This is a genomic window from Cupriavidus sp. 05N39 (genome assembly GCF_056397325.1).
This window is the reverse complement of sequence record NZ_JBFTNE010000042.1, coordinates 1-57,671: the sequence shown is the minus strand read 5'-3', so window position 1 is coordinate 57,671 and position 57,671 is coordinate 1. Positions and strand designations below refer to the sequence as shown.

General features: G+C 66.3%; 52 protein-coding genes and 1 tRNA gene (1 of these 53 running past the window's edge). 36 read left to right on the top strand and 17 right to left on the bottom strand.

Annotated elements, in window-relative coordinates; genetic code table 11:
* Both AC1DN0_RS21080 and AC1DN0_RS21075 read right to left on the bottom strand, forming a co-directional pair.
* Nucleotides 1-678 carry the start of an NfeD family protein gene (locus tag AC1DN0_RS21080; RefSeq protein WP_441636571.1) on the bottom strand. It extends 777 nt beyond the left edge of the window, so 678 of the gene's 1,455 nt are visible here — the first part of the coding sequence; its start codon is at nt 676-678; the stop codon falls past the left edge of the window.
* Nucleotides 679-783: 105 nt separating this feature from the next.
* Entirely contained in the window at nt 784-1,662 is an 879-nt protein-coding gene (locus AC1DN0_RS21075; RefSeq protein WP_477111854.1) for a LysR family transcriptional regulator, read from the bottom strand.
* 195 nt (nt 1,663-1,857) lie between these two features.
* On the opposite strand from AC1DN0_RS21075, the gene AC1DN0_RS21070 reads away from it, so the two are divergent.
* The 6 genes from AC1DN0_RS21070 to AC1DN0_RS21045 all read left to right on the top strand — a co-directional run bounded on the left by AC1DN0_RS21070 (nt 1,858) and on the right by AC1DN0_RS21045 (nt 6,340).
* Nucleotides 1,858-3,078: a YbfB/YjiJ family MFS transporter gene (locus AC1DN0_RS21070; protein ID WP_477111853.1), complete on the top strand. Its 1,221-nt coding sequence runs from the start codon at nt 1,858-1,860 to the stop codon at nt 3,076-3,078.
* Nucleotides 3,079-3,201: 123 nt separating this feature from the next.
* The gene (locus AC1DN0_RS21065) at nt 3,202-3,975 is read left to right on the top strand and encodes a class II aldolase/adducin family protein (protein WP_477102297.1); all 774 of its coding nucleotides are present in this window, start codon (nt 3,202-3,204) and stop codon (nt 3,973-3,975) included.
* An 83-nt stretch (nt 3,976-4,058) separates the two neighbouring features.
* Nucleotides 4,059-4,247 (top strand): 4-oxalocrotonate tautomerase, encoded by a 189-nt coding sequence (locus AC1DN0_RS21060; protein ID WP_035866483.1) that lies wholly within the window; start codon nt 4,059-4,061, stop codon nt 4,245-4,247.
* Nucleotides 4,248-4,367: 120 nt separating this feature from the next.
* Nucleotides 4,368-5,399, top strand: a complete 1,032-nt coding sequence (locus tag AC1DN0_RS21055; protein ID WP_441631592.1) for a threonine aldolase family protein — start codon at nt 4,368-4,370, stop codon at nt 5,397-5,399.
* Between the two features lie 44 nt (nt 5,400-5,443).
* On the top strand, nt 5,444-6,031 hold the full coding sequence (locus AC1DN0_RS21050; protein WP_045236076.1) for an NUDIX hydrolase: 588 nt from the start codon (nt 5,444-5,446) through the stop codon (nt 6,029-6,031).
* 81 nt (nt 6,032-6,112) lie between these two features.
* Nucleotides 6,113-6,340 (top strand): sulfurtransferase TusA family protein, encoded by a 228-nt coding sequence (locus AC1DN0_RS21045; RefSeq protein ID WP_011297045.1) that lies wholly within the window; start codon nt 6,113-6,115, stop codon nt 6,338-6,340.
* A 76-nt stretch (nt 6,341-6,416) separates the two neighbouring features.
* On the opposite strand, the gene galU is transcribed toward AC1DN0_RS21045, so the two are convergent.
* Nucleotides 6,417-7,295 carry a UTP--glucose-1-phosphate uridylyltransferase GalU gene (galU, locus tag AC1DN0_RS21040; RefSeq protein ID WP_441631587.1) on the bottom strand — a complete coding sequence of 293 codons (879 nt, stop codon included), beginning with the start codon at nt 7,293-7,295 and terminating at the stop codon, nt 6,417-6,419.
* Nucleotides 7,296-7,347: 52 nt separating this feature from the next.
* Nucleotides 7,348-10,215, bottom strand: a complete 2,868-nt coding sequence (locus AC1DN0_RS21035; protein ID WP_477111852.1) for a valine--tRNA ligase — start codon at nt 10,213-10,215, stop codon at nt 7,348-7,350.
* Between the two features lie 298 nt (nt 10,216-10,513).
* On the opposite strand from AC1DN0_RS21035, the gene AC1DN0_RS21030 reads away from it, so the two are divergent.
* Nucleotides 10,514-12,874: a UvrD-helicase domain-containing protein gene (locus tag AC1DN0_RS21030; protein ID WP_441631583.1), complete on the top strand. Its 2,361-nt coding sequence runs from the start codon at nt 10,514-10,516 to the stop codon at nt 12,872-12,874.
* A 24-nt stretch (nt 12,875-12,898) separates the two neighbouring features.
* Here AC1DN0_RS21030 and AC1DN0_RS21025 read toward each other — a convergent pair whose 3' ends face one another.
* On the bottom strand, nt 12,899-13,876 hold the full coding sequence (locus tag AC1DN0_RS21025; RefSeq protein WP_477111851.1) for a tripartite tricarboxylate transporter substrate binding protein: 978 nt from the start codon (nt 13,874-13,876) through the stop codon (nt 12,899-12,901).
* A gap of 73 nt (nt 13,877-13,949) precedes the next feature.
* Nucleotides 13,950-14,717, bottom strand: a complete 768-nt coding sequence (locus tag AC1DN0_RS21020; protein ID WP_477145968.1) for a GntR family transcriptional regulator — start codon at nt 14,715-14,717, stop codon at nt 13,950-13,952.
* Nucleotides 14,718-14,891: 174 nt separating this feature from the next.
* Between AC1DN0_RS21020 and AC1DN0_RS21015 the strand changes: the two genes are divergently transcribed.
* Nucleotides 14,892-15,677, top strand: a complete 786-nt coding sequence (locus tag AC1DN0_RS21015) for an amidohydrolase family protein (protein WP_477102295.1) — start codon at nt 14,892-14,894, stop codon at nt 15,675-15,677.
* Nucleotides 15,678-15,719: 42 nt separating this feature from the next.
* On the opposite strand, the gene AC1DN0_RS21010 is transcribed toward AC1DN0_RS21015, so the two are convergent.
* The 4 genes from AC1DN0_RS21010 to AC1DN0_RS20995 form a co-directional block, all read right to left on the bottom strand.
* Nucleotides 15,720-16,520 carry a BPSS1780 family membrane protein gene (locus AC1DN0_RS21010; RefSeq protein WP_035866458.1) on the bottom strand — a complete coding sequence of 267 codons (801 nt, stop codon included), beginning with the start codon at nt 16,518-16,520 and terminating at the stop codon, nt 15,720-15,722.
* A 5-nt stretch (nt 16,521-16,525) separates the two neighbouring features.
* Nucleotides 16,526-17,509 (bottom strand): homoserine kinase, encoded by a 984-nt coding sequence (locus AC1DN0_RS21005; RefSeq protein WP_477102294.1) that lies wholly within the window; start codon nt 17,507-17,509, stop codon nt 16,526-16,528.
* A gap of 211 nt (nt 17,510-17,720) precedes the next feature.
* A complete protein-coding gene (locus AC1DN0_RS21000; protein ID WP_045239542.1) occupies nt 17,721-18,146 on the bottom strand; it encodes a hypothetical protein in 426 nt (141 codons plus the stop codon).
* A 274-nt stretch (nt 18,147-18,420) separates the two neighbouring features.
* Entirely contained in the window at nt 18,421-19,359 is a 939-nt protein-coding gene (locus tag AC1DN0_RS20995) for an LOG family protein (RefSeq protein WP_441631572.1), read from the bottom strand.
* Nucleotides 19,360-19,363: 4 nt separating this feature from the next.
* Between AC1DN0_RS20995 and polA the strand changes: the two genes are divergently transcribed.
* The 4 genes from polA to AC1DN0_RS20975 all read left to right on the top strand — a co-directional run bounded on the left by polA (nt 19,364) and on the right by AC1DN0_RS20975 (nt 25,754).
* Nucleotides 19,364-22,174: a DNA polymerase I gene (gene polA, locus AC1DN0_RS20990; protein ID WP_477111850.1), complete on the top strand. Its 2,811-nt coding sequence runs from the start codon at nt 19,364-19,366 to the stop codon at nt 22,172-22,174.
* Nucleotides 22,175-22,372: 198 nt separating this feature from the next.
* Nucleotides 22,373-23,701: an NAD(P)/FAD-dependent oxidoreductase gene (locus tag AC1DN0_RS20985; RefSeq protein WP_477111849.1), complete on the top strand. Its 1,329-nt coding sequence runs from the start codon at nt 22,373-22,375 to the stop codon at nt 23,699-23,701.
* 170 nt (nt 23,702-23,871) lie between these two features.
* Entirely contained in the window at nt 23,872-24,744 is an 873-nt protein-coding gene (locus tag AC1DN0_RS20980; RefSeq protein WP_477111848.1) for a dienelactone hydrolase family protein, read from the top strand.
* 182 nt (nt 24,745-24,926) lie between these two features.
* Nucleotides 24,927-25,754, top strand: coding sequence for a ZIP family metal transporter (locus tag AC1DN0_RS20975; protein WP_276286147.1), 828 nt, complete (start codon nt 24,927-24,929; stop codon nt 25,752-25,754).
* A 12-nt stretch (nt 25,755-25,766) separates the two neighbouring features.
* On the opposite strand, the gene AC1DN0_RS20970 is transcribed toward AC1DN0_RS20975, so the two are convergent.
* From AC1DN0_RS20970 to AC1DN0_RS20960, 3 genes are all read right to left on the bottom strand, one after another.
* The gene (locus AC1DN0_RS20970) at nt 25,767-26,624 is read right to left on the bottom strand and encodes a sulfurtransferase (RefSeq protein WP_441631564.1); all 858 of its coding nucleotides are present in this window, start codon (nt 26,622-26,624) and stop codon (nt 25,767-25,769) included.
* Nucleotides 26,625-26,690: 66 nt separating this feature from the next.
* On the bottom strand, nt 26,691-27,611 hold the full coding sequence (locus AC1DN0_RS20965) for a DMT family transporter (RefSeq protein WP_035866435.1): 921 nt from the start codon (nt 27,609-27,611) through the stop codon (nt 26,691-26,693).
* A gap of 245 nt (nt 27,612-27,856) precedes the next feature.
* A complete protein-coding gene (locus AC1DN0_RS20960) occupies nt 27,857-28,960 on the bottom strand; it encodes an aromatic ring-hydroxylating oxygenase subunit alpha (protein WP_035866432.1) in 1,104 nt (367 codons plus the stop codon).
* A gap of 359 nt (nt 28,961-29,319) precedes the next feature.
* On the opposite strand from AC1DN0_RS20960, the gene AC1DN0_RS20955 reads away from it, so the two are divergent.
* From AC1DN0_RS20955 to folE2, 4 genes are all read left to right on the top strand, one after another.
* Entirely contained in the window at nt 29,320-29,619 is a 300-nt protein-coding gene (locus AC1DN0_RS20955) for an exodeoxyribonuclease VII small subunit (protein WP_035866429.1), read from the top strand.
* Nucleotides 29,616-30,536: a polyprenyl synthetase family protein gene (locus AC1DN0_RS20950; protein WP_477111847.1), complete on the top strand. Its 921-nt coding sequence runs from the start codon at nt 29,616-29,618 to the stop codon at nt 30,534-30,536. Before AC1DN0_RS20955 ends, AC1DN0_RS20950 begins: the two co-directional genes overlap by 4 nt.
* 69 nt (nt 30,537-30,605) lie before the next feature.
* A complete protein-coding gene (gene dxs, locus AC1DN0_RS20945; RefSeq protein ID WP_441631561.1) occupies nt 30,606-32,516 on the top strand; it encodes a 1-deoxy-D-xylulose-5-phosphate synthase in 1,911 nt (636 codons plus the stop codon).
* 272 nt (nt 32,517-32,788) lie between these two features.
* Complete coding sequence (folE2, locus tag AC1DN0_RS20940) at nt 32,789-33,595, top strand: GTP cyclohydrolase FolE2 (RefSeq protein ID WP_035866417.1); 807 nt, start codon at nt 32,789-32,791, stop codon at nt 33,593-33,595.
* A 67-nt stretch (nt 33,596-33,662) separates the two neighbouring features.
* Here folE2 and tsaD read toward each other — a convergent pair whose 3' ends face one another.
* Entirely contained in the window at nt 33,663-34,694 is a 1,032-nt protein-coding gene (tsaD, locus tag AC1DN0_RS20935) for a tRNA (adenosine(37)-N6)-threonylcarbamoyltransferase complex transferase subunit TsaD (protein ID WP_477111846.1), read from the bottom strand.
* 175 nt (nt 34,695-34,869) lie between these two features.
* Here tsaD and AC1DN0_RS20930 point away from each other — a divergent pair, with 175 nt between their 5' ends.
* The 4 genes from AC1DN0_RS20930 (at nt 34,870) to dnaG (ending at nt 39,084) form a co-directional block, all read left to right on the top strand.
* Nucleotides 34,870-36,144 carry a BaiN/RdsA family NAD(P)/FAD-dependent oxidoreductase gene (locus tag AC1DN0_RS20930; RefSeq protein ID WP_441631556.1) on the top strand — a complete coding sequence of 425 codons (1,275 nt, stop codon included), beginning with the start codon at nt 34,870-34,872 and terminating at the stop codon, nt 36,142-36,144.
* A gap of 100 nt (nt 36,145-36,244) precedes the next feature.
* Nucleotides 36,245-36,457, top strand: a complete 213-nt coding sequence (gene rpsU / locus AC1DN0_RS20925) for a 30S ribosomal protein S21 (RefSeq protein WP_035866409.1) — start codon at nt 36,245-36,247, stop codon at nt 36,455-36,457.
* A gap of 132 nt (nt 36,458-36,589) precedes the next feature.
* The gene (locus tag AC1DN0_RS20920; RefSeq protein ID WP_477102291.1) at nt 36,590-37,039 is read left to right on the top strand and encodes a GatB/YqeY domain-containing protein; all 450 of its coding nucleotides are present in this window, start codon (nt 36,590-36,592) and stop codon (nt 37,037-37,039) included.
* A 230-nt stretch (nt 37,040-37,269) separates the two neighbouring features.
* Complete coding sequence (dnaG, locus tag AC1DN0_RS20915; RefSeq protein ID WP_441631552.1) at nt 37,270-39,084, top strand: DNA primase; 1,815 nt, start codon at nt 37,270-37,272, stop codon at nt 39,082-39,084.
* An 82-nt stretch (nt 39,085-39,166) separates the two neighbouring features.
* Here dnaG and AC1DN0_RS20910 read toward each other — a convergent pair whose 3' ends face one another.
* Nucleotides 39,167-39,562 carry a hypothetical protein gene (locus AC1DN0_RS20910; RefSeq protein ID WP_441631550.1) on the bottom strand — a complete coding sequence of 132 codons (396 nt, stop codon included), beginning with the start codon at nt 39,560-39,562 and terminating at the stop codon, nt 39,167-39,169.
* Between AC1DN0_RS20910 and rpoD the strand changes: the two genes are divergently transcribed.
* Together rpoD and AC1DN0_RS20900 are read left to right on the top strand one after the other, a co-directional pair.
* Nucleotides 39,552-41,825: an RNA polymerase sigma factor RpoD gene (gene rpoD / locus AC1DN0_RS20905; protein ID WP_477145967.1), complete on the top strand. Its 2,274-nt coding sequence runs from the start codon at nt 39,552-39,554 to the stop codon at nt 41,823-41,825. The genes AC1DN0_RS20910 and rpoD overlap by 11 nt on opposite strands.
* A 27-nt stretch (nt 41,826-41,852) precedes the next feature.
* Nucleotides 41,853-41,931, top strand: a tRNA-Ile gene (locus tag AC1DN0_RS20900).
* Between the two features lie 92 nt (nt 41,932-42,023).
* Here AC1DN0_RS20900 and AC1DN0_RS20895 read toward each other — a convergent pair.
* Both AC1DN0_RS20895 and AC1DN0_RS20890 read right to left on the bottom strand, forming a co-directional pair.
* Nucleotides 42,024-42,491 (bottom strand): hypothetical protein, encoded by a 468-nt coding sequence (locus AC1DN0_RS20895; protein WP_441631546.1) that lies wholly within the window; start codon nt 42,489-42,491, stop codon nt 42,024-42,026.
* Nucleotides 42,492-42,533: 42 nt separating this feature from the next.
* Entirely contained in the window at nt 42,534-42,896 is a 363-nt protein-coding gene (locus tag AC1DN0_RS20890; RefSeq protein WP_477111845.1) for a hypothetical protein, read from the bottom strand.
* 399 nt (nt 42,897-43,295) lie between these two features.
* Here AC1DN0_RS20890 and AC1DN0_RS20885 point away from each other — a divergent pair, with 399 nt between their 5' ends.
* From AC1DN0_RS20885 to AC1DN0_RS20820, 14 genes are all read left to right on the top strand, one after another.
* Nucleotides 43,296-44,852: a ShlB/FhaC/HecB family hemolysin secretion/activation protein gene (locus AC1DN0_RS20885; protein ID WP_477111844.1), complete on the top strand. Its 1,557-nt coding sequence runs from the start codon at nt 43,296-43,298 to the stop codon at nt 44,850-44,852.
* 57 nt (nt 44,853-44,909) lie between these two features.
* The gene (locus AC1DN0_RS20880) at nt 44,910-46,682 is read left to right on the top strand and encodes a DUF2341 domain-containing protein (RefSeq protein WP_035866386.1); all 1,773 of its coding nucleotides are present in this window, start codon (nt 44,910-44,912) and stop codon (nt 46,680-46,682) included.
* Between the two features lie 15 nt (nt 46,683-46,697).
* Nucleotides 46,698-47,108, top strand: coding sequence for an ExbD/TolR family protein (locus AC1DN0_RS20875; protein WP_477145966.1), 411 nt, complete (start codon nt 46,698-46,700; stop codon nt 47,106-47,108).
* Nucleotides 47,109-47,118: 10 nt separating this feature from the next.
* Nucleotides 47,119-47,823, top strand: coding sequence for an energy transducer TonB family protein (locus tag AC1DN0_RS20870; RefSeq protein ID WP_477111843.1), 705 nt, complete (start codon nt 47,119-47,121; stop codon nt 47,821-47,823).
* 188 nt (nt 47,824-48,011) lie between these two features.
* Nucleotides 48,012-49,709 carry a putative porin gene (locus tag AC1DN0_RS20865; protein ID WP_477111842.1) on the top strand — a complete coding sequence of 566 codons (1,698 nt, stop codon included), beginning with the start codon at nt 48,012-48,014 and terminating at the stop codon, nt 49,707-49,709.
* Nucleotides 49,710-49,719: 10 nt separating this feature from the next.
* The gene (locus AC1DN0_RS20860; protein WP_477102287.1) at nt 49,720-50,466 is read left to right on the top strand and encodes a hypothetical protein; all 747 of its coding nucleotides are present in this window, start codon (nt 49,720-49,722) and stop codon (nt 50,464-50,466) included.
* A complete protein-coding gene (locus AC1DN0_RS20855) occupies nt 50,463-51,593 on the top strand; it encodes a peptidylprolyl isomerase (RefSeq protein ID WP_477111841.1) in 1,131 nt (376 codons plus the stop codon). Before AC1DN0_RS20860 ends, AC1DN0_RS20855 begins: the two co-directional genes overlap by 4 nt.
* Before the next feature lie 73 nt (nt 51,594-51,666).
* The gene (locus AC1DN0_RS20850) at nt 51,667-52,203 is read left to right on the top strand and encodes a YbjN domain-containing protein (RefSeq protein ID WP_477145965.1); all 537 of its coding nucleotides are present in this window, start codon (nt 51,667-51,669) and stop codon (nt 52,201-52,203) included.
* 54 nt (nt 52,204-52,257) lie between these two features.
* Nucleotides 52,258-52,791 (top strand): FecR family protein, encoded by a 534-nt coding sequence (locus AC1DN0_RS20845; protein ID WP_477145964.1) that lies wholly within the window; start codon nt 52,258-52,260, stop codon nt 52,789-52,791.
* Nucleotides 52,792-53,013: 222 nt separating this feature from the next.
* Nucleotides 53,014-53,511, top strand: coding sequence for a YbaB/EbfC family DNA-binding protein (locus tag AC1DN0_RS20840; RefSeq protein WP_477111839.1), 498 nt, complete (start codon nt 53,014-53,016; stop codon nt 53,509-53,511).
* Between the two features lie 37 nt (nt 53,512-53,548).
* The gene (locus AC1DN0_RS20835; protein WP_477145963.1) at nt 53,549-54,922 is read left to right on the top strand and encodes a trypsin-like peptidase domain-containing protein; all 1,374 of its coding nucleotides are present in this window, start codon (nt 53,549-53,551) and stop codon (nt 54,920-54,922) included.
* A gap of 133 nt (nt 54,923-55,055) precedes the next feature.
* Nucleotides 55,056-55,760 (top strand): secretin and TonB N-terminal domain-containing protein, encoded by a 705-nt coding sequence (locus AC1DN0_RS20830; protein ID WP_441637606.1) that lies wholly within the window; start codon nt 55,056-55,058, stop codon nt 55,758-55,760.
* A gap of 12 nt (nt 55,761-55,772) precedes the next feature.
* A complete protein-coding gene (locus AC1DN0_RS20825) occupies nt 55,773-56,288 on the top strand; it encodes an RNA polymerase sigma factor (RefSeq protein ID WP_035860935.1) in 516 nt (171 codons plus the stop codon).
* A gap of 93 nt (nt 56,289-56,381) precedes the next feature.
* Nucleotides 56,382-57,371, top strand: a complete 990-nt coding sequence (locus AC1DN0_RS20820; RefSeq protein ID WP_477111838.1) for a FecR family protein — start codon at nt 56,382-56,384, stop codon at nt 57,369-57,371.
* The last annotated feature ends 300 nt before the right edge of the window (nt 57,372-57,671 follow it).

Below are 57,671 nucleotides of genomic sequence, written 5' to 3'. Positions count from 1 at the left end.
CGTCACGGCTTCATTCGCAGACAGGCTGACCGCCTCGCGGACCGCGCGCTCGCCCCACTCGGCATTGCGCCCGCGCAGTTGCGCCAGGCCGCGGATATAGGCCGAGGCGTCATGCATCTGCTTGCGCTCCATGACGTCTTGCGGCGGCGCGCTCGCGGGCGCCGAGGCCGGTGCGGTTTCCGGCTTTTGCGGCCCGCCGATGCCGATCTGCACCGGGCTGGCGGCGCCAAGATTGGTGCCCGGCGCCATCGCCGCGATATGGCTGGCATAGAGGATGTAGGTGCCGGCGCTGGCCGCGCGCGCGCCGCCTGGATAGACATAGCTTGCCACCGGTATCGGCGAGGCCAGGATGGCCTGGATGATCTCGCGCATCGACAGGTCCAGCCCGCCCGGCGTGTCCATCTCCAGCACGATCAACTGGGCGCCGGCCTCGCGCGCGCGCGTCATGCCGCGCAGGATGAAGCTGGCGCTGGCCGGGCCGACCGCGCCTTTCAGGGCGATCACGACGACGGGCGCCCTGGCATTGGCGATGCTGGCTGCCGTGGGGGCGGTCGTGGACGCCGGCTCAGGGGCACTTGCCTGCGCGTTGGCTGGCGTGGCGGGCGTGGCCACGGCCGCGGCAACGGCTAGCAAGAGGCCGGCGGCAAGCCATCGAAAGAGCATCTGGGCATGCTTCATGGCAGTGACGCCGGCACGAGGGGTGCAAACGCGGCGCCACTTCCAGTGTAGGCGACCGGGCACATCTTGCCGGTGTGCGCCAGCCGCGTTGCGTGGCGAATGGACTCAGGCCGCCGCGGCGAGGCCAGGCTGCGACGCGCGGAACGTGTCGGCCAGCGCACCCAGCGCGGTGCTGGCCATGGCCGGATGCCAGGCCAGCAGTGTGCAGACCTGRCCGGCCGGGCCGAGGCCGTGGATGCTGATCTTGGGCAGGTCGCGGTACAGGCCAAGTACCGAGCGCGGCACAATGGCCACGCCAATGCCAGCGGCGGCGCAGGCAATGATGGCGTGGTAGGAGCCGAGCTCCAGCACCCGGCGCGGCAGGCTGTCGCTGGCGCCAAACCAGGCTTCCAGCCGCGCGCGGTAGTTGCAGCCGGATTCGAAGGCCAGCATGGTGCGGTTTTCCAGGTCGGCGGCGCTGTGGATGGGCGCGTGGCGCTCGCGCGCGACCAGGACCAGTTCCTCCTGGTACGCGGGCAGCCACGCCAGCGCGGGGTCATCCAGGGGCTCGGCCACAAAGGCGCAGTCCACCTCGAAGCGCGCCAGCGCCTGCATGGCCTGGCGCGTGGTGCAGGTCACCAGTTCGAGCTGCACATCCGGCCAGGCCTGGTGATAGGCAGCCAGCACGGCGGGCAGGCGGCTGGCCGCCGTGCTTTCCATCGAGGCGATGCGCAGGCGGCCTTGCGGCTTGGCTGGCAGTACAGCCTGGCGCGCTTCTTCGGCCAGGTCCAGCACGCGCCGGGCGTAGTCGAACAAGGTTTTTCCGGCGGGCGTCAGCACCATGCGCTTGCCGTCGCGCAGGAACAGCTCGACGCCGAGCGAGCTTTCCAGTTGCCGGATGCGGGTGGTGACGTTGGATTGCACGCGGTGCAGGCGGGCGGCGGCGCGCGTGACGCCGCCTTCCTCGACCACGGCGCGGAAGATCTCCAGGGAGGCCAGGTCCATTGCGATCTCCATTGACAGGTAGGCGGAAGCGGGTGGTGACGAGTGGTAGCGGCTGGTTGCCGCATACGCAGCGGAATCATCTTGAATGAAGATGATTGTGTTCTCAATTATTCATTTTTTGGTTTGCCGATCCGAGCGTAGCATGCTGCCATGAACTCGACACTCTCCATCGCCCTCCACCGGGCGCGCGCGTAGATGAGCAGCGCCGACCGTCAGCTTGTCAGCGCCATTGCGCCGGTTAGTACGCAGCCCGGAGTCTGGGCCGTGGCGCTGGCGGGCCTGGCGGCGCTGGGCGTGGCAATGGGCATCGGCCGCTTCGCCTTTACGCCGCTACTGCCCATGATGCTGCACGACGGCAGCGTCACGCTGGGAGAGGGCGGCTGGCTCGCCACGCTGAACTACCTGGGATACTTCGCCGGCGCCGCAGCCTGCCTGTTCATCCGTCCCGATCCGGCGCGCATGGTCCGCTGCGGGCTGGTTGCCACTGTGCTGCTGACGCTCGGCATGGCCGCCCCCGGCGGCATGGCGGCCTGGGGGCTGTGGCGCGCCGCGGCCGGCGTGGCCAGCGCGCTGGTCATGGTCTACGGCTCGGCCTGGTGCATGCACCGGCTGGCCGAACTGGGCAGGGCACCGCTGGGCGGCGTGATCTTTTGCGGGCCGGGGATCGGTATTGTCTTTACTGGTGTCTCGGCCTTCGCCATGGTGAGTGCCGGCTGGCGAGCCAGCTGGGGCTGGCTGGCCTTCGGCGTGCTCGCGGTGCTGCTGGTTGGTGCGACCTGGCACATCTTCACGCCGGCGCCGCGCGGCGCGCACGCCGGCGGACCGGCCGCGCTGGCGCCACCGGCGCCGCGGCTGAACCGCGAGACCTGGCTGCTCACGCTGGCCTATGGCCTGGCCGGATTCGGCTACATCATTACCGCCACCTTCCTGCCTGTGATCGCGCGCCAGGCCATGCCGGGCTCGCTATGGGCCGACCTGTTCTGGCCCATCTTCGGCGTGGGCGTGATCATCGGCGCCTTCGTGGCCTCGCGCGTCAGCACGGAGCGCGACAATCGCCGGCTGCTGGCCTTTACCTATGCCATGCAGGCGATCGGCGTGGCCATCGCGGTGGTCTGGCCGACGGTGGCCGGCTTCGCGCTCAGCAGCATGCTGGCGGGGCTGCCTTTCAACGCGCTGGTGTCGTTCGCCATGCGCGAGGCACGGCGGCTGTGGGGCGCGCAGGCGCAGCGCCTGATGGGCCTGATGACCGCCAGCTATGGCCTCGGCCAGATCGTCGGGCCGCCGCTGGCCACGGCCCTGGTGGCGCGCAGCGGCGGCTTCGCGGCTTCGCTGTGCTGCGCGGTCGCGGCCCTGCTGCTGGGGGGCGCGATCTTCGCCTGGATGAGCCGGACGGAGTCCACCCCGGCCGCGGCGTGAGGGCGGGGCCGGGCCGTTGCGGGACGCCCTGACGCCGCACCTGGCTTGCGCTACAGTATCGCCTTCGCCGTCCACGGTGCCGGTTGGCAGAACCGGCGCGCGGGGCGGCGCAGGAGACCGTCCATGTCCTTTGCCTTGCAGCCCGCCCGTGCCGCGGGCGCCACCCAGCCCGCCACGCAGGCCGAACTGCGCATGCGCGCCGACCTGGCCGCGGCTTACCGCCTGTGCGCCCTGCAGGGCTGGGATGACCTGATCTACACGCATATCTCGGCCACCGTGCCTGGCGAGCCCGGTCACTTCCTGATCAATCCCTTCGGTTTTGCCTTCGATGAGATCCGCGCTAGCGACCTGGTCAAGATCAACGGGCGTGGCGAGGTGGTGGGCGAAAGCGCGCATCCCGTCAATGTCACCGGCTTCGCGCTGCACGGCGCGGTGCATGCCGCGCGCCCGGATGCGGTGTGCGTGATGCACCTGCACAACAGCGCCGGCGTGTCGGTATCGGCCCAGGCCTGCGGCCTGCTGGCGCTGTCGCAACATGCCATGCGTTTCTATGGCCGCCTGGCTTGCCACGACTACGAGGGGCTGGCTTTCACGCCCGCCGAGGGCGCGCGGCTGACCGCTTCGCTGGGCCAGCATCCCGCCATGCTGCTGCGCAACCACGGCACGCTGACGGTGGGCCGGACCGTGGCCGAGGCTTATGTGCTGATGGCGACCCTCATCAAGGCGTGCGAGATCCAGCTGGGCGCGCAGGCCGGCGGACAGGTCGTGCAGCCGCCGCACGCGCTGGCGCAACGGGCTTCCGAGCAGCTTCACGACGACGGCGCCGTCGAAGGCGCGCTGGAATGGCCATCGTTGTTGCGCAAACTGGATAGAATCGATGGTTCGTACCGCGATTGACGGACCCGGGCCCGTCGGTCGGGATGCGCGTCCACCCCGCATCCCCAGGCCCGGCAATATAACCAGACAACAGGAATCAAACCATGCCGACTTACCATGTAGAACTCTTCGAAGGCCGCACCATCGAGCAAAAGCGCAAGCTGGTCGAGGAAGTCACCCGCGTTACCTGCGAAACGCTCGGCTGCTCGGCCTCGGCCGTGGATATCATCATTACCGACATCAAGCGCGAGAACTGGGCCACCGGCGGGGAACTGTGGGCTGACAAGAAATAAGCCACGCCAGGCCACGGCAAGCCAGACCGGAGCCAGCTTCAAACCAGCCAGCCGCCAGGCCAAAGGCCACAAGCCCCAACGCCAGCGGCTCGCGCCTCRCCACCCGCCACGGATTTCCCCATGCAGCATTTCGCCTCCGACAACTACGCCGGCTTCTGTCCGGAATCGCTCAAGTATTTCCTCGAAGCCAACGGCAGCGGCCACGAACAGGCCTACGGCGACGATTCGTGGACGCAGAAAGTCTGCGACCGCATCCGCGATCTGTTCCAGACCGACTGCGAGGTGTTCTTCGTCTTCAACGGCACAGCGGCGAATTCGCTGGCGTTGTCGGCGCTGTGCCAGTCGTACCATTCAGTGATTTGCCATGAGCTGGCGCACATCGAGACCGACGAGTGCGGCGGTCCGGAGTTTTTCTCCAACGGCTCCAAGCTGCTGACCGCGCCGGGCGCCAACGGCAAGCTCACGCCTGACGCGATCGAAGCGTTGGTCACGCGCCGCTCCGATATCCACTATCCCAAGCCCAAGGTGGTGTCGCTGACGCAGTCGACCGAGGTTGGCACGGTGTACACGGTGGAGGAGATTCGCGCCATCGCCGCCATCGCCAAGCGTCGCCAGTTGCGCGTGCACATGGATGGCGCTCGCTTTGCCAACGCCGTGGCTTCGCTCGGGGTGCATCCGTCGGAGATCACCTGGCGCGCGGGTGTCGACGTGCTGTGCTTCGGCGGCACCAAGAACGGCCTGCCGGTGGGCGAGGCGGTGGTCTTCTTCGACCGCAAGCTGGCCGAGGATTTCGCCTACCGCGTCAAGCAGGCCGGGCAGCTGGCCTCCAAGATGCGCTTTATCTCGGCGCCGTGGCTGGGCTTGCTGGAGAACGACGTGTGGCTGGGCAACGCCCGCCACGCCAACGCCATGGCGCAGTTGCTGCACCAGCGTATCGCCGGCATTCCCGGCGTGCGCATCATGTTCCCGACCGAGTCCAACGCGGTCTTTGCCGAGTTGCCGATTCCCGCGATCGAGGCCCTGCGTGCCAAGGGCTGGCGCTTCTACACCTTTATCGGTGCCGGCGGCTGCCGCTTCATGTGCGCGTGGGATCTGCAGCCGGAGACCGTCGAGGCGCTGGCGGCCGATATGCGCATTGCCTGCGGCGCCTGAACGCGCCCACCATAACAAGACCACATAAAGGAAGGAGCCCCCGCATGTCCGTCTACCGATACTGTCCGCAATGCGGCTCGCCGCTGGAATTGCTGCCGCACTCCGGCCGCGAGCGCGATGCCTGCATTCAGCCAGAGTGCGGCTTTGTCCACTGGAACAATCCGCTGCCGGTGCTTGCCGCAGTGGTGGAATACGAAGGCAAGCTGCTGCTGGCGCGCAACGCCGCCTGGCCGGAGAAAATGTTTGCGCTGGTGACCGGTTTCCTGGAACGTGACGAAACGCCGGAGCAGGGCGTGGCGCGCGAGCTGAAGGAGGAAACCAACCTCGACGCGCAATCGGTATCGCTGATCGGCGTCTACGAGTTCATGCGCAAGAACGAGCTGATCATTGCCTACCATGTGCAGGCGAGCGGCGAGATCGCGCTGTCGGAGGAGCTGGCCGACTACAAGCTGGTGGCGCCCGAGGACATGCGGATCTGGTCGGCGGGCACGGGCTTCGCGGTGGCGGACTGGCTGGCCTCGCGCGGGCATCCGGTGCGTTTCTTCGATCGCCAGACCGGCGAGGACATTCCCGATCCGCGCCGGCGCGATGGCTTGGGAGTGCCGGGCATTTCGCTACAATACCGGTCATAGACATCGATAGAGGCAGGCATGGCTGCCGTGGCCACGACGGTCATGACAGGCCCTGAAAGCCCTGAACCAAGGAAGAGAGGAATGGAGTTCCAGAAAGAAGTGGATGCGCGGGGGCTGAACTGCCCGCTGCCGATCCTGCGTACCAAGAAGGCGCTGGCCGACATGGCCAGCGGCGACGTGCTCAAGGTGCTTGCCACCGACCCCGGCGCCACGCGCGATTTCCAGGCTTTTGCCAAGCAGACCGGCAACGAACTGCTGTCGCATCAGGAAGTCGACAAGGTGTTTGTGTTCTACATGCGCAGGCGCTAAATCCGGTTCAGTGCCGTCGCCATGAAAAAAGCCGCGTTTTCGCGGCTTTTTTCATGGCGACAAGGATGGCCGCGTTTCAGATGTTGTCGGTGCGCGCGCGCAGGTAGGCGCCGAACTCGTCCATGACTTCCGGGTGCTTGAGTGCAAACTCCACGGTAGCCTTCAGGTAGCCCAGCTTGCTGCCGCAATCGTAGCGAACGCCGTTGTAGCGGTAAGCCAGCACCTGCTCCTGGCTGAGCAGGGACTGGATCGCATCGGTGAGCTGGAACTCGCCACCGGCGCCCGGCTTGAGATTGCGGATATGGTCGAAGATGCGCGGCGTGAGGATGTAGCGGCCCACCACGCCCAGGTTGGACGGTGCGTTCTCGGGCGCGGGCTTCTCGACGATGTCGGATACCTTGATCACGCCTTCGTCCCATTCGCGGCCGGCGACCACGCCATAGGAGCGGCTCTGCTCCGGCGCGATCTCTTCCACGCCCAGCACCGAGCAGTTGTAGTGGCCGTACAGGTCCACCATCTGCTTCATCACCGGGGGCTCGCCATCCAGCAAGTCATCGGCCAGCATCACGGCGAACGGTGCGTCGCCCACCAGCTTTTCCGCGCACAGCACGGCGTGGCCAAGGCCGAGGGCCTCGGGCTGGCGCACGTAGAAAAACTCCACGTGCGACGGCTTGATCGAGCGCACCAGGGTGAGCAGGGCCTGCTTGTTCTTGGCCTCCAGTTCCGCCTCGAGCTCGTAGGCCTTGTCGAAATGATCCTCAATGGCGCGCTTGGAGCGGCCGGTCACGAAGATCATCTCGGTGATGCCAGCGGCCATGGCTTCTTCCACGGCGTACTGAATCAGCGGCTTGTCSACCACGGGCAGCATTTCCTTSGGRCTCGCCTTGGTAGCCGGCAAAAAACGAGTGCCGAGACCGGCTACCGGGAAGACAGCCTTGGTGACACGGGTTTCCATATCAGGTTTCCTTATCATTTCGGTGTACATAGCCCTGCTGGTGACGCAAAGCTCATGCCGGCAATCGCTGTATTTGATCCTGCAGCTTGACCAGCGTCTGTTCGAAATCCGACAGACGCTGGGTTTCTTGCGCGACAACGGCGGGAGGTGCCTTGGCGACGAAGCTCTCATTGGAGAGCTTGCCGCGGCATTTCCCGATTTCGGCGCTGATGCGCTCTATTTCCTTGGCCAGCCGCACGCGTTCCGCGGCCGCGTCGATTTCGATCTTCAGCAGCAGGTGGTTGCCGCCGACGATAGCCACCGGAGCGCCCGCACCTTCGGCCATCAGGGCATTCTGGTCTTCGAATACCTTGACCTCGGAGAGTTTCGCCAGCGCCTGCACATAGGCCTGGGCCGACGTCAGGAAGGCGCTGTCGCCCTCGGCGTACAGCGGAATGCGCTGCGCCGGCGAGATATTCATCTCGCCGCGCAGGTTGCGGCAGGCATCGACCACGGCCTTGAGCTGCGCGGTCCATTGCTCGGCGGCTTCGTCGATCTTGGCCATGGCCGGCAGCGGGTAGGCTTGCAGCGCCAGCGTCTCGCTGCCGTCGCCCTTGGCACGGCCGGCAAGCGGCGCCACCTTCTGCCACAGCTCTTCGGTGATGAAGGGGATGATCGGGTGGGCCAGGCGCAGCACCGTTTCCAGCACGCGCAACAGCGTGCGGCGGGTGGCGCGCTGCTGCGCGGGCGTGCCGTTCTGGATCTGTACCTTGGCCAGTTCCAGGTACCAGTCGCAGTATTCGTCCCAGACGAATTTGTAGATGGCGCTGGCGATGTTGTCGAAGCGGTACTCGGCGAAGCCTTTCTCCACCTCGGCCTCGACACGCTGCAGCAGCGACACGATCCAGCGGTCCGGCTGCGAGAAGTGCAGGTAGCCGTCGGGGCCGCAGTCATGGCTGCACGGACCCATGCCGCAGTCGTGCCCTTCGGTGTTCATCAGCACGAAGCGCGTGGCGTTCCACAGCTTGTTGCAAAAGTTGCGATAGCCTTCGCAGCGGCCGGTGTCGAAGTTGACATTGCGGCCCAGCGTGGCCAGCGAGGCAAAGGTGAAGCGCAGTGCATCCGCACCAAAGGCGGGAATGCCTTCGGGGAATTCCTTCTTGGTCTTCTTCTCGATCTTGGGCGCGTCCTTGGGACGGCGCAGGCCGGTGGTGCGCTTCTTGACCAGGGTGTCGAGGTCGATGCCGTCGATCAGGTCGACCGGGTCCAGGGTATTGCCCTCGGACTTGCTCATCTTCTTGCCTTCGAAATCCCGCACCAGGCCGTGCACATACACGGTGTGGAACGGCACCTTGCCGGTGAAGTGCTTGGTCATCATGACCATGCGCGCCACCCAGAAGAAGATGATGTCGTAGCCGGTAACAAGTGCCGACGAAGGCAGAAAATGCTGCAACTCCGGCGTCTCGGCAGGCCAGCCGAGCGAGGAGAAAGGCACCAGGGCCGACGAGAACCAGGTGTCGAGCACATCATCCTCGCGGCGTAGCGGGCCGGTGCTGCCGGCCGCGCGCGCCTGGGCCTGCGCGTCTTCCTCGGTGCGGGCGACGAAGCACTTGCCGGACTCGTCGTACCAGGCCGGGATCTGGTGGCCCCACCACAGCTGGCGCGAGATGCACCAGTCCTGGATGTTCTCCAGCCACTGGTTGTAGGTGCTGTTCCAGTTTTCCGGGATCAGCTTGATCTCGCCGCTCTGCACGGCATCCAGTGCGACTTCGGCAATCGAGCGGCCCGGATTGAAGGTGCCTTCCGGCGCCGGCTTGCTCATGGCAACGAACCACTGGTCGGTCAGCATCGGCTCGATGGCGCTGCCGGTGCGCTCGCTGCGCGGCGTCATCAGCTTGTGCTTCTTGACCTCGGCCAGCAGGCCTTGCGCCTTGAGGTCGGCGACGATGCGGGTGCGCGCCTCGAAGCGGTCCAGGCCAGCGTAGGCAGCGGGCGCATCGGCGACGATCTTTGCGTCCAGCGTCAGGATCGACAACTGCGGCAGCTTGTGGCGCTGGCCCACGGCATAGTCGTTGAAATCGTGGGCGGGCGTTACCTTGACCACGCCGGTGCCGAATTCGCGGTCGACGTAATCGTCGGCGATCACCGGGATATCGCGGCCGGTCAGCGGCAGGCGCACCGATTTGCCGATCAGGTGGGCGTAGCGTTCGTCTTCCGGGTGCACCATCACCGCCACGTCGCCGAGCATGGTCTCCGGACGGGTGGTGGCCACGGTCAGGTGGGTCAGGCCGTGCACGGTATCGGGCTCGGCCAGCGGATAGCGGATGTGCCACATCGAGCCTTCTTCCTCGACGTTCTCCACTTCCAGGTCGGACACCGCGGTGCCCAGCACCGGATCCCAGTTGACCAGGCGCTTGCCGCGGTAGATCAGGCCCTGCTCGTACAGGCGCACGAACACTTCCGTCACCGCCTTGGACATCTCCGGCGACATGGTGAAGTACTCGCGGCTCCAGTCGATCGAGGCGCCCATGCGGCGGACCTGGCGCGTGATGGTCGAGCCGGACTCTTCCTTCCAGGCCCATACCTTCTCGATGAATTTCTCGCGGCCAAGATCATGGCGCGACACACCCTGCGCTTCCAGCTGGCGTTCCACCACGATCTGGGTGGCGATGCCGGCGTGGTCCGTGCCGGGCACCCACAGCGTGTTGGCGCCGGTCATGCGGGCGTGGCGGGCCAGCCCGTCCATGATGGTCTGGTTGAAGGCATGGCCCATGTGCAGCGTGCCGGTCACATTCGGCGGCGGCAACTGGATGCAGAAGTCCGGGCGGTCCGGATCTAGGGTCGGCTTCGCGATGCCGCGCTTCTCCCACTCTGGGCCCCACTTGGCCTCAATGGCGGCGGGTTCGAAGCTCTTGGCAAGGGACTGGTCTTGGGCGGTCATGCTCGGATGTCGATGATTACGTCGGATTCTGCGGGCCAGGCGGGCAAGGGCAACGCGCCGGGAAAACGTCAAATTATAGGGGAGGCGGGTGGAGGGCGCGCGATTTCGGGCCGGGACCGGTGCGCCGGCGACGATTCGTGCCTTCCCTGGCGTGCCGCCCGGCCTTGCCGGGAGGGGGGGAAGGTGGGATGTCAGAGGGATTGTGCTGTTTTTGCGTCATGGCGCCACGCGCGGCGAAGCGCCGGGGATGCCGGCGGGTACCCCGGTATAATTCGGGGCACTCCACAAGGCCTCCCCGATGTCCGACCTGCTTGCCAATCTCAATGCCGAACAACTAGCCGCCGTCACATTGCCTGACGAACCGGCGCTGATCCTGGCCGGGGCGGGCAGCGGCAAGACGCGCGTGCTGACCACCCGCATCGCGTGGCTGATCCAGAACGGCCGGGTGTCCCCGGCGGGCTTGCTGGCGGTGACCTTCACCAACAAGGCCGCCAAGGAGATGATGACGCGGCTGACCTCGATGCTGCCCATCAATACGCGCGGCATGTGGATCGGCACCTTCCACGGCCTGTGCAACCGCATGCTGCGCGCCCATTACCGCGACGCCGGCCTGCCGCAGACCTTCGCCATCCTCGACAGCCAGGACCAGCTCTCCGCGCTCAAGCGCCTGCTCAAGTCGCTCAACGTCGATGACGAGAAGTACCCGGCCAAGAACCTGCAGTACTTCATCAACAACGCCAAGGAGCAAGGCCTGCGCCCGGCCGATGTGGAGGCCAACGACGACTTCAACCGCCGCTTCGTTGACCTCTACGCCGCCTATGACGTGCAGTGCCAGCGCGAAGGCGTGGTCGATTTCGCCGAACTGCTGCTGCGCTGCTACGAACTGCTGCGCTACAACGACGCCATTCGCCAGCACTACCAGCATCGCTTCCGCCACGTGCTGGTGGACGAGTTCCAGGACACCAACGTGCTGCAATACCGGTGGCTAAAGATGCTGGCGGGCTTCGGCACGCAGAGCCCGGCCGCGGTGTTCGCCGTGGGCGACGACGACCAGAGCATCTACGCCTTCCGCGGCGCCAATGTCGGCAACATGCGGGACTTCGAGGATGAATTCCGCGTGCGCCACATGATCAAGCTGGAGCAGAACTACCGCTCGCACGGCCACATCCTGGATTCGGCCAACCACCTGATTGCCCACAACGCGCGGCGCCTGGGCAAGAACCTGCGCACCGATGCCGGTCACGGCGAGCCGGTGCGGGTGTTCCAGGCCGGCTCCGACGGCCAGGAAGCTTCCTGGCTGGTGGAAGAGATCCGCGACCTGATCGCGCAGGGCATGAGCCGCTCGGAGATTGCCATTCTCTACCGCAGCAACGCGCAGTCGCGGGTGATCGAGCACGCGCTGTTCTCGTCGGGCATCCCTTATCGCGTGTACGGCGGCCTGCGCTTCTTCGAGCGCGCCGAAGTCAAGCACGCGTTGGCCTACCTGCAACTGCTGGAGAACCCGCGCAATGACGCCGCCTTCGGCCGCGTGGTGAATTTCCCGGCGCGCGGCATCGGCGCGCGTTCGCTGGAATCGCTGCAGGATGCGGCGCGCCAGTACGACTGCTCGCTCGCGGAGGCGGTAGCCTACGTGCCCGGCAAGGCCGGCAGCACGCTGGGCGCCTTTGTGCGGCTGATCGAGCAGATGCGCGCCGAGACGCGCCGCATGACGCTGCCGGAAACGGTGGAGTACGTGACCAACACCAGTGGCCTGATCAACTACTATCGCGGCGAGAAAGAAGGCCAGGACCGCATTGAGAACTTGCAGGAACTGGTGACGGCGGCGCAGGCGTTCGTGACGGAAGAAGGCTACGGGCTGGACGCGCTGGCCAGCGCGATCCCGGTCGGGCGCGAGGGCGCGCAGTTGCCGGTGCTGGCCGACGGCGACCAGGCCCAGCAGGTGCTCGATCCCGAAGCGCTGCCGGCCGTGATGACGCCGCTGGTGGCCTTCCTCACCCATGCCTCGCTGGAAGCCGGCGACAACCAGGCCCAGGCCGGCCAGGATGCGGTGCAGATGATGACGGTGCACGCCGCCAAGGGGCTGGAGTTCAACGCGGTCTTTATCACCGGGCTGGAAGAAGGCCTGTTCCCGCACGAGAACAGCGCCAAGGAATCCGACGGGCTGGAGGAAGAGCGCCGCCTGATGTACGTGGCGATCACGCGCGCGCGCGAACGGCTCTACCTCTCGTTCGCGCAAAGCCGCGTGCTGCACGGGCAGATGCGTTACCACGTGCGGTCGCGCTTCTTCGAGGAGCTGCCCGACGCATCGCTGAAGTGGCTCATGCCGCCGGCGCAGGCCTATGGCGGCGGCACCCAGCAGCGCCGCCAGCAGAGCGAAGGCGGCTGGGGCCGCGACTGGTTCAAGCGGGCGGAGGACGTGCCCTACTCGGGCACCCAGCCCACCGGCGGCATGGACACCGGCAACGGTTATGCCGACGCCAAGCGCCAGGCCGGCGCGGGCCTGCGCATCGGCCAGAGCGTCTTCCACAACAAGTTCGGGGAGGGGGTGATCACCGGGCTGGAAGGCGAGGGCGAGGGGGCGCGCGCCAATATCAATTTCAAGCGCCACGGCGCCAAGTGGCTGGTGCTGTCGGTGGCCAAGCTGGACCCGATAGACTGAACGGCCTGGCGATCAGGGAGGCGGCTAGTCCAGCTGGATGTTGCCTTCCCTGATCACCTTGGCCCATTCGGTCGTCTGGGCCTGGATGAACTTTGCCGCCTCGGCCGGCGTGCCGGCCACGATCTCCCCGCCCAGGCTGGTCACGCGCTCGCGGTTCTCTGGCAGGTTGATGACCTTGCGGATCGCATCCGACAAGCGCTTGACGATCTCCGGCGGCGTGCCTGCCGGCACGAACACCCCATTCCACTCGTAGACTTCATATTGCGGCACGCCTGACTCGGCCAGCGTCGGCGTGTCCGGCAGGATGGGCGTGCGCCTGGCGCCGGTCACGCCGAGCACGCGCAGCTTGCCGGCGCGCACATGTTGCAGGCCGGAGGCTGTATTGGCAAAGAACACCGGCACCTGCCCGGCAATCACATCGGCCATGGCGGGGCCGCCGCCCTTGTACGGCACATGCAGCAAGTCCAGTTTCATGCGCTGCGCGAACAGCGCGCCCGCCAGGTGCTGGGCCGAGCCGTTGCCCGATGAGGCATAGGCAATGCTGCCCGGCTTGGCGCGGGCCATCGCGACCAGCTCCTGCGTGGACTTGGCCGGGAACTTCGGATTCACCACCAGCATATTGGGATAAAGCGCCAGCACCGAGACCGGGACGAAGGACTTGACCGGGTCGTAGGGCAGCCGCTTGTAGAGCGACGGGTTGGCCGCGAACGAGGCGGCATCGAGCAACACCGTGTAGCCATCCGGCGCCGACTTGGCCACCAGGTCCGTGCCGATCTGGCCGCCCGCGCCTGGCCGGTTGTCGACCACGATGGTCTGGCCCAGTTCCTGGCCCAGGCGCGGCGAGATCATGCGGGCCATGGTGTCTGCGCCGCCGCCGGGCGCGTAGGTGACCACCAGCCGGATGGGTTTGGCGGCAGGCCAGGCCTGCGCGTGCGCAAAGCCGCTGGTGCCGGCGGCGAGCCAGCACAGGGCGCTGGCGCAAAGACGGGTTGGGAATCGCATGGGTCTCCTCGGGTCGGTATCGGTATGGGAAGCTGCGCCGGCCCGCGCTTGCGGCGGCGCGCTCTCGGGAAGTTCAGCGAACCTCGGCGCGATAGTGGAAATCGTCGGCATTGCCCAGCGTCTGGCGGAACTCCACACGCCGCCCCGCCAGGTCGAAGGCTACGCGGCTGACCGCCAGCGCCGGATGGCCCTCCGGCAAGGCCAGCTGGGCGGCCTCGCGCGCGCCAAGCCGGGTGAAGCGCAAGTCGTCGACGGCGCGGCCGACCGTGACCCCACAGCGCCCGGCATACATCGGGTAGAGCAGGGGTGCGAACTCGGCGGGCTTGAGAGCGGCCAGTTCGCTGAACAGCGCCGCTGGCAGCCAGATGGTCTCCAGCAGCCGGACCTGGCCTTCCCAGCCGCGCTGGCGCATTACGCGAAGCACTGCCGTGCCCGTTGCCAGTCCAAGCTGCGCCGCTACATCCGCCGGGGCAGCCAGCGTGCGCAGCGACACGATGCGCGACTCCGGGATCTCCGAGCCGGCATCGCCAAAGCGGAAGAACCGCGCCATGGTGGCGCCCGTCAGCGCGCCGCGCACGAAGGTGCCGCGGCCATGCACGCGTTCCAGCAGGCCTTCGTCCACAAGCGCCTGGATGGCGGCGCGCATGGTGCCCAGCGCCACGCCGTAGTGCTCCGCCAGTGCGCTCTCCGCCGCAATGGCGGTGCCGGAAGCCCATTCGCCGGCCAGGATGCGGCCCTTGAGCGCGGTTGCGATGCGGGCCCAGCGTGGCGCGRCCAGGCTGGCGGGCGAGGCGTCAAGGCCGGCTCCCGTCGGGGCGGGCAGGGTGGAGCGGTCGGGCATTCGTGTCTCCGGGGTGCGTGCCCCGGCCGATGTTCATTGCCGAGGTATCTAGTCATCTATAGGACTAGAGCATAGAATGGAGGGGCACTGGTGTCAACCATCGCGCGCCTGGCCGGCGCAAGGTGGCAGGCGCTAACATCCATGCGCGGCATGCGCCGTCCCCCAGGCCAGAACATGTTCCAGATCGATACCCATTTCCACGTGTTTTCCGCAGATGCCCCCGCCGTGGGCGGTGCGCGCTACCGGCCTGCCTACGGCGCCAGCCTGGCGCAGTGGCAAGCCATCTCCCGCGCGCACGGCGTGCGCGCGGGCGTGGTGGTGCAGCCGAGTTTCTTTGGCAGCGACAACAGCGAACTGGAGGCGGCGCTGGCGGCTTCGCGCGCGCTGCGAGGCGTTTGCGTGCTGGACCCGGCGGTGTCCGCTGGCGAGCTGGCGCGCCTGCATGGACTGGGCGTGCGCGGCCTGCGCTGGAATATGGTGGGACGGCACGCAGACGCATCATGGCGTGATGCGCGCTGGCCCGCGCTGCTGGAGGCGGCCCACGCGCTGGGCTGGCACCTGGAGTTGCACACCGATCCCGGCCGGTTGCACGAGTTGCAGGCCTGGCTGCCGGCGGTGCCGATTGCGCTGGTGCTGGATCATTTCGGCAAGCCGGCGGCCGGCGCGCAGGGCGATGCGCCGATGCTGGCCTGTGCCGCGCAGTGGCGCGGGCAGAGGGAGGTCTATGTCAAGCTGAGCGCGCCATATCGCGTGGCGGCCGACTTGGCGGGCGTGGTGGCCGGCTGGCACCACTGCCTGGGCGAGCAAGGCCTGCTATGGGGATCGGACTGGCCGTGGACCAATCACGAGGCCGAGGCCGACTATGGCGGCCTGCAGCGCAAGGTATGGGAGTGGCTGGGGCCGCTGGCGGCAGCGCCGGACCGCAATGCGGCGCGGTTGTTCGACCTGCCGGCCGCGTGACGGGGGCAGGTCACGCCTGGGCCGGCGCCAGCCGTCAGGTCTTCAGGCGGCCACGTCCGTCCTGCCCGCCGCTTGCTCCGGCACCACATTGAAGCAGCCGCGGTAGGTGGCGTAGAACGAGCAATACATGATCGCCAGCATCAGCAGCGAATACGGCGTGACCAGGAAGGACAGCACCGCTTCGGCCCCCAGCGCGCCGAACAACGCCTCGAGGAAAAAAGGCACCGCCACCAGCAATACCGCGAACACCACGCCGTAGGCCAGGAACGCGCCACGGTTGCGCCAGCACGCGGTCCAGCTGAAGAACAGCGCCTTGACTGGCGGCACGTTGTGCCATGCCGTGAGCAGGGGGGCAAACCAGAACAGCATGGCAATCGGCGTGTACAGCGCGGCGCCGATCATCAGCGCGAAGTAGAGCTGGCGCACGGCCTCGGCCGACGGCGCTTCTTCCTTGAGCAGGATGGGCACCAGCGTGCTGATATCCACCAGGCTGCCCGCGATCAGGCTCAGCACGAACACCAGCCCCGCATAGATGCCGCCCAGCACCAGCAGGTTGCGGCTGGCCTGTTTGCCGTTGCCGCGGAAACCGGCCAAGAGCACGGTGGGCAGCACGCGCTTGTTCAGAATCACCTCGCGGCAGGCGGTCATGATGCCGACCGACAGGCCAGGCGTGACCACCAGCAGCGCGATGATGCCGATCAGCGGCACGAACACCGCGAGCTGCGCGGCGATCAGGTAGACAAACAACAGCATCAGGAAGGCGAGCGGGTTCTTGCGGAACAGCCAGACACCCTGGCGGAACCAGACATAACCTTCCTTGGCGGAGACTTCCAGTAATTGCATGACGGTCAGGTCCAGGGCAGCGCGTCGGCTTCGATGCGCCGGCGCAGGATGCGTTCGAAATGGGTTGGGTCGTGCGGTTGCAGCATGTCGGCCTCGCGCGGCAGGTAGAAGTCCCACAGCCGGGAAATCCAGAAACGCAGCGCGCCGGCGCGCAGCATGTCGCGCCAGTGCTGCGCCTCGGTGGGACCCAGCGGTCTCACAGCATGATAAGCCCGCAGCAAGGCCTGGACGCGGGCATCGTCGAGCGTGCCGGTGGCCAGGTCGATGCACCAGTCATTGACGGTGACCGCCAGGTCGAACAGCCACTTGTCGTTGCCGGCGAAGTAGAAGTCGAAGAAGCCGCCCAGCTTGTCCTGGCCGCCCTGGTCGTCCTCGAACAGCGCATTGTCGCGGAACAGGTCGCAATGGCAGGGGCCGCCCGGCAAGGCCGCGTAAGCGGTGCTGCCGAAGAAGGCGGTCTGGTGGGCCAGTTCCTGCCGCAGCAGCGCTTGCTGGCCGGCATCCAGGAAAGGCAGGATCTCGCCCTCCGTCTGTTGCCACCAGGGCAGGCTGCGCAGGTTCGGCTGCTGGCGCGGATAGCTCTGGCCGGCAAGGTGCATGCGGGCGAGCATGTCGCCCACTTCCGCACAATGCCCGGCCCCGGGGGCCAGCTGCGAGCCGCCCGGCAGGCGCGTGACGATGGTGGCCGGCTTGCCCTTGAGGGTACGCAGGATTTCGCCGTCGCGGTCCGGGACCGGGGCCGGCACGCGGATGCCGTGCGCCGCCAGGTGGGCCATCAGGTGCAGGTAATACGGCAACTGCTCAAACGTCAGGCGCTCGAAGATGGTCAGCACATATTCATGCGTGCAGCCATCCTGCTCCATGGTCAGGAAGAAATTGCTGTTCTCGATGCCCGAGGCAATGCCGCGCAAATTGCGCATTTCGCCCAGGTTGTAATCAAGGAGCCAACTGGCGATCTCGTCCGGCGAGACCGTGGTGAATACGGCCATACTCTTTTTTTGAATCGAAACGGATGGCGGCGGGCGCAAGCAAGCTTGGCTCTCGCGGCATGGATGCCGGAAACGCCGGCGCGGCCCCGCCGTGATCGTCTGGCGGGGTCGTGGGAAATCAGAAATCAGAAAACAAGAAGCAGAAAGCAGACAGCAGATAGCGAAAACCAGGGCCCGGGAGCCGGGGTGCTAAAACCCGGCGTGCCGGTGCTCAGAATTGCAGCACCTTGACCGATGGTACGCGGTTCGTGTCATGGTCCCGGATCTTCGGCGAGCTGTCTTCCGGCTTGCTCATCTGGTACTTGGTGCCCATGCCGGACTTGACCTCGATATCGGTGGCCTGGCCCTTGTTCTTGTATTCCCGGACCTGGGTGCCATCCCGCTCATTGAGCTGGAAGCTCGGTTCGCGCGGCTGGTTCAGCTGGGTCTTGGCCGGCGAGGTGATCGGCCGGTTGTTGATCTGGTTCAGCTCTTGCTGGGTCAGGGCGCCGCCCGCCTGCTCGGTGTTCGGCTGCGCCATCACCGCAGCGGGGGCGCAAAGCGCCAGCAGGGCTGCAAAACCCAGCGCGCGGGCGGCGGCCGGGAACGGCTCCGGCTCTTCCGCACGCGCGGTGGCCAGGAGAGTGGGGGAGGTCATTGAAGGCTCCTGTGCAGTGCTGCAGGCTCTGGGCATGCTGCACCACGAATGGCGCTGCAGTCCGGCGGCGCCGGGCTTTGGCAGTGTGTCAGGCTTCCATTCTAGCAATTCCTGCCCGCGCCGGGCCCCTTGCGGTGACCCGGCGGCCACCTTTAAGAGGCGGCCGCCCGGGCACGGGTCCGGAAATGGCGGAGGCTGTCGGTCGGCGGTGCAACATGCCGCCTCCGGGGCCTTGCGGCTCCGGAAGGGCGGGCGGCCCCGGTGCAAGCCCTGCTTACAGGTAGAACATCTCTTCCTTGGGCGGGATCGGGTTGTCGCCGCCGCGCTGCTCGTAGTACTCATAGACCGCTTCGAGCACTTCATGCGGCTCGTCCACGATTTTCATCAGGTCGAGGTCATGCTCGGCGATCAGGCCCATCGGCAGCAGCGTGAAGCGGAACCAGTCGAGCAGGCCCTTCCAGAAACGGCTGCCGAACAGCACCACCGGCACGGCACGGGACTTGCCGGTCTGTACCAGGGTCAGCACTTCGGCCAGCTCGTCGAGCGTGCCGAAGCCACCCGGCATCACGATAAAGGCGTCCGAATTCTTGACGAAGGTCACCTTGCGCGTGAAGAAGTGGCGAAAGCGCATGGCGATGTCCTGGTAGGGATTGCCTTGCTGCTCGTGCGGAAGCTCGATGTTCAGGCCGACGCTGGCCGATTTGCCTGCGTGGGCGCCCTTGTTGGCCGCTTCCATGATGCCCGGGCCGCCGCCCGAGATGACCGCGAAGCCGGCGTCGGAGAACAGCCGGGCGATCTCGATGGTGCGCTGGTAGTAGGGGGAATCCTCGCGCAGGCGCGCGCTGCCGTAGATCGAGACGGCCGGGCGGATCTCCGAAAGGTACTCGGTCGCCTCGATGAACTCTGCCATAATCGTGAACATTTGCCACGAGGCGCGCGCCTTCTTTGCGGTCGCGCGGTCTTCGTCGGCCAGCGCACGCAGGCTGGGAATCATCTTGCGCGGGTTGGCGCGGATGCCGGAGGCGGGAGCCGTATCTCCCGGGCCTTCGGCGGCAGTGCTGACCGTCACGTTCACGTCCATATCGGCCGCGGTGGTAATACTGCCTTCCGCGGCCTGCTTGAGGGCCGCCGCCGGGTTTTCGGCGCCGGCTGCGTCGGAGAGGGGGGCGGCGTTCGCACCGCCTGCGGCGGCACCAGTCAATTTTGAGTCCATGGGAATGTCGGATAGTCCAAAAACACTCTTGCTCGTCGATGGGTCGAGCTATTTGTATCGCGCGTATCACGCCCTGCCGGATCTGAGGAACGGGGAGGGGCTGCCCACAGGGGCAATCTACGGCATGATCAATATGCTGCGCAAGCTGCGCAACGATTTCCCGGCAGAGTATAGCGCTTGCGTGTTCGACGCCAAGGGTAAGACCTTCCGCGACGATCTTTATCCTGCCTACAAGGAGCATCGCCCGTCGATGCCCGAAGACCTTGCCAGGCAGATCGAGCCGATCCACGAGGCGGTGCGCGCGCTGGGCTGGCCGATCGTGGTGGTGGAGGGCGTGGAGGCCGACGACGTGATCGGCACGCTGGCCCGCCAGGCTACCGCCGAAGGCATGCGCACGGTGGTCTCCACCGGCGACAAGGACCTGGCCCAGCTGGTCGACGACCATGTCACCCTGGTCAACACCATGAGCGGCGAAGTGCTCGACCCGCCCGGCGTCGTGGCCAAGTTCGGCGTGCCGCCGGCGCGCATCGTCGACTACCTCTCGCTGATCGGCGATGCGGTGGACAACGTGCCCGGCGTGCCCAAGGTCGGCCCCAAGACGGCGGTCAAATGGCTCACCGAATACGGCACGCTCGACGACATCATGGCCGGCGCCGCCGGCATCAAGGGCGTGGTGGGCGAGAACCTGCGCAATACGCTGGAGTGGTTGCCCAAGGCGCGCGAGCTGGTGACGGTCAAGACCGACTGCGACCTGAAGAGCTCGCTGGCCAATTTCCACCAGCTCCGGGAAAGCGGCGAGGACAAGGAAAAGCTGATCGATTTCTTTGCGCGCTATGGTTTCAAGACCTGGCTGCGCGAGGCGACCGGCGAAAGCCTGCCGAACCCCCGTGCCCAGGCGCGCGCCAGCGCGGCGCAGCCCGCTGCCGGCGGTACGGCGGCGGCAGAGGCGGGCCCGGCCCAGGGCGGTCTGTTCGACGACGCTCCGGCGCCGGCGCAGATCCGCTACGAAACCGTGGCGACCGAGGCGGCGCTGGAGGCCTGGATGCGGCGTATCGAAACCGCGCCGCTGGTGTCCATCGATACCGAGACCACCTCGCTGGACCCGATGCAGGCGCAACTCGTCGGCATCTCGCTGTCGATCGAGCCGGGCGAAGCCTGCTATATCCCGGTTGCCCACCGCGGCCCCGATGTGGTCGGCCTGGAGGCCAACGGCCAGCTCGGGCGCGAGGCCGTGCTGGAGCGCATGCGTGCCTGGCTGGAGGATCCGTCGCGCGCCAAGGTAGGCCAGAACCTGAAATACGACTCGCATGTTTTCGCCAACCACGGCGTGAATTTCCGTGGCATCGCGCATGACACCATGCTGCAGAGCTACGTGCTGGCGTCCCACCGCAACCACGGCATGGACAGCCTTGCCGAGCGCCTGCTCGGCCTCAAGACCATCAGCTACGAGGAAGTGTGCGGCAAGGGCGCCAGCCAGATCGGCTTCGACCAGATCGACATTGCGCGCGCCACCGAATACGCCGCCGAGGACGCCGACGTCACGCTGCGCCTGCACCGCAACATGTATCCGCAGGTGGAGGCCTTGCAGGGCGTGCGCTACGTCTACGAGCAGATCGAGATGCCGGTTTCCGTGGTGTTGCAGAAGATCGAGCGCAACGGCGTGCTGATCGATTCCGACCGCCTGGGCGCACAGAGCGCGCAGCTCGGCCAGCGCATGCTGGAGCTGGAGCAAGCCGCCTACGAGGCCGCGGGCCAGCCCTTCAACCTTGGCTCGCCCAAGCAGATCGGCGAGATCCTGTTCGGCCAGATGAAGCTGCCGGTGGTCAAGAAGACCGCCAGCGGCGCGCCTTCCACCGACGAGGAAGTGCTGCAGAAGCTGGCCGAGGATTACCCGCTGCCCAAGCTGCTGCTGGACTACCGTGGCCTGGCCAAGCTCAAGTCCACCTATACAGACAAGCTGCCCAAGATGGTCAACCCGGCCACCGGGCGCGTGCATACGAGCTATGGGCAAACCACCGCGGTGACCGGCCGGCTGGCTTCGACCGAGCCCAACCTGCAGAACATCCCGGTGCGTACCGAGGAAGGCCGCCGCATCCGCGAGGCCTTCATCGCAGCCCCCGGCAATGTGATCGTGTCGGCCGATTATTCGCAGATCGAGCTGCGCATCATGGCCCATATCTCGGGCGACGAGAACCTGATGCGCTCGTTCGCCGAAGGCGAGGACGTGCACCGCGCCACTGCGGCCGAGATCTTCGGCGTCAGCACGGATGCGGTCAGCAGCGAGCAGCGCCGCTACGCCAAGGTCATCAATTTCGGCCTGATCTACGGCATGAGCGCATTTGGCCTGGCCAGCAACCTCGGCATCGAGCGCGAGGCGGCCAAGCACTATATCGACCGTTATTTCATGCGCTACCCCGGCGTGGCGCGGTACATGGAGGAAACGCGGCAGACCGCGCGCGAGCAGGGCTTCGTCGAGACCGTGTTCGGCCGCCGCCTGTGGCTGCCGGACATCAATGGCGGCAACGGCCCGCGCCGCCAGGGCGCCGAGCGGGCTGCCATCAATGCGCCGATGCAGGGCACCGCCGCCGACCTGATCAAGCTGTCCATGATCGCCGTGCAGAACTGGCTGGAGCGCGACGGCCTGGGTACGCGCCAGGTGATGCAGGTACACGATGAACTGGTGCTGGAAGTACCGCAGGCCGAGCTGGAACTGGTCAAGGTGAAGCTGCCGGAGCTGATGTGCTCGGTGGCTGAGCTGCGCGTGCCGCTGGTGGCCGAGGTCGGTACCGGCAGCAACTGGGAGGAGGCRCACTAAACGACGGGGCGGCCCCTGGGGCCGCTCCGGGATTGCCCCCGTCCCGCTATTCCTGCATTCTGGTTCCGATTGAAGCGACCGCTGAATCGGTGATTGGCGTCTTGCCAGTCTTGCTGCTGTGCAGCAGACTGGCGGAAAGCCGGGGTCACTGGCTCGCGTCAGGCCCCGCAAAAGAATATCGACGACACTGGGTAGATCATGAGCACAGAGGGAAGGGCGCATCGAATCATCGTAGTCGGAGGAGGAGCAGGCGGTCTGGAACTGGTCACGCGGCTGGGCGACAAGCTCGGCAAGAGCGGGGCCGCGCAGGTGGTACTGGTGGACCGCTCCCCCACGCATATCTGGAAACCGCTGCTGCATGAAGTCGCCGCCGGCAGCATGGATCCCCACACCCATCAGCTGGAATACGTAGCGCAGGCGCGCTGGCACCATTTCGAGTTCCAGCAAGGCGAGCTGACCGGCATCGACCGCACCCGCAAGACCATCGCGGTGGCGGCCTGCGTCGACCTCGACGGCACGGAGCTGCTGCCCGCGCGCGAACTGCCCTACGACACCCTGGTACTGGCCATCGGCTGCGTGACGCATTTCTTCGGCGTGCCCGGCGCCGCGGGCAACGCCATCGCGCTCGACACCGTGGACCAGGCGGAACGCTTCCGCCGCAAGCTGATCTCGGCCTGCGTGCGCGCCCAGAACGGACGCGGGCGCATCGGCGACGACGGCCGCCCGCGCGTGGATGTCGCCATCATCGGGGCCGGCGCTACCGGCGTCGAACTCTCGGCCGAGTTGCGCAACACCGCGCATGTGCTCAGCGCCTACGGGCTGCACCAGCTGGATCCGCGCCGCGACGTGCGCATCCACGTGGTCGAGGCCGGCCCGCGCATCCTGCCCGCGCTTTCCGAGCGGGTTTCCGCGGAAACCACCAAACTGCTTCACAAGCTCGACATTGAGGTCCTCACCGCCGAGCGCGTCACCGAAGTCACGGAGGATGCGGTGCTGACCGCCAGCGGCAAGCACATCGATGCCGACCTGACGGTGTGGGCCGCGGGCATCACCGCGCCGCCGGTGCTCTCCACGCTTGGCCTGCCGGTGAGCCGGATGGGGCAGATCGTGGTCAAGCCCACGCTGCAAAGCGAAGCCGATCCCGATATCTTCGCCTTCGGCGATTGCGCCAGCTGCCCCTGGCCCGAGAAACAGGGCACCGTGCCGCCGCGTGCCCAGGCCGCGCACCAGCAAGCCGTGTTCCTCTACGACGCGCTGCGCGCGCGGCTGGCCGGAAAGCCGCTGCCGTCGTTCGCCTTCAAGGATCTGGGCTCGCTGGTGTCGCTGGGGCACTTCAGCGCGGTCGGCAGCCTGATGGGCGGCCTGATCGGCGGCTCGATGTTCATCGAAGGCCTCATGGCCCGGGTGATGTACACCTCCTTGTACCGCATGCATGTCATGGCGCTGCACGGTGCCGTGGGCATGGGACTGGATACCGTGACCCACTGGCTGCGCAGCAAGACCAGCCCGCGCGTCAAGCTGCACTAAGTTGAGCCGCATGAGCCGTGTTAGGGCGAGGTTCGCCCCTCTTGCCGGCCGCGTGCGCTGAACTCCATGTTTGCTTAGAATCGGACTCCCGGCGCTGCCAGTATTGACCGGCAGCGCCGCCCCATGTCTTGCCCACCCGGATTCGCCATCCAAGCCAAACAGGAGACCGCATGCTGAAGCCAGAAGTGGAAAGCCTCGTACCCGGCCAGTCCTATGACCGCCGCGCCTTCGTCAAGACAGCGCTGGGCTCGGCATTTGCCGCGGCCGCCATGCCCGTGATGGCGCAGGCCATCAAGACCGATTTCGCCGGCCTCACCGCCGGCGAGGTCACCATTGCCTCGGGCGGCTTCAATATGCCCGCCTATCGCGCCCAGCCGGAAGGCAAGACCAACCTGCCGGTGATACTGGTGGTGAGCGAGATCTTCGGCGTGCACGAACATATCGCCGATATCTGCCGGCGCTTCGCCAAGCTGGGCTACCTCGCCATCGCGCCGGAGTTGTTCGCGCGCCAGGGCGATCCCAGCAGCTTCGGCACCATCCAGGAACTGCAGTCCAAGCTGATTTCCAAGGTGCCGGATGAGCAGGTCATGGGCGATCTCGACGCAGCGGTGGCTTGGGCCAAGGCCAACGGCGGCAATGCCAGCAGACTGGCCATCACCGGTTTTTGCTGGGGCGGACGCATCACCTGGCTGTACGCTGCGCATAGTCAGCAGGTCAAGGCGGGCGTGGCCTGGTATGGCCAGCTGGTGGGCGAGCCGACCCCGGTCAAGCCCAGGAATCCGATCGACCTGGCCAGCCAGCTCAAGGTGCCGGTGCTGGGCCTCTATGGCGGAAAGGACACCGGCATCACGCAGGAACAGGTCGAGAAAATGAAGGCGACGCTGGCGGCATCGAGCGATCCCTTTGCCAAGGCCTCCACCTTCGTGGTCTATCCGGAATCCGGCCATGCCTTCAATGCGGACTACCGGCCCAGCTACCGGGAAGCCGACGCCAAGGATGGCTGGCAGCGCTGCCTGGCGTGGTTCAAGCAACACGGTGTGTAGGGCGGTGCGATAGCTTGCGTTGAATCCTGGCGCCGGCGGAGCGAGCGGCAAATACGGCTTGTGCCGCAGGATTTGCAAAGTCGGCGCCAATCTACGTACAATGCGTGCTTCGTTTCTTGCAACAGTGTTGCGTCTAAGGTCGGTGCCGCTACTGTTGAGCGGATAGCCGGTCCCGGGAGCCCATCATCCATTCCACGCTTGTCTACATCCTGCTTGCCGCCACCATCTCGGGGGTGGGCAGTATCCTGGGGGCGGCGCTGCTGTCGCTGACGGTAGCCTCGCGCGTGGTCGAGCGCATGGTGAGCTTCTCGGTAGGCGTGCTGCTGGCCACGGCGCTGCTGCACTCCCTGCCGGAGGCCTTCGAATCGGGCGCCGATCCGCGTGCCTTGTTCGGCACCCTGCTGGCCGGCCTGCTCGGCTTCTTCCTGCTGGAGAAGGTCGCGCTGCTGCGCCACTCGCACCATCACGAAGGCGACGGGCACCACCACCATCACGGCCACGACCGCGAGGAAGCCGGCCGCAGCGGCATGGCCATCCTGGTGGGCGATACCTTCCACAACTTTGCCGATGGCATCGTGATCGCCGCCGCCTTCCTGGCCGATCCGCATATCGGCCTGGTCACCGCGCTGGCCATTGCCGCCCACGAGATCCCGCAGGAAGTGGGCGATTTCATCGTGTTGCTCAACGCGGGGTTCTCCAAGGCGCGCGCCTTTGCCTTCAACCTGCTGTCCAGCCTGGCTGCCATTGCCGGCGGCGTGGTGGGCTACTTCCTGCTCGACCAGATGAGCGGCTGGATTCCCTATGTGCTGGTGATCGCATCGAGCAGCTTCGTCTATATCGCCGTCAGCGACCTGATGCCGCAGATGCAGCGCAAGCCGCGCTGGCGCGAGTCGATCATCCAGGTAGTGCTGGTGGCCACCGGGATTTGCGCGATCTTCTTCATCACCAATGGCGTGCACGAGGCGCATGGCCATGCCCATGCGCACGGCGTGGCGGCTCCCGCCAGATAAGGACGCCCGCGTTCAGGCGCCGCTCGCCACCGGCCGCGCCGGGTCGGCGCACCACTCGCTCCAGGAGCCCGGATAGAGCGCGGCGCCCGGCAAGCCCGCCACCTCCAGCGCCAGCAGGTTGTGGCAGGCGGTCACGCCCGAGCCGCATTGCATGACCGCCTCGCTGGCCGGCGTTCCGGCCAGCACCTGGCCGAACTCCTGCTTCAGCGTGGCGGCCGGCTTGAAGCTGCCATTGCCTTCCAGGTTGTCCTTGAAGAAGCGGTTGACCGCGCCAGGGATATGCCCGCCGACGGGATCGAGCGTTTCGTTCTCGCCGCGGAAACGGTCCGCTGCGCGGGCATCCACCACCAGCCGCGTCGGGTTTGCCAGGTTGGCCAGCACCGCGTCGGCATCCACCGTGGGTACCAGCGAGGCCTTGCGCATCAGGTTGCCGGGCGTTTCRGGGTCCGGCGTATTGCCGGCCTCGAGCGGCAGGCCGGCTGCCACCCATGCGTTCTTGCCACCATCCAGTACCGCCACCGCGCCGTGGCCCAGCCAGCGCAGCAGCCACCAGGCGCGTGCCGCGTACATGCCGCCCTGCGCATCGTAGGCGATGACCTGGGTGTCTTCATTCACGCCGAGCGCGCGCAGGCGCGCGGCCAGCGTATTGGGATCGGGCAAGGGGTGGCGGCCGTTGCTCCCCGTCTTCTCGCCGGACAATTCGTTGTCCAGGTGCAGGTAGAAGGCGCCCGGCAGGTGGCCCACATGGTAGGCATCGCGTCCGGCGGCGGGGTTGGCCAGGTCGAAGCTGCAGTCAATCACGACGCTGTGGCGGCTGCTGTCTTCGCGCAGCGCGCGCAGGTCCTGGCTGGAGATCAGGGTGGTGAACATGGCATAACCTTGGGTTGGGAGGGCTGTACGGCATCGGCGGGTGAGCACCGTTCGCCACCTTCGATGCTACACCTCGGGGTGCACTTCCGCCTCGGGGGACTTGACCGGGGTATCGGCGGTCGGCTGCTTGTTGGAGCTTTCGCGGGCCCGGGTCAGGGTGGTGGCGATGCCGCTCGCGATGATCAGCGCCATGCCCACCCAGGACAGCCAGTTGAGCTGGTCGCGCCAGATGATCATGCCCCAGAAGCTGGAGAACACAATGCCGGCGTATTGCAGGTTGGCGGTGAGCAGCGTGTTGCCGCGCTTGTAGGCGCGCGTCATCGCGGTCTGCCCGAGCGTGGCAAGGATGCCGATGGCCAGCAGCAGGCCCGCCCCATGCCAGGTGTGGGCGCTTGGGCCGGTGAGCAGCATCCAGGCCAGGCCCACCACCATCCCGACTGCCGAGAAATAGAACACGATGCGGCCTTCGGGCTCGCCCAGCTGGCCGAGCTGGCGCACCTCGACATAGGCCAGCGCGGTGAAGATGCCGGAGATAAGGCCGATCAGGCCGCCGGTGAGCTGGTTGTGGCCGACGGACGGCTGCAGCAGGCACAGCACGCCGGCGAACGACATCAGGATGGCGCCGATCAGCTTGCGGTCTGCGCCGCCCGTGCCCGCCAGCGCGGCGCCGGCGCCCAGGATCAGCGCGATCCAGACCGGCGACATGTAGTTCAGGGTCATCGCCGTGGCCAGGGGCAGCATGGTGATCGAGGTGAACCACAGCAGCAGGGCGGTCACGCCGAACAGGCTGCGCTTGATGTGCATGGACATATGCGGCGTGCGTACCGAGGTACCCGACGAAGCCAGCACCGTCCACATGATGATCACGCCGATCAGGCTGCGGTAGAACACGATCTCGCCGGTGGCATAGAACTCGGACGCCAGCTTGACGCCCACCCCCATCAACGAAAAGGCGAAGGCGGCGAACAGCATCCAGAGCGATTGCATGGCGAGGCGAAAGGAAGAATGAACAGCGCGCGAGCCGCGCCTGGTGATGGACAAACAGGGCGGCATCGCGAAAGGCTTCGCGCGAAGCGAATGGCCGGTGCAGGGACGGCGAGGCGCCGGGCGCACACCGGAAGCGGCGATTGTAGCAGCGCGAGTGCACCGCACCAAACGCAAAACGGACCGCCCGGGCGGTCCGTTTTGTTCGCCGCGATGCCTGTGCGGCCCGCAAAGCCTTGTCCCGCCGGTCAGCCGGTAAAGGACATGGCGCGGCGATACCATTCATGAAAGTGCTGCATGCCGTCTTCCATCGGCGACTGGTAGGGTCCTGTTTCGCTGACGCCACGCTTTGCCAGTGCGCGGCGCCCGGCGTCCATGCGCTCGGCGATCTCGTCGTCCTCGATGCAGGTTTCCATATACGCTGCGCGCTCCGCCTCGACGAACTCGCGCTCGAACAGCACAATTTCCTCGGGGTAGTAGAACTCCACGACATTGCGCGTCTTGTTCGGCCCGAGCGGGTGCAGGGTCGATATCACCAGCACGTTCGGGTACCACTCCACCATGATGTTGGGGTAGTAGGTGAGCCAGATCGCGCCGTACTTGGGCAGCACGCCGTTGTTAAAGCGCAGGACAGCCTCATGCCACTTCTGGTACGTGGGGCTGCCGGGGCGCTTGAGGCCGGCGTGCAGTCCCACCGTCTGGACGCTGTGCCAGTCGCCGAACTCCCAGCTCAGGTCGTCGCAGGAGACAAAGCTGCCCAGGCCCGGGTGGAACGGTACGACGTGGTAGTCCTCCAGATAGACCTCGATGAAGGTCTTCCAGTTGTAGTTGCACTCGTGGATCTCGACGTGGTCGAGCAGGTAGCCGTCGAAGTTCAGGTCCTCGGCCACGCCCAGGCGCGCCAGGTCGGCACGCACATCGCGCTCGCCCTCGAACAGCAGGCCGTTCCAGTTTTGCAGCGGCGAGCGTTTCAGGTGGACGCACGGCTGCTCGGCGAAATGCGGTGCGCCGAGCAGTTCGCCCTTCAGGTCGTAGGTCCAGCGGTGCAAGGGGCAGACAATGTTTTTCGCATTGCCGCGGCCGTTGAGCATGATGGCCTGCCGGTGGCGGCAGACGTTGGACATGAGCTCGATCCCGTCGGCATTGCGTACCAGGATGCGGCCCTCATCCTCTGCCGCGAGCGCGTGATAATCGCCCGGCTCGGGGATCATCAGTTCATGGCCGACATAGCCAGGGCCCTTCTTGAACAGCAGTTCCAGTTCTTGTTGGTGCAGTGCCTCGTCGATGTAGACGTTGACGGGCAGTTGCGTATCAGCCGGCACCAGTTTCAGCGCGGTGCTGAGATTGGACATTATCCCCACTCCCTATGACAGGCGAAAGCAGTGAACAACCCAACCATCGAAAAGATAATCGATATGGGAAAGACAGTCAGCCGCGCGCTGGTCCGCTTCCGGGCCAGTAGATTTAGTTCGCGCTGACGAACCGCGGATTGTACCCGAGGCAAAAAGTTAAGGGACTGATTTTTTTGCCTTTTTAGCGAAAAAGTCGACCCGGGTCGTCATGAAGGTGCCGTTCAGGGCGCATTCGGAAAGACGACCCAAGCGCACAAGTCACTTTCGGACAACGGCCTGAGGGGCATCCCTATGCAAGGGATGCGGGCATCGCCTCGCTTTGGCGTAAAATCCCTGCTTCCCCAGATTCCATGTCCGCAATGCCAAAGACAACGAGCTCCCCGGCCCAGACCGATCCGGCCGCGACCGACCAGCGGTCCGCCTCCGCGCCGCCCGCCTCCTACGAAGCCGCCATGGCCGAACTGGAGGGGCTGGTAGCCAGCATGGAAGGTGGCGCATTGCCGCTGGAAGATTCGCTGGCGGCGTACAAGCGCGGGGCTGAACTGGTCCGGTACTGCCAACAGATGCTCGAGCGCGTGGAGCAGCAGGTCAAGGTGCTGGAAGGCGACGTCCTCAAGCCCATGCCCGCCGAAGCCGGCATCCAGGGAGACGCGGAATGAGCGACTCGCGCCAGAAAGTGGAAGCCGGCGATTTCGCCGCCTGGATGCGCGCCCAGGGCGCCAGGACCGAGGCTGCGCTCGATGCCGCGTTGCCCACGAATGCAACAGTGCCTTGCACGCTGCACGAAGCCATGCGGTATGCTGTGCTCGGCGGCGGCAAGCGTGTACGCCCCTTGTTGGTGCATGCGGCCGGCGAAGTGGCCGGTGCGGCGCCCGAGGCTTGCGACGCGGCCGCCAGTGCGGTGGAGATGATCCACGCGTACTCGCTGGTGCACGACGATATGCCCTGCATGGACGATGACGATTTGCGTCGCGGCCGTCCTACCGTGCACAAGGCCTACGATGAAGCGACGGCGCTGCTGGTGGGCGACGCGCTGCAAACGCAGGCATTTGTGGTGCTGGCCGAGTCGGCGTCGCTTGCCTCGCTGGACGCCGCCGCACGCTTGCGCCTGGTGGCCGAGCTGGCCCGGGCCTCGGGCTCGGTCGGCATGGCGGGCGGGCAGGCAATCGACCTGCAGCATGTCGGCCTGGCGATTTCGCTGGGCGAACTCGAGGCAATGCACCGCATGAAGACCGGTGCCTTGTTGCGGGCCAGCGTGCGCATGGGCGCCTATTGCGGGACGGTGGACGAGGCAGGCATGGCCGCGCTCGACCGCTATGCCGCGGCCGTGGGCCTGGCGTTCCAGGTGGTGGACGATATCCTCGACGTGACCGCGGATACCGCCACGCTGGGCAAGACCGCCGGCAAGGACGCGGCCCATGACAAGCCGACCTATGTGTCGTTGATGGGACTCGAACCTGCCCGCCAGCTGGCCGGGCAGCTCCGGACCACGGCGCACGAGGCGCTGGCAGGCTTCGGCGCGCGCGCCGGACGCCTGGCCGAACTGGCCGATCTCATCGTGCTGCGCTCGAATTGAGCGCGAGCTGAATTGACAAGCAGGAAAACCGACAACCGGGCACAAGAATCCGGCCGCCGAACGGACATCATGACCTACGCACTGCTCAAAACTATTGACGACCCCGCAGCCCTCCGCCGGCTGGACCGCCGCCAGCTCAAGACGTTGGCCGACGAACTCCGCGCCTACGTGCTCGAATCGGTGTCGCAAACCGGCGGCCACCTGTCGTCCAACCTTGGCACGGTCGAACTGACCATCGCACTGCACTACGTCTTCCATACACCGGACGACCGCGTGGTATGGGACGTCGGCCACCAAAGCTATCCGCACAAGATCCTGACCGGGCGCCGCGATCGCATGCACTCGCTGCGCCAGTGGGGCGGCATCTCGGGTTTCCCGCGCCGCAGCGAAAGCGAGTACGACACCTTCGGCACCGCGCATTCCTCCACGTCCATCTCGGCCGCGCTGGGCATGGCGCTGGGCGCCCGCACGCTGGGCGAGAAGCGCGTCTCCATCGCCGTGATCGGCGATGGCGCGATGACCGCCGGCATGGCCTTCGAAGCCATGAACAACGCCGGCGTCTACAAGGACCTGCCGCTGCTGGTGGTGCTCAACGACAACGACATGTCGATCTCGCCGCCGGTCGGCGCGCTCAACAACCACCTGGCTCGGCTGATGAGCGGCAAGTTCTACGCCGCCACCAAGAAGGGCATCGAACGGGTGCTGTCGGTGGCCCCGCCGGTGCTCGAGTTCGCCAAGCGCTTCGAGGAACATGCCAAGGGCATGGTGGTGCCGGCCACGCTGTTCGAGGAATTCGGCTTCAATTACATCGGCCCGATCGATGGCCACGATCTCGAGTCGCTGGTGCCGACGCTGCAGAACATCCGCCAGCGCGCCCTCGAGGGCGGCGGCCCGCAGTTCCTGCACGTGGTCACCAAGAAAGGGCAGGGCTACAAGCTGGCCGAAGCCGACCCGATCCTCTACCACGGTCCCGGCAAGTTCAACCCGGCTGAAGGCATCCGTCCGTCGCCCAAGCCGGCCCGCAAGACCTATACCCAGGTGTTCGGCGATTGGCTGTGCGACATGGCTGCCGCCGATCCCAAGCTGGTCGGCGTGACGCCGGCCATGCGCGAAGGCTCGGGCATGGTGGAGTTCGAAAAGCGTTTTCCGAATCGTTACTACGATGTGGGCATCGCCGAGCAGCACGCCGTGACGTTCGCGGGCGGCCTGGCCTGCGAAGGCCTCAAGCCGGTGCTGGCGATCTACTCCACCTTCCTGCAGCGCGGCTATGACCAGCTGATCCACGACGTGGCGCTGCAGAACCTGCCGGTGGTGTTCGCGCTCGACCGTGCGGGCCTGGTGGGCGCCGATGGCGCCACCCACGCCGGCGCATACGACATCGCCTTCCTGCGCTGCATCCCCAATATGATGGTGATGACGCCGGCCGACGAGAACGAATGCCGCCAGTTGCTGACCACGGCCTTCCAGCAGGACTGCCCGACCGCCGTGCGCTATCCGCGCGGCGCCGGCGCCGGCGTGGCGACCGAGACCGCGCTCACCGCGCTGCCGGTCGGCAAGGGCGAGATGCGCCGTACCGGCGGCGCGCGCGCCGGCCAGCGCGTGGCCTTCCTGGCGTTCGGCTCGATGCTGCACCCGGCTTTGGGCGCAGCCGAGGCGCTCGATGCTTCGGTGGCCAACATGCGCTTCGTCAAGCCGCTCGACGAAGAACTGGTGAAGAAGCTGGCGGACGAGCACGACTATCTCGTCACCGTCGAAGAAGGCTGTGTGATGGGTGGCGCGGGCAGCGCGGTGCTTGAAGCGCTGGCCGCCGCCGGCATCGCCGTGCCGGTGCTGCAGCTTGGCCTGCCCGACCGCTTCGTCGACCATGGCGATCCGGCCTTCCTGCTGTCGCAATGCGGGCTCGATGCCAAGGGCATCGAGCACTCCGTGCGCGAGCGCTTCAAGCTGACCCAGGCGGCGGTCGCCACGCGCGCGGCCTGATCCGTCCCGGTGCCGGCGTGCCCGCCGCAGGCGGGCGCGCCGGCAATCTTCGCGTTTCGTCATCGTACGACTGTCGTTCTGCCGCTATCACCGCATGGTTCGTGCGGGTATCGCCCGTTCATGGGCAGCACCAGGCAATTTCCCTTAGAATCGCAAGTTCTGTGTTCGCAGCTGCGGGAAGGCATCCCTTGCCCTCGCCCGCGGTTTCACACTCGTTGCGCGGCAAGGTTGACTGCGAAAAATGCCGCGACCGTAGAGGAAACCCGATCAATATGAATGACATCAATCCCGCCTTTGTGATGCCCGACGTGCAGTCGAGCCTCGATACCCGCCAGATCCCRATCCAGCGGGTGGGCGTGAAGGGCGTGCGTTATCCCCTGTCGCTGAAGACACCTGCCGGCGTGCTGGCCACGGTAGGCACCTTCAACCTCGACGTGCACCTGCCTGCCGACCAGAAAGGCACGCATATGTCGCGCTTCGTCGCCTTGCTCGAGGAAGAACGCGAGCCGCTCGAACTGGCGACCTTCCGTTCGCTGCTGGACAAGATGCTGGTCAAGCTGGAGGCCGAGGCCGGGCGCATCGAAGTCACCTTCCCCTATTTCATCAACAAGATCGCGCCGGTGTCGGGCGTGCAATCGCTGATGGACTACGAAGTCACGCTGATCGGTGAAGTGCGCGGCGGTGCCACCAAGGTCTTCCTGAAGGCCCTGGTGCCGGTCACCAGCCTGTGCCCGTGCTCGAAGAAGATCTCGCAGTACGGCGCGCACAACCAGCGCTCGCATATCACCATGAATGTCGAGCTGGCGGGCGACCTGCCCGTGGAGGCGCTGGTGCGCATGGCCGAGGAAGAAGCCTCGTGCGAGTTGTGGGGCCTGCTCAAGCGTCCGGACGAGAAGTTCGTCACCGAGCGCGCTTACGAGAATCCCAAGTTCGTCGAGGACCTGGTGCGCGACATCGCCATGCGCCTGAATGCGGACGATCGCATCGTGGCGTATGTGCTGGAGGCCGAGAATTTCGAGTCCATCCACAACCACAGCGCTTATGCCGTGATCGAGCGCGACAAGCGCACGGTGCGGTAAGCCGGCGCTTCAGCCAACAAGAAAGCCACCGCGAAGGTGGCTTTTTTGTTGGCTTAGCGGCGGAAGACTAGCGTGCCGGCAGGCGAATATCCGACAGTTCCCAGCGCGGCGTCACGCCGTAGCCGTAGCTGTGCTGCGCCAGTTCGGGCGCGGCCTGCAGCCGCATCGCGCCGGCAAAGGCGATCATGGCCCCGTTGTCGGTACAGAAGGCCAGGTCCGGGTAGTAGACCTGGATCTTCTTCTGCGCGCCCAGCTGGTCCAGGCGCTCGCGCAGCTGCCGGTTGGCGCCCACGCCGCCGGCCACCACCAGCCGGCGATGCCCGGTCTGCTTGAGCGCTGCCATGGACTTGGCCGCCAGCACGTCGACGATGGCGTCGACAAAGGAGCGCGCCAGATTGGCCCGGTCCTGCTCGCAAACGTTGCCCAGCTTGCGGGTTTGCGTCAGCACCGCCGTCTTGAGGCCGGCGAAGGAGAAATCGAGATTGCCCGAATGCAGCATCGGGCGGGGCAGGGCATATGCGCCGGGCGCGCCGAACTCGGCCAGCCGCGATACCTCGGGGCCGCCAGGGTAGCTCAGGCCCAGCAGCTTGGCGGTCTTGTCGAAGGCCTCGCCGGCGGCATCGTCCAGCGTTTCGCCCAGCAAGGCGTAGTCGCCGATGCCGCGCACTTCCATCAACTGCGTGTGCCCGCCGGAAACCAGCAGGGCCACGAAAGGGAACGGCGGCGGATCGCGCGTCAGCAGCGGCGACAGCAGGTGGCCCTCGAGATGGTGCACGCCCAGCATCGGCACGTTCAGGGCAAAGCCCAGGGCGTTGGCCACCGACGCGCCCACCAGCAATGCGCCGGCCAGGCCGGGCCCCTGCGTGAAGGCGATCGCATCGATGTCCTTACGGGTGCGGCCGGCTTCGTCGAGTATCTGCCGCAGCAGTGGCAGCACGCGGCGGATGTGGTCGCGGGAGGCGAGTTCAGGCACGACGCCGCCGTAGTCGCGATGCATGGCGATCTGCGAGTGCAGGGCGTGGGTGAGCAGCCCGGCCTCGGTGTCATAAAGGGCGAGGCCGGTTTCGTCGCAGGAAGATTCGATGCCAAGGACAAGCATGGGGGGAAGCTAAGGCCGGTACCAAAGGAAGCCGGCAAATCAAGGGGTTGGCGCGGGCGGCGGACCATCGGACCGGCAGCCTGGCGTGAGGCCAGCAGGGTAGCACAGCGGCGATTGCCCTGCTTTTCGCTACAATCGCCGCTTCTTCAGCGGGCATTCAGTAGGCAAGAAAAACATGGGCAGCAAGCAGACCGCACAGACCGGCCACGCTGGCGCGCGCGCAGGGCGCTTCGATGTGGCAGTGCTTGGCGCCGGGGCCGCCGGCATGATGTGCGCCGCCGTGGCGGGCCAGGGCGGTGCCAGCGTGGTGCTGATCGACCATGCCACGAAGCTGGCAGAGAAAATCCGCATTTCGGGCGGCGGGCGCTGCAATTTCACCAACCTGCAGGCCGGGCCCGCCAATTACCTGTCTGGTAATCCGCACTTCTGCCGTTCGGCGCTGGCGCGCTATACACCGCAGGACTTCCTCGACCTGATGCGGCGCCATGAGATCGACTGGCACGAGAAGCACCGCGGCCAGCTCTTCTGCAACGATAGCGCCGAGCAGGTGATCGAGATGCTGCGCGCCGAATGCGGCGCCGGCGGCGTGCACTGGCGCACCGGCTGCAGCGTGGACGAGGTCAGGCGCGAAGGCGACGATTTCCTGCTGATGACGGCGAATGGGCCAATCCGCGCCGGCGCGCTGGTGGTGGCCACCGGAGGACTTTCCATTCCCAAGATCGGCGCCACCGACCTGGGCTACCGCGTCGCCCGCCAGTTCGGCCTGGGCGTGGTCGAGACGCGCCCGGCGCTGGTGCCGCTCACCTTCGACGGACAGGGCTGGGCGCCATTCGCGCCGCTGGCCGGCGTATCGATGGAAGTCGATATCGCTACGGGCGGCGGCAAGACGGCCGGCGCTTTCCGTGAGGACTTGCTGTGGACCCATCGCGGTTTGTCCGGTCCCGCCGTGCTGCAGATTTCCAGCTTCTGGCGGCCGGGCACGCCCATCGCCATCGACCTGTTCGACGGCAACGACGCAAGTGAGTGGCTGCTTGCGCAAAAGGGCAGCAGCCGCAAGCACCTGGCCAACCTGCTGGCCGAACGCCTGCCGGCCCGCCTGGCCGATGCCTGGTGCGCCGCTGCCGGCCTGAACGGCGCGCAGCCCCTGCATGATATGCCGGACAAGGCACTGCGCCGGCTCGGGGCCGCGCTGAATAGCTGGGAGTTGATCCCGGCGGGGACCGAGGGCTATCGCAAGGCCGAGGTCACGCTCGGCGGGGTGGATACCCGGGCCCTGTCATCGGCCACCATGATGGCCCGGACGGTGCCCAACCTGTACTTCATCGGCGAGGTGGTCGATGTGACCGGCTGGCTGGGTGGCTACAACTTCCAGTGGGCCTGGGCATCGGGCGTGGCTGCCGGCCAGGCCGTTGCGGAAAACGCACGCGCCGCGACGGCGGGAGTGGCCTAGGCGGCACGGCGGAAAATTTGCGCCACGCGGGCTTGACAGTGTGTGTGCTACACTTGTAGCTTTCGTAAAACCGCCAACAGCTGCTACATATTTCAGCAAGATGACCACGATCCACCTCAAAGAAAACGAGCCGTTTGAAGTCGCCATGCGTCGTTTCAAGCGCACCATCGAAAAGAACGGCTTGATTACTGAATTGCGGGCACGTGAGTTTTACGAAAAGCCGACGGCCGAGCGCAAGCGCAAGAAGGCCGCCGCCGAGAAGCGCCACTACAAGCGCATCCGCAGCCAGATGCTGCCGAAGAAGCTGTACTGAACGCACCCTTCGCTTCTGCATCAAAACCCGCTGTGGGCAAGGCTCCGGCGGGTTTTTGCATTGGCGGTCCGACGGCCGGCGCGTTTCGCCCGGCCGGCAATGTCCCGCCCACACTTTCCTGGAAAAATTGCCATRTCCCTCAAAGCCCGTATCACTGATGACATGAAGGCCGCCATGCGGGCCCGCGAAACCGATCGCCTCGGCACCATCCGGCTGCTGCTGGCGGCCATCAAGCAAAAGGAAGTGGACGAGCGCATCGARCTCGACGACACCGCCGTGCTGGCCGTGATCGAAAAGCTGGTCAAGCAGCGCAAGGACTCCCTCTCGCAGTTCACGCAAGCCGGCCGCATCGACCTGGCGGACAAGGAAAGCGCTGAAATCGAGGTGCTCAAGGTCTATATGCCCGCCGCGCTGTCGGAGGCCGAAATTGCCGCGGAAGTACAGGCCGCAGTCGCGGAGAGCGGCGCCGCCGGTCCGCAGGACATGGGCAAGGTCATGGCGGTGCTCAAGGCCAAGCTGGCCGGCCGCGCCGACATGACTGCCGTGTCGGGGCTGGTCAAGGCCGCCCTGACGGCGCGCTGAGCTAGCTCTGGCAGCCGCTGGATCGGGGCCAGTCGCCGCCGATCCGGCTTTTTGCTGGAAGTGCGTCTTAAAACGCTTTTGATCCGACACCCCTCGCCGGCCCTGGCTGCAATCCGTTGCGTCTGCACTACAATGTAGTGTTGTAGAGCCGGAAAGCGCAGTGCCGGTCACGCATTCACAATATTGCCGCCCGCTGCAACGGGCGGTTTGGCCAGAGGACGACAAGCCGGGTGATTCCGCAATCCTTCATTCAGGACCTGCTCAACCGTGTCGACATAGTCGATGTGGTGGGCAAGTACGTGCAGTTGAAGAAGGGCGGCGCCAACTTCATGGGCCTTTGCCCCTTCCACAACGAGAAGTCGCCGTCCTTTACCGTCTCGCCGACCAAGCAGTTCTACCACTGCTTCGGGTGCGGCGCGCATGGCTCGGCCATCGGCTTCCTGATGGAGTACTCCGGGCAGTCCTACCCCGACGCGGTGCGCGAACTGGCGCAATCGGTCGGCCTGTCCGTGCCCGAGGACCGCGACCGGCTGCCGCCGGCACAGCGCGCCGAACAGCAGGCGCGCTCGCTCGCGCTCACCGACGCCATGACGCGCGCCACCGAGTTCTACCGGCGGCAACTGCGCAGCGCGCCCCAGGCGATCCAGTACCTCAAGGGCCGCGGCCTGACCGGCGAGATCGCGGCGCAATTCGGGCTGGGCTATGCGCCTGACGACTGGCAGGGGCTGGAATCGGTGTTCGGCAGCTATCGCGACGACGCCATCGCCGGCCCGCTGGTGGAAGCCGGCCTGATGATCGAAAGCGCCGAGAAGCGCGACGCCGACGGCAAGCCGCGCCGCTACGACCGCTTCCGCGACCGCATCATGTTTCCCATCCGCAATGCCAAGGGCCAGGTGATTGGCTTCGGCGGCCGGGTGATGGGGCAGGGTGAACCGAAGTACCTGAACTCGCCGGAAACCCCGCTGTTCAGCAAGGGTACCGAGCTATATGGCTTATTCGAGGCACGCCATGCGATCCGGGAAACCGGCTACGTTCTGGTGGTCGAAGGCTATATGGACGTCGTGGCACTGGCTCAGCTGGGCTTTGCCAACGCCGTGGCCACGCTGGGCACGGCCTGCACCCCCGTGCACGTGCAAAAGCTGTTGCGGCAGACCGACGCCGTGGTGTTCTCGTTCGACGGCGACGCCGCCGGGCGGCGCGCGGCGCGCCGGGCGCTGGAGGCATGCCTGCCCTATGTGGCGGATAACAAAACCATCCGCTTCCTGTTCCTGCCGACCGAGCACGATCCGGACAGCTATGTGCGTGAGCAGGGTACCGATGCCTTCGCCGCCCAGGTGCGCGACGCCATGCCACTCTCGCGCTTCCTGTTGCAGGTGGTGACGGAAGGCCAGGAGCTGCGCCAGCCAGAGGGCCGCGCCCGCGCTCAATACGAGGCCAAGCCATTGCTGCAGGCCATGCCCAGCGGCGGCCTGCGCCTGCAGATCGTGCGCGAACTGGCCGACGCTACCGGCACCACGCCTGCCGAGATCGAGGCGGTCTGCGGGCTGGCCAGCGACCCGGCGCGGGTCGGCCGCTTTGCCCAGCCGCGGCCGCGCACCAAGCGTCAGGCGCCCACGGGGCTGGAGCAGCGTGTGCTGCAATTGCTGATGTGCTATCCGCAGCTCTCCGGACGGCTCGACGCCGATAGCCGCGCGCTACTGCTGGAGGATGAACAAGCCGATGCCGAGGTGCTGTCGCACCTGGTGTCCGCGTGCGACGAGTTACAGGGTGAAGTGAATTTCGCGGCCTTTAGCGAGCATCTGGCGCAGTCGCCGTATGCCGAGGTCTACGCCAATGTGCGTGCGGCGGTACTGCGCGAAGAGATCGACGAGGAACCGGCGGAGCAGGAATTCGACGCGGCCATCGCCAAGCTGCTGGCGGGGCCGTTGCAGCGGGAACTCGCCAGCCTGCAGCAGTCGGTGGTAATGGGTACGGCGGACGAGGCTGGCAAGAGCCGGATGCGATGGCTGGTCAGCGAGATCAACCGCCGGCGCCAGTTAGGTTGACCGTCCGGTAGGTCGGTCAAGGCTTGTGGTGACAAATAGGTGAAGGTTTAGCTTGACCTTGTTGAGCTTAAGCMTTGATTTATCAGGTGAAATCCTCACCTGTTGGGAAGCCGGCTAATTGCGACGTGCTACAATAGCCGGTTTGGATAGCGAAATCTTTCTCTCCCGTTCTGGTGAAAGTGAGCGTGCCAATGGCAAAGGCCAAAGCAACCGAAAAGGTTCCCACTAATGCTCCCCAATCAGGGAGCGGCAAGGCGTCCGCGAAGACATCGGCGGCTGCGAAGACAGCCGCGTCAGTCAAGACGCCAGCCCAGCCTGTGCCAGCTAAGACTGCTCGAAGCGCCAAGGCGCCCGCAGCGTCCACCACCACCGGGACTCGCATATCCGAGAACTTGAGGCCCTCGACTTCGGCACGCGAGAGCGGCGATAGCGCCAATACAAGCGGCAAGAACGCCGCGTCTGTACCTGTGAAAGGCAAGAGTATTACCGTGGCGAAACAGCAGAATACCGAAGTCGAGAGCAAGCGAACGGCAGCGGCCAGCGCCAAGACGGGAGACGCCAAGTCAGGCGCGCCCGCGTCCGAGGACACGCCGGTTGCCACAACTTCCGCCCCCGTTGCATCCGAGCGTCCCGCCGCTCCGGCAGTCAAGCCGGAGCCGAAGAAGCGTGGCCGCAAGCCCAAGGCCGGATCGCAGCACGACGACAGCACTACAGACGACGTGACTGAAGAGCTTTACGAAGACGAGATCCCCGCCGCAGCGCCCGCGGCCGCCCCCAAGTCCGAAAAGCAGAAGGCTCGCGACCGCAAGGCCAAGGAAAAGGCTCTGCTCAAGGAGTTCGCCTCGACCCAGCAGGGCACCGAGGAAGAACTGGAGGTGCGCCGCCAGAAGCTCAAGGCGCTGATCAAGCTGGGCAAGTCACGCGGTTACCTGACGTACGCGGAGATCAACGATCACCTGCCGGACGACATGGTCGATTCGGAAACGATCGACACCCTGGTCGCCACACTGAACGACATCGGCATCGCCGTCTACGAGCAGGCGCCGGACGCGGAAACGCTGCTGCTCAACGACAATGCCCCGTCCGCCACCAGCGAGGAAGAAGCCGAGGAAGAAGCTGAGGCCGCGCTTTCCACGGTGGACTCCGAGTTCGGCCGCACCACCGATCCCGTGCGCATGTACATGCGCGAGATGGGCACGGTGGAGCTGCTCACGCGCGAAGGCGAAATCGAAATCGCCAAGCGCATCGAAGCCGGCCTGAAAGACATGGTGATGGCGATCTCGGCGTGCCCGGTCACGATCTCCGAGATCCTGGCCCTGGCCGAACGCGTTGCCAGCGACGAGATCAAGATCGACGAGTTCGTCGATGGCCTGATCGACCCCAACGCCGAGGATGTTCCCGTGGCGCCGCCGGCGCCTGTTGCCGCGCCAGTGGCCGAGGAAGACGACGAGGAGTCGGACGATGAAGAGTCCGACGAAGACGAGGACGACGATGCCGGTGGCCTGGCTGCCTCCGCGCGCCAGCTTGAAGAACTGAAGCAGGGCGCTCTGGAAAAATTCCGCGTCATCGCCGAGCAGTTCGACAAGATGCGCCGCTCGTTCGAGAAGGAGGGCTACAAGTCCAAGGCCTACGTCAAGGCCCAGGAAGCCATCCAGAACGAACTGATGACCATCCGCTTCACCGCGCGCAACGTCGAACGCCTGTGCGACACGCTGCGTGGCCAGGTGGACGAAGTGCGCAAGCTTGAGCGCTCCATCCTGAAGATCGTGGTGGACAAGTGCGGCATGCCGCGCGCCGACTTCGTCGCCCGCTTCCCGGGTAACGAAACCAACCTCGAGTGGATCGACACGATCATCGCCGACAGCAAGCCGTACAGCGTCACCGTCGAGCGCAATGTGCCGGCCGTGCGTGAACTGCAGCAAAAGCTGATCGACCTGCAGTTGCGCGTGGTGCTGCCGCTGAAGGAGCTCAAGGACGTCAACCGCAAGATGAGCGAGGGCGAGAAGCGCGCCCGCGAAGCCAAGCGCGAGATGACCGAGGCCAACCTGCGCCTGGTGATCTCGATCGCCAAGAAATACACCAATCGCGGCCTGCAGTTCCTCGATCTGATCCAGGAAGGCAACATCGGGCTGATGAAGGCGGTGGACAAGTTCGARTCCCGYCGCGGCTWCAAGTTCTCGACCTACGCCACGTGGTGGATCCGCCAGGCCATCACCCGTTCGATCGCCGATCAGGCGCGCACCATCCGTATCCCGGTGCACATGATCGAAACGATCAACAAGATGAACCGCATCTCGCGCCAGATCCTGCAGGAAACCGGCAACGAACCGGATCCGGCAACGCTGGCCGAGAAGATGGAGATGCCGGAAGACAAGATCCGCAAGATCATGAAGATCGCGAAGGAGCCGATCTCCATGGAAACGCCGATCGGCGACGACGACGACTCCCATCTGGGCGACTTCATCGAAGACACCAACACGCTGGCCCCGGCCGAAGCAGCGCTGCACGGCTCCATGCGCGACGTCGTCAAGGACGTGCTGGACTCGCTCACGCCGCGCGAAGCCAAGGTGCTGCGCATGCGTTTCGGCATCGAAATGAGCACCGATCACACGCTGGAAGAAGTCGGCAAGCAGTTCGACGTCACCCGCGAACGGATCCGCCAGATAGAAGCCAAGGCACTGCGAAAGCTGCGCCATCCGAGCCGCTCTGATAAGCTTAAGAGTTTCCTCGAAGGTAGTTGATCGGTATCATGCCGGTCTGACTTTCCTGGGCCTCTAGCTCATGCCTGGTTAGAGCAGCGGACTCATAATCCGTTGGTGCCGTGTTCGACTCACGGGAGGCCCACCATTATTGAGAAAAGCCCCGCAGGTTTCTGCGGGGCTTTTTCTTTTCTGCGATGGCCTCGGCGCGTGCTCCGCCGATCCTTGCCATGCGAGCATTCAAAGCTTCTGCACGGCAGCCAGGTCGAATATCTTCGCCCAGCGCAACGCCTCCTTCCGATTCGCCATCGGTATATTCCAGCCGCCTTGCGCATTGTGTTCCAGACGCAATGCAAGCTTCCATTCGCCGCCGTTCTCCAGCGCGCTGGCGCCCGCGATATCCGCAAAAATAAACTTCGTCTGCTGGCCGTCGACGTCCAGTGCGCCACGTTTGCGCTCAGGGTCCACACGGACCTTTCCCCACGATCCCTCCAGCGACAGGATGCGTTCCCCTTTGACCGTCACGCCGTGGATCGCGCGATAGCGGCGCACCAGGCTTGCGACGAATGCAGCAAGCAGTGCCGCGCAGAACACGACGGCAGCGGTACCGGCGAGCCAGCCAAAGGCGGCGGCTACCGTTGCGTAGAGACGGACCGCGCCGTAGATGAGGGCACCGATCAATGCCAGGCCGGCGATGATGAATGGCACGTCTTTTCCTTTAAAAAAATGGAAATGAATTAACCGGCCCGCCTATGGCGCCGGATTGGATGGCCGCTGCGGCGTGACCAATGTACCGAAGGTGTTGCCCATGCGGTGGCTTGTCACCGAATAGTTGAACAGCCCCAGTGCATTGGAGGGGCGTTCCACGATGGCTTCGGATGCCAGCTTCCGGTCAGAGGGCGGCTCGCCCGGGCCGGGCTTGGGAATCAGCTTTTGCGTCAGGCAGGTAAACGACGGGGCCCGCACGCCATCGACTTCGACCTCGACACAACTCGCCGCGGCATCCCCCATCGGTGGGGGCGCCTCCGAAGCGAGCAGGGAGCCGGCCGTCCCAAGGCTACCCACGGTCATTGCCGCAACTGCCAGCCACTTGCCCATTTCGTGCTCCGTCATCGTTGCTCGCCAAAAACGGCATTGGCGATATGCCTGAAGTGTAGCGCCGCCTTTCAGACCGCGCGGCACGTAATTTCCTATCCGCGAACACCTGCCTTTAAAGCGCATCGCCAACGCCCGCCTGCGCGCATGAAGCTTTCGTGACAAACGACAGTCGCCGCGCGGGCCGTTCGTCTAACCATTCGTACGCGGCGCTGAAATGATGACCGCTCATCATGGCCTCGCGGATGCGATCGCATGCGACTTGCCTCTGGTGGGGGCGCCGGCGCAAGGGAACGACGGCAATTGTTTCGCAAGGAATTGAGTAAACACATGCAAGGCAAGAACAAGAAAGAAGCGTCCGGGCGCTGGAGGGCGGTGTGTCTCGCGATACTGGGACTAGGGGCGCAGGGAACAGCCATGGCGCAGGCTACGGCCGATGCAGCGGCGGAGGCGCCGGCACCTGCCGTACAGCCCGAAGCGGAACGCCGCGTCGACATCAATGAGTACATCGTGCGTGGGAACACGGTGCTGGACGCACGCTCGATCGAGCGCGCGGTGACGCCTTACCTCGGCCCCAAACGCACCATGAAGGATATCGAGGGCGCGCGCGATGCCTTGCTCGCGGCTTACCAGGCCAAGGGTTTCCAGTCGGTGTACGTGGACCTGCCCGAGCAGCAGGCTGTCGGCGGCGTGGTCTTCCTGCAGGTGAGCGAGACCAAGGTGGGGCGCGTGCGCGTGGTTGGCGCGCAATACAACTCGCCGGTGGAGGTGCGTGAGCAGGTGCCCGCGCTGGCGGAGGGCGCGGTGCCGGATTTCAACCAGGCGCAGACGGAGCTGACCGCGCTGAACCGCGGCGGGAACCGGCAGGTGATGCCGCTGGTCCGGCAGGGCACGCTGCCCGGCACGATGGACGTGGATCTCAAGGTCGACGACAGCAGCCCGTGGCGGGCGAGCGTCGGCCTGAACAACGACTACAGCGCGGACACGAAACAGCTGCGGGCCACGGCTTCGCTTGGCCACGACAATCTCTGGCAACTTGGCCACAGCGCATCGGTCAGCTTCTTTGGCGCGCCGCAGGACCTGAACCAGACGCAGGTGTGGTCGGGCTCTTATGTGGCGCCGCTGCGTGGGACCAACTGGGGCGTCGAGGCTTCTGGCTACAAGTCGGACAGCAACGTCGCGACGGTGGGCGGCACGAACGTACTGGGCAAGGGCTATGCGGTCGGCGTGAAGGCGACCTACACCGTGCCGAACACCGGCGCGTGGTGGCACGCGTTCAGCGCGGGCGTGGACTTCAAGGACAACGAGGAGGTCACGCGCCTGGGCAGCAGCGGCGACACCGTGCCGCTCAAATACGCGCCGATCACCCTGGGCTATTCGGGCTTCGGGCAGACGGAACGCGGCAGCTTTGGCCTGAACCTGTCGCTGGTCGCGGGCACGCGCAGTTTCCTCGGCTATGGCAGCACGGCGCAGCAATTCGACTACAAGCGCTACAAGGCTTCGCCGAGCTTCATGGTGCTCAAGGGCGATACCAATGGCACGTACACCTTTGCGGGGAACGCGCAACTGGGATGGCGCCTGGCTGCCCAGATCACGGATTCCCCGCTGGTGTCGAACGAGCAGATCGCCGCCGGCGGCATGAATTCCGTGCGCGCCTACCTGTCGGCCGAAACCACGGGTGACTACGGCGTGGTCGGTTCCGTCGAGATGCGCACGCCGCCGCTCACGTTCTTTACCTCCGTGGTCGAGAACTGGCGCGCCTATTTGTTCGCCGATGCCGGCCAGGTGCGCCTGCGCGATCCGTTGCCCGAGCAGCAGAGCAATTTCTCGCTCGCCTCGGTGGGCATGGGCACCACCTTCCGCCTCGGCCAGAAAGTCACCGGGCGCCTGGACCTGGGCTATCCGCTGAAGGCCGGGCCACGCACGGAGCGCGGCGACCCGCGGGTGAATTTCAGCGTCACCGCGAGCTACTGACCTTCGCTCCAGCCTCTTTTACATCCATTCCTTACGAGCTAACCGAGAACCACTGTCATGCGACGCATCCTTTTGCTCGTGCTCACGCTGCTGAGCACACTACTGCCTGACCTGGCCCATGCCTGGTGGCAGCCCGACTGGGCTTACCGCAAGCCGGTCACGATCGATGCCGGCCCCAAGGGCGGGGCGATCGGCGGCGACGCGGGCCGTACTCCGGTGCTGCTGCGCCTGCATACCGGCAACTTCAGTTTCGAAGGCGTGAGCGAGACCGGCGCCGACCTGCGCTTCGTCGCGGCGGACGACAAGACGGTGCTCAACCACCAGATCGAACAGTTCGATCCGCTGCTGGGCATCGCGCTGGTCTGGGTCGATGTGCCGGCGGTATCGGCGGGCGGCCCGCAGCAGTTGTGGATGTACTACGGCAATGCCAAGGCGCCGGCATCGGGCAATGGCCAGCGGACCTTCGACCCGGACTACACCCTCGTCTATCACTTTGCCGAGGGCAGCGTGCCGGCGCGCGATACCACGGCTTATGGCAACCATAGCCAGACCGCCGTGGTGAGCATCGATGGCACGGTCATCGGCAAGGGCGCGCAGCTCGGCGCCGCGCCGCTGGTGCTGCCGTCGTCTCCTTCGCTGGCGCTGGCCGCCGGCGCGCAGTTCGGCTTTTCCGCATGGGTACGCCCCGAGAAGCTTGGGCCGCTGCAAGTCATCTAYGCCCGCCGCGATGGCGCGGGCGAACTCGTCATCGGCATCGACCAGGGCGTGCCCTTTGTGCAGGTCAACGGCCAACGCAGCAATCCCGGCCAGCCCGTGCAGGCCGGACAGTGGTCGCACCTGGCGGTCAAGTCCGATGGCAAGAGCGTGGCCCTCTATGTCGGCGGACGCCCCGCCGCGTCGCTGGCGGCCAGCCTGCCGGCCTTGAACACGCCGGCCTCGCTGGGTGCCGACACGGCTGCCGGCTCCGCACTGGCCCCTTTCACCGGCGCCATCGATGAAGTGCGCCTGTCCAAGATCGCACGCCCGGATGCGCTGATCCTGGCGGACGCCGTATCGCAGGGCGCCGAGTCGCGGCTTGCCGTATTCGGTGCCGACGAGCAGCAGGCCGGCAAGAGCCACTTCGGCTTCATCCTGGCGGCCATGCCGCTCGACGCGTGGATCGTGGTGGGCCTGCTCGGCATCATGATGGCGCTGTCGTGGGCCATCATGATCAGCAAGGGCCGCAGCTTCGGTGCGAACTCGCGCGCCAATGCCGCGTTCATGGTGCACTTCCGCCAGGCGTCCGGCGCGCCGCTGGACCAACTGGCCAAGAGCAACCGGATCCCCGAGGACGTCAAGGCGGATTCGTCGCTGTGGCGCCTGTATGAAATGGCGGTCGAGGAAATGCACCGCCGCCATCAGATGGGCTACGACCTCAATGCGGTTTCCGATGCCACCATCAGCGCGATCCGCGCGGCGATGGATGGCGTGATGGTGCGCGAGAGCGAACGCATGGCGGCCCGCATGAACTGGCTGTCGACCACCATCGAGGGCGCGCCGTACGTCGGCCTGTTCGGCACGGTGATCGGGATCATGCTGGTATTCGTCGTGGCGGCCATGGCCGGCGCGGTGGATATCAACTCGGTGGCGCCGGGCATGGCCGCGGCCTTGCTGTGTACCGCCGCCGGCCTGGGCGTCGCGATTCCCGCGCTGTTCGGCTACAACTGGCTGGCCTCTCGTTCGGATTCGATCGGCGCCGACATGGCGGTGTTCGTGGATGAGTTCGCCACGCGCCTGGCCGAAGAGCAGGGCGAGGGACGTCGCGTCCCCGCTGCCCTGCACCGGGCTTAAGGGGAGCGCGCGGCCATGGCATACGCAGCCAAGTTCGGCACCAAGAAGCGCTCGAGCGGCATCAACATCACTCCCTTCGTCGATGTGCTGCTGGTGGTGCTGGTGATTTTTATCCTGACCAGCAATGCCAGCATCCCGGGCATCAAGGTGGACCTGCCCAAGGCTAGTTCGTCGGTCGCGCTGGAGAAGCCCAAGACCAAGGCCATCACGATCGACAACGCGGGCCAGGTGTTCCTCGATGCCTATCCGGTGACGCTGCYGGAACTGGAGGAGCGCCTGCGCACGGAGAAGGCCCTGACACCGGATTTCCCCGTGATCGTGCGTGGCGATGCCGCCGTGCAGTACGCGAAGGTCGTGGAGGTGCTGGACCTGCTCAGGCGCATCGACCTGAACCAGATCGGCCTCGTCACCGGCAAGCCGGCGTGAGGAGAGTCGGGTGAAACATCGCGATCCAACTCCTCGCCCCCGGCAGCGCGCGGCCGCCCTGTGGCGCCGCTGGGGCGGGCTGCTCATCGGCGCGCTGGTGATCGTCGGGCTGGCTGTGCTGGTCTGGCGCCTGCTGTCCGATACGGCCAGCACCAGGCGCGAGGTGGCCGCCACGCCGATGCTGGTGCTGCCACCGCCGCCGCCTCCGCCGCCCGAACCCGAGAAGCTGCCCGAACCGGAGCCGGAGAAGATCAAGCCGGAAGTGGTCGAGCCCAAACCGGCGGACCCTCAGGAAGCGCCGAAGGACGACGCGCCGCCAAGCCCGTCGAAGGACCTCGGCGACCCGGTCACGATCGACGGCGCGGCGCAAGCCGGCACGGACGCTTTCGGCATCCAGGCCGGGAGCGGCGGCGGCATGACCGGCGGCGGTGGCGGACTCGGCAGCCGGTCCTATGCGAGCTATGTCTCGAATGCCTTGCAGCAGGCGTTCGCGCGCGACCAGCGTACCCGGCAACTGGCGTTCGAGGATATCCGCATCGATCTGTGGCTGGACGCCGACGGCAAGGCGACGCGCGCGCAACTGGTGCGCGGCACCGGCAACGCGCAGACCGACGAAGCCGTGCTGGCCATGGTGCGCGATTTCCGGGCCGACGAGCGGCCGCCGGCTTCGCTGCGCTTTCCGATGCGTATGTCGATCAAGGGGCGCCGGCCGTGACGATGCCCGAGGCACGTCGCCGCCTGTCCCACCTATCCCATCCCATTCTCTTGAACGAACCGATGAACCATCCAGCAATCCCCCAGCGACATCTGGGCCGTGGTGCAGCGTGGCAGACGCACGAAACAAAGGGCCGCTCCTCACACCAGGCGGCGCCCATACGCAAGACGCAGGTCCTGGCCGCGGCCATGGCGATCGCATTGCTGACGGCGAGCGGCGCGGGCCACGCGCAAGCCGCGGCGCCCGGCGACACCTCCATGGTCAGGCTGATCCGCAGCCTGATCCAGAGCGGCGCGCTGAACAAGGACGCCGGCGAGGCGCTGCTGGCCCAGGCCCAGACCGAGGCGATCGCTGCCCAGCAGGCGCAGCGCGTGGCGTCGGTGGCGCCGGCCGCTACCGCCGGCGGCATGCGCGTGGAGCCGGGCGATGTGCGTGTGCCCTATATCTCGGACACGGTCCGCGACCAGATCCGCGACGAGGTCAAGGGGCAGGTCATGGCCCAGGCGCAGGCCGAGGGCTGGGCGGCTCCGAACGAGACGCCGGAGTGGACCAAGCGCATCCGCATCGAAGGCGATGTGCGCGTGCGCGACGAATCGCGCTTCTACTCCAGCAACAACACCGATAGTGCCATCGACTGGTCGGCGATCAACCAGGGCCCGGGCTTCGACGTCAACCCGAACACCAACCTGTCGCTGCCGCCGCTGCTCAACACGCGCCAGAACCGCGTGAGCCTGCTGCGCGCCCGTGCGAGGTTCGGCGTCTACGCCGATATTTCCGAGAGCACCCGTGCGGGCATCCGCATCGCGACCGGCAATGACGACAGCCCCGTGTCCACCAACCAGACGCTTGGCGGCGGCCTTGCCAAGAAGAACGTGTGGCTCGACCAGGGCTGGCTGTCATACCGGCCGGCGGAATGGGTCAACCTGACCGCTGGCCGCTTCGGCAACCCGTTCGTGTCGTCCGACCTGCTGTTCTCGAACGACCTGAATTTCGACGGCCTGGCGGCGCAGTTCGACAAGGCGCTGCCCAACAGGGACGTGGCGTTGTTCGGCACCCTCGGCCTGGTTCCGCTCGAATACTCCTCGGACAACTTCCCGAGCCGCAGCCAGAACAAGGCGAGCAGCGAGAAGAAGTGGCTGCTGGGCGCGCAGATCGGCGCCAGTTGGAAGGTCAACAACGACAACCGCCTGCGCGGAGCGCTGGCGTATTACGACTTCCGCAATGTCAGCGGCGAAGTGTCCCAGCCTTGCGCCTTGTACGCTGGCGCCGACAGCTGCAGCACGGACTGGGCGCGGCCGGCCTTCATGCAGAAGGGCAACACGTTGATGCTGTTGCGCAATATCGCGCTCAACCCGCTGGATCCGGCCGGCACGCCGCAGCCCCAGTACGTGGGCCTGGCTTCCAAGTTCCAGTTGCTCGACCTGAACTTCCGCTGGGAAACCAAGGTGGCCGGCAGCCTYGGCCTGCGCATGGATGCGAACTACGTCCGCAACCTGGCGTACGACGAGAACGGCATGTTCACGCGCGCCAACGGCGGCATCGTCAACAACTTCGGCGGCAGCGGCGGCACCAATCGCGCCGACTTCAAGAGCGGCGGCAACGCCTACATGTTCCAGGCCACGCTGGGCAAGCCCGTTACCGTTGCCAGGGGCGACTGGAACCTGCTGCTTGGCTACAAGCGCATCGAGCCGGATTCGATGCCGGACGGCTACAACGATTCGACTTTCCACCTGGGCGGCACCAACGCGCGCGGCTATTACGTGGGCGGCTCGTACGCTGTCGACAAGAACACCTGGTTCACCGGCCGCTGGACGTCGACCAAGGAAGTCTATGGCCCGCCGCTGGCAATCGATATCTTGCAGGTCGAGATCAACACGCGCTTCTAGGAGGGATACCGTGTCATCCACATCATGCCTCCGAGGCGCCTGGCGTCCGCTGGCGCTATGCGCCAGCCTCCTGATGGCGGGGGCAACCGCCCACGCCCAGCAGGCCCAGACCATGGAAGAGCGCTTGCGTGCGCAGCTGCGCATCACGACCACGCAATTGCAGCAGGCGCAGAACGAACTGGCTGCGCTCAAGGCCGGCGCGCCGCAGGGCGGCGGCGCCGTTGCGCCCGCCACGGATTCCGAGGCACTCCGGAAAGACCTGGAACGCACCCGCGCACAGCTCGCGGCCGAGCGCCAGGAGCGCGAAAGGCTGAGCGACAGGAACCAGCAAGGAAAGCAGCAGGCGCAAGCCATCGCGGAGAAGGCGAGCGCGCAGGTCGCCCAGTACCGCAACGCCTACGACGAGCTGCTGAAGCTGGCGCGCGCGGCGGAGGCCGAGCGCCAGCGGCTGACCGTCGAGGCCACGTCGCGGAACACGGCGATAGCCCGATGCGAGGCCAAGAACGCGCAGTTGTACGCCGTCGGGCAAGAGATCCTGCATGCGTATGAGACGGTCGATATCGGCGCGGTGATGATCGCTCGCCAGCCCTTTGCCGCGCAGAGCCGGGTCAAGTTCGAGCAGATCGCGCAGGAGTATGGCGACAAGCTCTACGAAGGGCGCTTCTCGGCCGCCGGCGCGGCTCAGGCCGCGCCGGCGGCGAGCGCCTCGACCGATGCCAGGGCGGCGACAGGCGCGCCGGAGGCTGCGCGCCCGTGACCCGCGAATCCAGCAGCAGCCCGTGCATCGCGGTGGCGCCGAGCCTGCTGTTGCTGGGGCGCGAGTGCTTTGTCATGTTGCTGCGCTGTAATGAGGAACGCACGGCTGTGCGTGGGCCGGGCGGCGCCGCCGGTTCCCGCGTCTGCGCGCCCGCGCGTCCGGAGAAAAGGGTACCTACGCAGATGAATCGATTGAAATTGCATGTCCAGGCCGTGCTGCCTCCGGTGCGTACGGCCATCGGCATCTTGCTGGCTTTCTGGCTGAGCGCGGCACCCGTGCAGGCGGCGGAACCCGCCGCCGCCCCTGTCGTGGCACGCCTCGGTACGATCACGGTAGGCCAGGACGATGTGGCTCGCTTGCTGCAGGGCTTGCCCGACGCGGACCGGGCCGCCGCCAGGAGCAACCGCGCGGGCATCGAGAGCTGGCTGCGCCAGCGCCTGGCCAGCGAAGCGCTGCTGCGCGAGGCGCAGGCCAAGGGATGGGCGGACCAGCCGGAGGTGAAGGCACGCGTGGACGCCGCCGTGCGCGAGATCTCCGCGCGGATCGTATCCACCACCTACCTGGAGTCGGTCACGCAGGTGCCGGCCGGCTATCCGTCCGAGGCCGAGGTCAAGGCGGCTTACGAAGAGGGCAAGGTGAACTTCCAGGTGCCAGCGACGTATCGCGTCGCGCAGATTTTCCTGGCAACCAAAGCCGGCGATGCGGCTGCCACCGCCAGGGTTCGCGATGAAGCGCGCAAGCTGGCCGGGCAGGCACGCCAGGGCGATTTCGCCGCCCTGGCCAAGCGCCATTCGCAGGATGCCCGCGGCGCGGAGCGCGGCGGCGAAGTCGGCACGCTGCCGCTGGCCCAGATGCTGCCGGAAGTGCGCGATGTTGTCGCCAGGCTCAAGGCCGGACAGGTCAGCGATCCGGTGCAATCGGACGCGGGCTTTCATGTGGTGAAGCTGCTGGATTCGCAGCCCGCCCGTACCGCGGCGCTGGACGAGATCAAGTCCCAGCTGGTGGCGGCGATGCGCCAGCAGCGCCAGCAGCAGCTTGTGCAGGCCTATCTTGCCAAACTCACGCAAGCGGGCACGTTGAGCATCGATACCGCCGCGCTGGACGCGGTGCTGCAGAAAGTGAACTGAAGCCGCGGGTCGGGGCGCATGTTGCCCCGGCCAGCCACCTATCCTCCTTCCCATTCAAGTTTCAGGAAATACCATGAACGCAAATGCCAACCAGGTTGAAGTCGCAGAAGACACCAAGCCCGCCCTGCTAATGGCGGCCACTTCCGACCAGGTCGCTGACGCCATCAAGGCCGCCGGATGCGCCGTGGCGGCCATCGAGCAGGACGGCGTGCCGCGCCTGCACAGTGCCAGCCACGGGGTCGGCTTCCAGGTCCTGTGGGGCAATTCGGTAACGCCGGGCGAGTACCTGGACTTCACGCTGAGCTGCCCGCTGCGGGTGCAAGGTGGTGCCCTGCCCGAGGGCGTGCTTGGCGACTGGCATCGCGCAAAGCGCTTCGCACGCGTCGCGCAGCATGGCGAATTCCTGGTCCTGGAAATGGACGTGGTGATCYCCGGCGGCGTGGGCCCCGACTATCTCACCGTGGCGATGCAGCTGTGGATGCAGATGATGGGGCAGTTCTTCCTCCATCTGCGCAACTTCCAGCCCGCCGTGTCCGACGCGCCTGCAGACGGGCAAGCGCTGGACACCGGCGCCGCCGTGCTGGCGGAAGAGGAAACTGCCTCCCCGTGACGTTGCGCGCGATGGTGATCTGACGTACGGCCTGCCGTCAGCCGGGGCGGGCCGGTGCATCTCCAATGTTTCACCCAGCAGGCTTTTTGTATCGAGGTCGTCACGTCCTGGTGCCACGATGGCGATTTCAACATGGTGCCGGTGACTTGCCGACGCTTCGAGGTCCGGCACCTGGCGGACAAGGTCTGCGTGACATGTATCGAGGGGGCGCTGAGGGTGGAGCATCCGGCCGGCAACCGGGTGCTGCAGGCACGCCAGCAGACGGTCTATGACGATGTTGCCGCCGGCGGCGTTGCGCGGATCGAACCGGCTGGCGTTTCGGCATGGCGGAACGGTGAACTGGTGTTTAGCCAGGCGCGGCTGATCGATGTGCTTGACGAGATCAATCGCTACCGGCGCGGGCGTGTGGTGCTGATGAATGCTGCTGTGCGTGACAAGCCTGTGAGTGGGAGTGTTTTTATGGCGTCGCTGGATCTTGCGCTGGCTCAGTTGCAGCATACTTTTGATTTGCAGGTCAGGTTGTTGCTAGAAGCAATAAAACCCCGCCCCCAAACACCAATCTGCACCAGCAGCCAGCAGCGCGGATGAGCAGCGCGACGCGCCGCTCAACCGCGACCGCAAGGGCCTCAACAGCAACGACATCTGGATCGACTGCCGCGCGCTGGCGCAAGTGTGGGTACGGGCCTGATGCGCATGGCATATGAAGTTTCTGTGACAAACGACATCTCCGGCCAGTGAGTTCCGTCTCAGTATGACGGCGTGCGGACCCTCGCAGCCGCGCGTATGCCATGACGACAGACAGGAACTCCGATGTATTCCCCCATTGATCCAAGCCGGCAGTCCAGCCCCGTCGCCCGCAAGCGGGACGCGCCGCGGCAGTTCTGGCGGCGCCTGCTCCGTACCCTGGGGCTGGTGGGCCTGGGCGCGGTGTCCTCCGCCTCCGGGCAGGCGCCCGCRCAGCCGTTTCCGCAGCACTGGATGCGCTATGCGCAACTGGCCAGCACGCAGTTGCAGGCGCGGCTGGACGACCATGCCGACGCGGCGGCGCTGCGCTTGCAAGGCTGGATGCAGGATCGCTTGCTGCCGCGGCAGGCCGCACCGCACCCGGCCGCGTCGTTGGTGATGCGCGTATGGCTGGCGCCCAGCGGCCGGGTCGAGCGCGTGGAGTTCGACTCGCTGGGCAATGCGCAGGCCGATGCGGACTTGCGCGCCGTGCTGATGACGCAGGCCTTGTCCGAGCCGCCGCCGCCGGATATGCGCCAGCCGATGGTGATGGAGCTTGCGCTGGATTTCCCAACGGCCAGTTGACGTGGCGGACGCTTTCGAACCAGGCCGCAGCCGCGCCATGCGTTGCGCGCTGGCGGCTGCCTCGGCGGCGCTCCTGTTTGTGCTGGCGACCGGCACCGCCGGATGCGCGCCGCTGCAGGCGGCACCCGATTTCTCGCGGCTGGTTCGGGAGAATGGCCCGGCCGTGGTCAACATCGGCGTCGCGCGCGAGGCGTCGCCCGCGCGTCTTTACGCCGATCCGCCGCGCGGGCGTTCCGCCGGCGTCGTGCCGCGCCAGGACAACGTCGACGAGACCAGCCTGGGCTCCGGCTTTATCCTCAGCGGCGACGGCTACATCCTCACCAACGCGCACGTGGTCGCGCGCGGCACGCAGGTCAGCGTGAAGCTGACCGACCGGCGCGAGTTCAAGGCGCGGCTGGTCGGGCTGGATACCGTGGCCGATGTGGCCTTGCTCAAGATCGACGCGACCGGCCTGCCGACGGTGAAGATCGGCGATCCCGCCAGTGTCGAGGTCGGCAACTGGGCACTGGCCATCGGCTCGCCCTATGGCTTTTCCAACTCGGTCACGGCCGGCATCGTCAGCGCCAAGGGCAGGGTGCTGCCGGGCGCCGAGTACATGCCCTTCCTGCAGACCGACGTACCGGTCAATCCCGGCAACTCCGGCGGGCCGCTGTTCAACCTGAAGGGTGAAGTGATCGGCATCAACTCCCGCATCTACAGCCGCAGCGGCGGCTACCAGGGCTTGTCGTTCGCCATCCCGATCGATGTGGCCATGCGCATCAAGGACCAGTTGCAGAGCAAGGGCGCGGTCACGCGGGGCCGCATTGGGGTGGCGGTGCAGGAGGTCACGCAGGCCCTGGCCGATTCGTTCCGCCTGCCGCGCCCGGCGGGGTCGCTGGTGAGCTATGTGCAGCCGGGCGGCGCCGCCAACCRGGCCGGTGTGAAACCGGGCGACGTGATCCTGCAGGTGGGCCCGCGCGACGTCGCGCAGTCCGCCGATGCGCTGATCTTTATCGCGGACCTGCCGCCTGGCGCGGCAACGCCGTTCAGGATCTGGCGGGAACGTGCATCGCTGGTGCTGCATGTGACGCCCGATCGCTTCGACGCGCCCAGGGTCGCACAGGTTGCCGCGCCGGGCCATGCGCCGCTGGGCATGATGGTCAGGCCGCTGTGGCCGCAGGAGCGGCAGGTGCTGCGCATCGATGGCGGCCTGCTGGTGCAGCGCGTGAACGCGGCAGCATTGCGCGCGGGCGTGAACACCGGCGACGTGATCCTCGCGCTCAACGGCCAGCCGGTCGACAGCGTGGAGGCGCTGGCCGAAGAAGTGAGCGCGACGGAAGGCGCGGTGGCGCTGCTGGTCCAGCGTGGCAGCGCGCGGCTCTTTATCGCCATCGAGACGCAGCAGCCGTCCGRCGCCGGGCAAGAGGAGTGAGCCATGTCACGGCAATCCTTGCCATGGAGTCACGGCGGCGTCACATTGGATCCCTACGATGCGGACCGGTATGTGGTCGGGCGGTGCGTCCGGCCCCGCATGGATTCCTCAACGGACAGGGCATTGGATCGTGATGGCAAGCTTGGTCGCATCCCCCGGTGCGCGTGCACTGGTCTGCTATATGGCGGTCCTGGCTCTGAGCCTCGCCGGCCAGCAGGTCCACGCCGGGCAGCCCGCCACGGAGATGGCATTCGACCTGCCGGCCCAGCCATTGAAGCAGGCGCTGGCGCAATACGATGCGCAGACCAGCCTATCCGTTTTCTTTTCCTCCGAGCTTGCTGCGGGGCGAACCTCGAATGCCGTTCACGGGAGCTACAGCCCGGAGGCGGCGCTGCGCAAATTGCTGGAGGGCACGGGACTGAACGTGCAGGCAACGGCGGCCGATGCCTTCGTGCTGGTGCCCGGCGCGCCCAACCCGGACATGGCCGTGGCCCAGCCAGCGGCCAGTGCCCAGCGGCAATACGAAGGCACGGTGCAGTCGCAGATCTACCAGGCGCTGTGCGCGCGTACCGCCCTTGCGCTCGGGGATTACCGGCTGGCGCTCTATGTGCAGATCAACGCGTCCGGCCATGTGCAGCGCGTGCGTCTGCTGGACACCACGGGAGACAAGGCACGCGATGCGGCCATTGTCGAAACCGTTGAGCGCGTCGACCTGGGCCAGCCGCCGGCGGACCCGGCAAAAGCATTCGTGCTGCTGGTCAAGCCCGTCCGCTGCGATACGGCAGCGGCGCAGTCCGGACCGTGCAGGCTCCCCTGCGGCCGGCAGGCGAGCCGATAGATGAGCCGATAGATGAGCGACTCCAGCCGTTCGACCTTGCGCGACCTTCTGGCCCAGCGCTACGAGGACCTCAAACGCCGCCTGACGTGGCGGCTGGGTTCGGCCGAACTCGCCAGCGACGCGTTGCACGACACCTGGGTACACCTGGAAGAACGCAATGAACAGGGCGAGCCGGTCAAGAGCCCCGCCGCCTACCTGATGCGCATGGCCACCAACCTGGCGCTGGATCGGCTGCAGCGTGACCGCCGCTACATGAGCGCGGAAGAAGTGGAGACGCTGATGGCCGAGATCGCCGACCCGGCCCCGGGCCCGGCGCAGACCGTGGCCGCACGCGACGAGGTGGAAGCGGTGGCCCGTCTCATCGAGAGCATGCCGCCGCGGCGGCGGGCCATCTTCCTCGCGGTGCGCGTCGATGAACTGTCGAACCAGGAGGCCGCGGTGCGCTTCGGCGTGTCGCCGCGCCTGATCGGGCTGGAGCTGAAACGGGCGCATGAATACTGCATGGCGCACCTGCCCAAGCATGGATGAAAAAAAGCATGCCGATCTGTTGCTTCCCAACCGTCTTGTCTATGTGTGCAGGCAAACCACGGTGGCGGCTCGCTTGATGCCATGATACGAACGATGAATCTTCCGGGACAACAGGACAGGGCGCTGGATGCGGTCGAGCGGCAGGCGCTGGCCTGGGTGCGCCGCGCGGCGGCGGGCGAGATGACGCCGGCCGACGGCGCGGCGCTCAGGCGCTGGTGCATGGCGGACCCCGCGCACAGGGCTGCGTTTGCCGTGGCACGGCAGCGATGGGAGCAACTGGGCGAGGCCAGCCATCTGGTGGTGGGGCGCAACCCGGCCAGCCGGCGCATTGCCGGGACGCGGCGCGCGCCGGACTGGCAGCGGCGCGCATTCCTCGGCGGCGCCATGAGCGCGGCGGCAGCGGCGGCGACGGTGGCCGTCGTCCAGCCGCCGCTGGGCCTGTGGCCTTCCGTGGAGGAGATGCGGGCGGACTACCGCACCGCGACCGGCGAGCAACGCCGGCTGGCTCTGGCCGAGGACGTCACCGTCGAGCTGAATACGCGCACCAGTATTGCCGTGCGCTCCGGAGCGGGGCGCGTGCAGGGCATCGACCTGATCTCTGGCGAAGCCGCTGTCGATACCCTGAATGCGCCGCGGCCGTTCGCGGTCGTCGCCGGGACGGGGCGCGCGTTTGCGCAGGGCGCCAGGTTCGAAGTGCGGGTCACGCCTGCCGGTGTGTGCGTGACGTGCGTCGAGGGGACGGTGCAGGTGGCGCATGCCGCGGGTGTCGCGACGCTGAGCGGCAAGCAGCAACTCACCTACGATAGTGCTGCGCTCGGACGGATTGTGCGTGTCGATCCGACGTGGATGCCGGCTTGGCGGGATGGCTACCTGCGGTTTGCCGATGCGCCGTTGCGTGAGGTGGTTGAGGAGATTAATCGGTATCGGCCGGGGAGGGTGGTGTTGCTTGATAAGCAGGTGGCGGCCAGGCATGTGACGGGGCGTTTTCAGATCCGGTCGCTTGATAAGGCTATTGCGCAGATGCAGCGGTCGTTGGGGTTGGAGGTGAGGTCGTTGCCTGGGGGGATTGTGTTGCTTAGTTAGGTGTTTTGTTTGGGGTTTTTGGTTGCTGCTGGTGTGGGTGGGCGGGGTTTTATTGCTTGTAGCTGCTGTCGCGGCTGTACGTAGTTGGCCGTTTTCGCACACGGAGGTGTCACTTTTCTTTACTCGTAAAGAAAAGTAACCAAAAGAAAGCGATCCTTGCAGGAGGCTGGCGTGTCGGGGTTGCGTAGCCCAATGGTTTCGTCGTCAGGCCCCGGGTTCTAACAGACCAGGAGGCTGGCGTGTCGGGGTTGCGTAGCCCAATGGTTTCGTCGTCAGGCCCCGGGTTCTAACAGACTCGTG

Bases quoted from the DNA above. Each gene is read 5' to 3' on its own strand.
- AC1DN0_RS21005 (WP_477102294.1), bottom strand. From the start codon at position 17,509: ATGGCCGTATTCACCACGGTCTCGCCGGACGAGATCGCCAGTTGGCTC.
- dxs (WP_441631561.1), top strand. From the start codon at position 30,606: ATGACCTACGCACTGCTCAAAACTATTGACGACCCCGCAGCCCTCCGC.
- AC1DN0_RS20965 (WP_035866435.1), bottom strand. From the start codon at position 27,611: ATGCAATCGCTCTGGATGCTGTTCGCCGCCTTCGCCTTTTCGTTGATG.
- AC1DN0_RS20980 (WP_477111848.1), top strand. From the start codon at position 23,872: ATGCTGAAGCCAGAAGTGGAAAGCCTCGTACCCGGCCAGTCCTATGAC.
- AC1DN0_RS20950 (WP_477111847.1), top strand. From the start codon at position 29,616: ATGAGCGACTCGCGCCAGAAAGTGGAAGCCGGCGATTTCGCCGCCTGG.
- AC1DN0_RS20955 (WP_035866429.1), top strand. From the start codon at position 29,320: ATGCCAAAGACAACGAGCTCCCCGGCCCAGACCGATCCGGCCGCGACC.
- AC1DN0_RS21035 (WP_477111852.1), bottom strand. From the start codon at position 10,215: ATGACCGCCCAAGACCAGTCCCTTGCCAAGAGCTTCGAACCCGCCGCC.
- tsaD (WP_477111846.1), bottom strand. From the start codon at position 34,694: ATGCTTGTCCTTGGCATCGAATCTTCCTGCGACGAAACCGGCCTCGCC.
- AC1DN0_RS20995 (WP_441631572.1), bottom strand. From the start codon at position 19,359: ATGGACTCAAAATTGACTGGTGCCGCCGCAGGCGGTGCGAACGCCGCC.
- AC1DN0_RS21055 (WP_441631592.1), top strand. From the start codon at position 4,368: ATGCAGCATTTCGCCTCCGACAACTACGCCGGCTTCTGTCCGGAATCG.
- AC1DN0_RS21050 (WP_045236076.1), top strand. From the start codon at position 5,444: ATGTCCGTCTACCGATACTGTCCGCAATGCGGCTCGCCGCTGGAATTG.
- AC1DN0_RS21015 (WP_477102295.1), top strand. From the start codon at position 14,892: ATGTTCCAGATCGATACCCATTTCCACGTGTTTTCCGCAGATGCCCCC.
- AC1DN0_RS20890 (WP_477111845.1), bottom strand. From the start codon at position 42,896: ATGACGGAGCACGAAATGGGCAAGTGGCTGGCAGTTGCGGCAATGACC.
- AC1DN0_RS21025 (WP_477111851.1), bottom strand. From the start codon at position 13,876: ATGCGATTCCCAACCCGTCTTTGCGCCAGCGCCCTGTGCTGGCTCGCC.
- rpsU (WP_035866409.1), top strand. From the start codon at position 36,245: ATGACCACGATCCACCTCAAAGAAAACGAGCCGTTTGAAGTCGCCATG.
- AC1DN0_RS21070 (WP_477111853.1), top strand. From the start codon at position 1,858: ATGAGCAGCGCCGACCGTCAGCTTGTCAGCGCCATTGCGCCGGTTAGT.
- AC1DN0_RS20825 (WP_035860935.1), top strand. From the start codon at position 55,773: ATGAGCGACTCCAGCCGTTCGACCTTGCGCGACCTTCTGGCCCAGCGC.
- AC1DN0_RS21010 (WP_035866458.1), bottom strand. From the start codon at position 16,520: ATGCAATTACTGGAAGTCTCCGCCAAGGAAGGTTATGTCTGGTTCCGC.
- AC1DN0_RS20820 (WP_477111838.1), top strand. From the start codon at position 56,382: ATGAATCTTCCGGGACAACAGGACAGGGCGCTGGATGCGGTCGAGCGG.
- AC1DN0_RS21065 (WP_477102297.1), top strand. From the start codon at position 3,202: ATGTCCTTTGCCTTGCAGCCCGCCCGTGCCGCGGGCGCCACCCAGCCC.
- AC1DN0_RS21030 (WP_441631583.1), top strand. From the start codon at position 10,514: ATGTCCGACCTGCTTGCCAATCTCAATGCCGAACAACTAGCCGCCGTC.
- AC1DN0_RS21060 (WP_035866483.1), top strand. From the start codon at position 4,059: ATGCCGACTTACCATGTAGAACTCTTCGAAGGCCGCACCATCGAGCAA.
- AC1DN0_RS20960 (WP_035866432.1), bottom strand. From the start codon at position 28,960: ATGTCCAATCTCAGCACCGCGCTGAAACTGGTGCCGGCTGATACGCAA.
- AC1DN0_RS21000 (WP_045239542.1), bottom strand. From the start codon at position 18,146: ATGACCTCCCCCACTCTCCTGGCCACCGCGCGTGCGGAAGAGCCGGAG.
- AC1DN0_RS20930 (WP_441631556.1), top strand. From the start codon at position 34,870: ATGGGCAGCAAGCAGACCGCACAGACCGGCCACGCTGGCGCGCGCGCA.
- AC1DN0_RS20830 (WP_441637606.1), top strand. From the start codon at position 55,056: ATGGCAAGCTTGGTCGCATCCCCCGGTGCGCGTGCACTGGTCTGCTAT.
- AC1DN0_RS20885 (WP_477111844.1), top strand. From the start codon at position 43,296: ATGGCGCAGGCTACGGCCGATGCAGCGGCGGAGGCGCCGGCACCTGCC.
- AC1DN0_RS21045 (WP_011297045.1), top strand. From the start codon at position 6,113: ATGGAGTTCCAGAAAGAAGTGGATGCGCGGGGGCTGAACTGCCCGCTG.
- AC1DN0_RS20985 (WP_477111849.1), top strand. From the start codon at position 22,373: ATGAGCACAGAGGGAAGGGCGCATCGAATCATCGTAGTCGGAGGAGGA.